Consider the following 57,671-nt stretch of genomic DNA (forward strand, 5'->3'; position numbering starts at 1 on the left):
GTTAACAGCAACTATAGGGTATGTATACAAGCCTAATAAAACATGGCAGTTAAATACAGTAGTATCTTCTGGTTTTCGATCTCCCAATATTGATGATGTAGGAAAAATAAGAGAGAAGAACGGAAAGGTAACCATACCAAATACTAGTTTAAAACCAGAGCATGCATACAATGCTGAAATTGGTGCTCAAAAATACTTTAACAATAGAAAATTTAGAGTTGGGGCAAATGTGTATTATACTTTGTTGAATAACTATATTTATAGAGAGGATTTTGAATTGAATGGAAATTCAACTATTGAGTATGACGGAGAAGAAGGGGCTATTGTGGCTAATGTAAACAAAGGAACAGCTTATGTTACAGGTGCTACGGTAAGTTATCAAGGGAAGCTGCATAAAAATTGGAATACATCAGGATTTGTTACATACACGTATGGTAAAGCGTATGATACAAACGAACCGTTATCATCTATTCCGCCGTTATTTGGTCGTTTTGATTTAAGTTATGTAAACAAGAAGTTTGAAGGAGGAGCTAACTTAGTTTTTAATGCGAAAAAAGATATTTCAGACTATAATATAACTGAAGGTATTGACAACCATGAACAAACACCAGTTGTCAACGCGAATGCAACCGAAGATATAGATAAATACTACGGAAGTCCTAGTTGGATGACTGTTGGGTTGTACGGAAAATTCCAGTTTACAAAAAACATAGCTTTACAAGCACAATTATCTAACCTATTTGATGAACATTATAAAGAATTTGCTTCTGGAGTTTCAGCTTCAGGACGTAATATTTCAGTATCTTTGCTAACCAATTTTTAAGTAAAAAATCAAATGATTAATTTTTTCAGGTTAGTAAGTTTATTAGAAGGAATATCTTATATTTTATTGCTTTTTATAGCCGTTCCAATTAAATATTTACAAGGAAATCCAGAGTATGTAAAAATGCTGGGTATGCCTCACGGATTGTTATTTGTAGGATACATAGTGTTAGCAATCATGTTAAAGTATGAGCTAAATTGGAATGGTAAAACTTTCGGAATTGTTTGTTTACTTTCTATCTTACCTTTCGGAACATTTTTCGTTGGCAGGTATCTTATAAAAGAAACGGTATAATATTGATTTAATGTAATAAAGGTTAGTAAATAGTAGTTCGTTGAGCGAAGTCGAAACGAAACCCCATTAGTATATTAAACCATTGCTACATTGTTATATTAACTCATTACTCTATTGACCATTATGACATTGAATAACTATCCTCCGCTAACTGGAGGAATAATTGCAATTACATCATTTTCTTTTATGAGTATGTCGTCTGTAGCGTAACTTTCGTTAATAGCTACAGCATACGAACTTATTTTTTGTAGCTCGGGGAATTCTGCTAAAAGAAATTCTTTAAAGCTAGCAACAGTACTTTTGTTTGGTAGTTCAATTTCTAATGAAGAACTGTCAACCAAGTCTGTGGCCATACCGAAAAATAGAATGCTTATTTTCATATAACAAATCTACAATTTTATCCCGAAAACTACTCTGTTTTCAGATTTTCCATTAAAGTAAGAGCGAGCAAAATCTACACGTAAAAAGCGCCATTTTCCAATACCAACATTATCTAAACCAATAGCAAATTCAGTATAAGGTTTGTTGCCCGCAGTAAATAATCCTTTTGCTCCAGTAACTAGATGAAAGTTAAGTTTGTTTAACAAAGGAACCTTGCTTAATAATGCTCCTTTAAAATTATATTCTCCATGGAACTCAGCGTATGTATCATTAGAACTTAGCTGATAATACGGAAGCATATAAAAGTTGTTTAAATAGTTGTCTTTTGGGGCTATTAACAAGCGATTTCCGTTAAAATGAGCATAATCTATAAAAGGAATGTCTTTTTTCTCTAAGAACATACCTCCTTTTGCTTTGTAAGCAAATTCACCCCAATTACCAAAATTGATTTGTTGATATAATTGAGAAAAAACCACATCAGAATTCCATTCAGAATTTCCTGAGCCAAAGTTTTTTTGATAACCAATGTATAGTGATGGGTACTTACGACTAGGAATGTTATATTTTCCATCAGGGTATGATAAGTATTTTTGTCCAAAATTAATGTTTGCTCCTAAAGAAAAAGTCCACATTTGATGAGGTGTAAAACCTGTTGAAAAATCGGTAGGATTTTGCGGATTGTTAGAAGTATAATCTATATCATCTTGCGGAAACATTACATAATCAGTTGTATTAAATAATGGTTTTCTATCTGCAAATTCCAAAGAAGAAAACATGCGTATTCCGTTCGTTACTTCTTGAGAAAAAGATGCTTTGGCAAATGTCTTTTCATAAATTTTTAAATAGTTTCTTTCAAAACCAATAGAACTTATTGTATTCCAAAACTTGGAAATAGGCTGTTTTGGGTTAAATTGTGATGTAGCAATTCCTCCAGAAATTGTTAAAACAGGTCGCGTAGTATTATTCCAACGATAGTTGAAGTTGGCTGTAGGACGCACTTTTTTCTCTGAAAAACCATAATTAATATCAGCCCCAATACTAAAACGTTTTCCTTTTTTGTTCAATGATTTTCGGTAGTTAATACCTAAAGAAGAATTCCATCCTTGCACCGTATTAAAGTTAAGACTTTCAATAGGCGAAGAAGTGCTTATCGACCATTTGTTGTAAGAATCTTGGTAAGTGTAACCAGAAAGAATATCCAACGGTTTAAACTTATTGTTTTTGGTGTCAATAGAATCTAAATATTTCTTCGATTTTCGAATGGTTTTTATACTGTCTTTTAATTTGTAATCTGATATTTCTTCAGAAGTTAAAGTTACAGGGCGAATTTCATTCCAATATACAGAATCCTTTTCAGTAGCATTTTCTGCAAACGAAAGCACTTCGTTACCAAAAGTGTCTTTAGTAAAATTAGGATTAAAATTATAGTTAGAATAAGCAGCAGAAAAGCGTCCGTTAAAATGAAATCCAAATAACCCTGCTTTAAAATCTATGGTTTGTGTAACCGGTATCCAAGCGTTATTTTTACTGGAGAAATTATAGTTCTGTTTAATATGTAACGAATCTACAATTGGTAGGCTTATTTGTGCACCTGTAATCATAACATCAGCACCGTAAATAGCCCAATCATCTTCAACAATATAAATAAAACCACTAAAAACGCGATCATTTTTACGTTTTGGTAAAAGTTGAATTTTGTTAATTAGTTTTCCATTTTTATCGTAAAAAACACCCGTTAGTTTATAGCTGTAATAACCAAAAGCACCATTAGCAATGGGTGAAATAACGTTAACATCAGCCAAATCAAAAGAGTTTTCATAAAAGTTAAAGTTTACTTCTTCTGCTTGATTAAAACTAATACCGTTGTCTTGCCCACTAACTTTTGAAGCTATAATATGTTCTTTAAAGTTTTTAGGCCTTTTTTGAAAAGCGATTTTTGAGACCGTTTCAGAAAGATATACCACACCACTTCGAGTTGAGTCTAACCCACCTCCCATATCACCAATGTCTTGCCCTAAAAATTTTTTAGGTAAATCTTTTACCCTAAATAAACCACGAGAGTAAAAATTGGCAGTATACTCAGCAAACTTATCCGTGTTTTTAGCTTTATTAGCAATAGCATTCCTAATAATTTTGTTAGCAGGGTTTTCTTCAGAAGAAACAACCACTTCATCTAAGGTAACCTCTTCTTCAGCCAAAACAACATTTAAGATAAAAGGAAAAGAGTTGATTTCAACCGTTTTTTTAACGGTTTTATAGCCCAACATTTGAAATATTACCGTGTGCTGTCCTGTTGAGTTAAAGGCTAATTCATAGTCGCCATTTGTATTGGTTGTGGTGCCTGTAATAGTGTTTTCTAAATAAACACTTACAAAAGAAATAGGTTGGTTTTTAGTATTGGTAACCTTTCCTGTAATTTGAGAAAAGGTTATTGAAGAGCATATTAAAAACAAAAATGTAGTTATGATTTTCATAGTCAGTTAGTTGTTGGTAACAAACATAAAAGAAGAACTTTGTAAAGTGTATTTAAGAAGTGTTAAATAACTTACAAAGTTCTCTTAATATAATGTAAGACTACGAAAAATAAAAAATGTTACAAAAGACTATTTAACCGTGTCTTTTTGTTGTTTTTTCTTCTTCTTTCCGAATAAACCACCTAAAACATCCGTTACTTTTTTAACGGTTTCCTCCTTTTTGTTGGTTGTGCTAGTGCTATCTTTCTTTTTGTTTCCGAATAAACCACCTATAGCGTTGTTTACTAACTTGTCTTTTTGTTGCTGAACTAATTGCTGACTTAACTTAGTAACTGATGAAGATAAATCTGTTTTTACAGAAGGATTTGTCATGTTACCTGTAATGTTAGCAGTAACAGGAACCGTTATGTTTTGTTGGTCTTTTGCGCTCAATTTAGAAAGTAATCCTTGTGCTTCGTTACCTAAATATTTTGCAGGAACATTAAGAGTGACATTATAGCTCATTGTCTTATCAAACCCGTGGCTTCCACCAACGGTAATACCAATGTCCTTATATTTTAAATCAAATGGTTTTACCACCACTTTACCTTCTTTAAAAGACAGGTGTGTTTTAATATCAGATAAATCTAGTTTTGATAAATCAATGAACGATAATTTATCATTTAATAAACTTAAAGCTTTCGTTTTTTGTGGATTGATACTAGTGGTTAATAACTCAGCTAGTGCTTTACCAGAAACAGAAGCTAAGTTAGGTGTAAAATCATCATTTAAACTTCCAGCTAAGTCAATGTCAGAATTTAATTTACCATTCATAGCACCTGCTATAGGACTTATTGATTGTAGTAAATCTAAGCTGGTAAATGATTGAGCTATATCAAAAGATTTAATACCTAACTTCATATCGAAAGTAGGTTTCTTTTGCTGTGTGTTAACTTCTCCATTTAAAGCAATTTGACCATTAAAAATACCAGCATTCATGTTTTGTAAAATGGCTTTTTCATCTTTTAAAAGCAATGTTCCTCTTACATTTTTTAGAGTCAAATTATCGTAATATACAGTTTGAGCGTTTGCAGAAACGGCACAATCTAAAAATGCAGGGATTTTCAAAGATTCAGTTGGTGTATCTTTTGTAGAGTCATTTTCTTTGTTTTCGGAAGCTTCAGGGTTTTCTTGCATAAAATCACTAACATAAAAGTTGTTTGAATTCAGTTTGAAATTTCCACGTAATTTTTTGTCAGAAAGTAAAAAACCTAATAAGTTTTTAAGTGTTCCAGTAGCATTTAAATCACTTTTTCCAGTAGTAGCATCAAACTTTGTTAAGCTAACGGTACCAGGTGTAAAATTGACAACTGTATTTTTAATATGAAGAGGGTTTACAACATCTTCCGAAGAAAAAACAAAGTCGCTTACTTCCATTTTTCCGTTATTTTTAATACGACTTAAAGTATTATTCTCAAGCGCCTTCATGTCGAATTCTGTACGTAAATCTGCCTTTAAAATCCCGCTTAATTCATTTTTTAAATCAATAGGATACGCTTTGTTAATATTGGCAAGGTTTAAAAGACCTTTTAAACTAGCATTTACCTTTGGATTGCTAGTTAGGTTATAAATATTTCCTTTTCCAGAAAACGTATCTTGATCAATTTTAAAAGAGAGTCCGTTAATAGTAACAAAGGTATTTTCAGTTTTACCAGTGGTGTTTTTTATTTGTGCATCAATATTAATGTTTTGAACACTTTTGGGTAAATCAGGATATTTAAATGAAGCGTTATTTGACTTCATAGAAATATCTAACTTCGGAATATGGTTGTCGTCAATAATTCCGTTTACCTTTCCATTTACACTAAAATTACCTGTAGTACTTACGCCAGCAATACTTTTGGTATAGGTTTCAGGAATTAAACCTAAAAAGTTTTTAAAGTCAGAAGACGGAGTTTTGAAGTTGATATCAACCTCTTGATTTTTTTCGTTTACTTGAACAAAACCATCAAAAACCAATGGAAGGTTATTTAATTTAGCTTTATTTTTTAAGAAAGAAAACTTCATATTAGTTAAATCCATTCCTACAATAGCATCTAATTCTATTTTTTGGTTCTTAGCATACGAATTGCCGTCCATTCCAAAAGAAACTAAAGTAGAGGTTTGTGTGTCTAGCTCTGTATTAGATTGAGAGAAATCACCACTTCCACTATGATTTAATTCGGTTAGTTCAAGGTTTAATTTACCTTGCTCATCATTGTATTTTATCGTAGCATTGTTAATAGCGTATGAATTAATAGATAGCCCGAAAGTAGATGGTTCTTCATCTTTTGTCTCTTCTGTCTCAGAAGGTTTTGCAATATCGTAGTTAGCATTTCCTTTTTTATCAACTAATACATTTACTAGAGCATCATCAATAGTAAATGATTTGATATTTAGCTGCTCAGAAGAAGCTTTAAAAAGCTCTGTAAGTTTTAAGGCTAAGTTTACTTCTTTAGCATATACTAAAGTGTCACCTTCAAAAGGAGCGTTGTTAATAACCGTTAAGTTAGATAACTGTACTGAAGCGTTTGGGAAATTTCTAAGCAGGCTTAAGTTCGAATCGCTAAAATCAACTTTGGCGTTTACGTTGTTGTTAATAGTAGTTTTTACCAAGTTCATCACTTTATCTTGAAATAGTAGGGGAATACTAACCAAAAGGATGAAGAAAAAAACTACAATACCTAATAATATTTTATATATCTTTTTCATAATGAATAAAGTTTATTATGTAATACTAACGAACAAATTTCAACATTTATTTGTAAATAGAAAGTCAATGAAATGATAAATTTTCTTTTGGTAATTTTGCGGCGACAAAACCACGTATTTTGAATAAGAAACAGCAATACTCAAACTTTATAAAAACACAAGCAAAACGTTTAGGTTTTTTGGGTTGTGGTATTGCCAAAGCTAACTTTTTAGAAGAAGAAGCACCCCGTTTAGAGCAATGGTTACAAAATGGGTATCATGGTGAAATGCGTTATATGGAAAATCACTTTGATAAACGTTTAGACCCAAGGTTGTTGGTAGATGGTGCAAAATCTGTGATTTCTTTATCGTATAACTATTTCCCTTCGGAAGTTCAGAAAGAAGGAAGTTATAAGATCTCTAAATATGCTTACGGGCAAGATTATCATCATATTATAAAAGGAAAGTTACGAGAACTATTACAGTTGATTAATGATGAAATTGGGGAGGTTTCTGGTCGTTGCTTCGTTGATTCAGCTCCTGTGTTAGAAAGAGCTTGGGCGCAAAAATCAGGATTGGGTTGGAACGGGAAACATTCGTTATTAATTCAAAAGCAACAAGGCTCGTTTTTCTTTTTAGCTGAATTGATTATTGATTTAGAACTTGAATATGACGAACCTTTTAAAACAGACCATTGTGGAAGTTGTACTCGTTGTATTGATGCTTGCCCGACACAAGCTATTTTACCAAATAATACAGTTGATGGAAGTAAATGTATTTCGTATTTAACAATTGAGTTAAAGGATGCAATTCCATCAGAATTTAAAGGAGAAATGCAAGATTGGATGTTTGGTTGCGATGTATGTCAGGATGTATGCCCGTGGAATCGTTTTTCACAACCACACGAAGAAAGTTTATTTACGCCTCAAGAAAATTTATTGCAAATGACAAAACGTGATTGGCAAGAGTTAACGCAAGAAACCTTTAGTAAGGTTTTTAAAAAATCAGCAGTAAAGCGTACTAAGTTTTCAGGTTTATTAAGAAACATTGATTTTATAAAATAATAAAAACCGCTTTTTAAAGCGGTTTTTATTTATGTTTTGAAGATTATTTTGGGTTGGTTTCCCCGAAGAAAAACCAATTAAGTCCTTTTTTAATCATTCCGCTTTCTTTGGCAGGAGCTTGTTTGTCTGCTTCTTTTGTGTTAGCCGTTTCTCCTTCAAATAAGTTTACAACAAAATCTTCGTATGAAGAGTTAACTTCTTCTTGTAAATATGAATTAAAATATAATTCACTTGCTTTTTCGCCTTTAACTTTTTCAATTTCTAATAGCGTTTTGTACAAAGGTTCAATTTTTTTTATAACGCTTTCAGGTAACGATTTTCTCCTTCCAGTATATCCAGTAATTTTTCCATGATCATCTTTTTCTACATCAAAATCAGTAATAACCCAATAGTATCTACCAGTTCTTGTTAAGTTTTTAACAATAGCATGGAAGTTGTTTCCCTGTTTTAAGTTGTCCCATAAAACTTTGAAGACTACCTTAGGCATGTCGGGGTGCCTAATTACGTTGTGAGGTTCACCTATAAGTTCTATTTTATTATACTCAGAAGCTTCTTCAAAAGTATCGTTCATGTATAAAATAGTTCCTGCAGGGTCTGTTTTGCTAATAATTGTTTTTGATTTGTCCCATTTTACTTCCTCATCTATAACTTTGGAAGGTCTAAGAGAATTGTTTGTGTGCATTTTTTTTGTTTTAATAGTTATTCGGGGTGGTTTACTTAAAAATAATCAGCAAATATAAGGTTTTTGATGGAGGAGTATGTTTTGAATGAATTTTTAGTTGAGGTAAAAGAAGATAATTTTTATTTGATCTAAAAAATTGATTGTTAGATAATTGTATTGTATTAGTTTTTGTTTTGTAATGATAGAATTGTGTTATTTTAAGAAAAAGGAATGTTGGGGTGTTTTAAAATAAAAAGGATTGAGATGACTATCTCAATCCTTTTTGGAAAAATGTTTTTTAAGAGGATTATTTAGGGGAATAATAAGTTTTACGTCGGGTTTGTTTCCCCGAAGAAAAACCAGTTCAATCCTTTCTTTAAAGGGTTGGTTTCGTTTTTAATTTTTTCAGCTTCCTCTTTAGAGAGTTCTTCATTAAATAAATCAACAACAAATTCATTGTAAGTTTTACCAACCTCTTCTTTTAGGTAGGCATCAAAATACATTTCACTAGCCTTTTCGCCTTTTAGTTTTTCAATATCTAACAGTGTTTTATATATAGGCTCAATCTTTTTTACAACTCCGTTAGGAACGGCCTTTCTTCGAGCTGTATATCCTACAATTTTACCTTCATCATCTTTGTCAATAGTGAAATCGGTTATAACCCAGTAATACCTACCGGTTCTTGTTAGGTTTTTAACGATAGCATGGAAGTTTTCGCCTTTCTTAAGAGCGTCCCACAATACTTTAAAAGCCACTTTAGGCATGTCTGGGTGACGAATAATATTATGAGGTTCACCAACTAATTCAATAGTGCTGTATTCACAGGTGTTAGAAAAAACATCGTTAGCATATAAAATAGTTCCGTAAACATCAGTTTTACTTACAATGGTTTTTGTTTTATCCCACTGTACTTCTTCGTCAATAATGTGTCTATGTGTAGTTTCCATTTTTTATTTGGTTTAAGGTTAGGGCAAAATTCAGGAAATTTTTAAAGACGAAATATGACTTTTATCAGGTTACAAATTCTTTTTACTTCACAACAAAATGTATATTTGTAAGTTCAAACAAACAAGAACGAACCTATGAGAGATTCTAGAAAAAGGCATGAAGCACTACTTTATCATGCCAAGCCGAAGCCCGGGAAAATAGCAGTAGTACCTACTAAAAAATATGCAACTCAACACGATTTATCGTTAGCATATTCTCCAGGAGTAGCAGAGCCTTGTTTAGAAATAGCTAAAGACAAAAACAACGTTTATAAATATACATCAAAAGGTAACTTAGTAGCTGTTATTTCAAATGGAACAGCGGTTTTAGGATTAGGAGATATTGGTCCTGAAGCATCCAAACCTGTCATGGAAGGAAAGGGGCTGCTTTTTAAAATTTTTGCTGATATTGATGTTTTTGATATTGAAGTAGATACTACAGATGTAGATAAATTTATTGAAACTGTTAAGGCTATTGCTCCTACTTTTGGAGGAATTAACTTAGAAGATATTAAAGCTCCTGAAGCTTTTGAAATAGAAAGACGATTAAAAGAGGAGTTAGACATTCCTGTAATGCACGATGATCAGCATGGTACAGCAATTATTTCAGCCGCAGCCTTAAAAAATGCATTAGAAATTAATGAAAAGGACATTAAGGATGTAAAAATTGTTGTGAACGGAGCAGGAGCCGCAGCAATTTCATGTACGCGTTTATACTTGGCCTTAGGGGCAAGTCGTGAAAATGTAATTATGTGTGATAGTAAGGGTGTTATTAGAAAAGATAGAGGCAACCTAACATCACAAAAATCGGAATTTGCTACAGATCAAGATGTAAATACATTAGAAGAGGCAATGTTAAATGCTGATGTGTTTATTGGTTTGTCAAAAGGAAACGTGGTGTCTCCTGAAATGTTATTGTCAATGGCTAAAAACCCTATTGTTTTTGCAATGGCAAATCCAGAGCCAGAAATTGAGTACGATTTAGCGATTGCTACTAGAGACGATATTATTATGGCAACTGGAAGATCAGACCATCCTAATCAGGTAAATAATGTACTAGGTTTTCCTTTTATTTTTCGTGGAGCATTAGACGTACGCGCCAAAAAAATAAATGAAGAAATGAAAATGGCTGCTGTACTTGCATTGGCAGATTTAGCAAAACAGTCGGTGCCAGAACAGGTAAATATCGTATATGACGAAGTAAGTCTTTCTTTTGGAAAAGAATATATTATTCCGAAACCATTTGACCCAAGATTAATCTATGAAATTCCACCAGCAATTGCAAAAGCTGCGATGGATTCTGGGGTTGCTCAGGAACCTATTGATGATTGGGATAAGTATCGAGAGGAGTTAATGGATCGTTCAGGAACAGGAAGTAAAGAAGTACGCTTACTACACAACAGAGCTAAAAAGAATCCTAAGAGGTTGGTGTTTGCAGAAGCAGATCATCTAGATGTGTTAAAAGCGGCACAGAGAGTGTATGAAGAAAAAATTGGAAAACCAATTTTATTAGGAAGAAGAGAAATTATTTTAGAACTGAAAACGGAGTTAGGATTCGATGCTGATGTGCCGATTATTGATCCTAAAACAGACGAGGAAGAAGAAAGAAGAAACCGATATGCTGAAATATTTTGGAAATCAAGACAGCGTAAAGGGGTTACCTTTTTGGAAGCTCAAAAATGGATGCGTGAACGTAACTATTTTGCAGCAATGATGGTTAATTCAGGTGAGGCAGATGCGTTAATTACAGGATATTCAAGACCTTACCCTTCTGTAGTGAAACCAATGTTGGAATTGATTGAAAAAGATCAAGGAGTAACAAGGGTTGCAGCAACAAATATGATGCTAACGAAGCAAGGGCCGATGTTTTTAGCTGATACCACAATCAATATCAATCCAACAGCAAAAGATTTAGCTAAAATTACACAGTTAACATCTGTATTAGCTAAGATGTTTGGAATGAAACCAAATGTAGCAATGCTAGGGTTTTCAAATTTTGGATCATCAAAATCTGAAAGTTCAACTAAGATTAGAGAAGCTGTTTCTTACATTCACCGTCATTATCCAAATGTTGTAGTAGATGGTGAGTTGCAAGCAGATTTTGCCTTGAATCCAGAGTTGTTAGCAAAAGAGTTTCCCTTCTCTAAATTAAATGGAAAAAGAGCAAACGTATTAATTTTTCCAAATTTAGAGTCGGCTAACATTACTTATAAATTAATGAAAGCTGTTGATGAAGTAGAAACAATAGGGCCAATTTTACTAGGAATGAGTAAGCCAGTACACATCTTGCAATTGGGGGCAAGTGTTGACGAAATGGTAAATATGGCTGCAGTAGCAGTGGTGGACGCTCAAAACAAAGAAATGAAAGCCAAAAACAAGGTTTCTCAATAGCTTAGAGAGAAATTTTTTTAAAAGATATTTTTGTCTATTTTAGACGAATAGAAAAAATAGCTGGATGATAACACAAATAAGGGGAAAACTTGTGGAAAAAAATCCTACATACGCTGTTGTAGATTGCAGTGGTGTAGGATACTTAATGCATATTTCTTTAAACACATATTCATCATTACCAAACGATGAATATGTGTTGTTATATACACACTTATCTATTAGAGAAGATGCTCATACGTTGTATGGGTTTTCAACAAAAACAGAGCGAGAAGTTTTTAGGTTACTAACTTCAGTTTCAGGTGTAGGACCAAGTACTGCACGAACAATGCTGTCTTCAATGACTTCTCAAGAAGTTTCGCATGCCATAGCTTCGGAAAATGTAAAACTAATACAAACAGTAAAAGGCATTGGAGCGAAGACTGCACAACGGGTTATTGTTGACTTAAAAGATAAGGTATTGAAAACTTTTGATGTAGATGAAGTTTCTGTGGTACAGAACAATACAAATAAAGAAGAAGCGTTATCTGCTTTAGAGGTTCTTGGGTTTGCACGAAAGCAAGCCGACAAGGTAATAGGGAATATATTAAAAGAAACACCTGATGCAAGTGTTGAAAAACTTATAAAGCAGGCGTTAAAAAACTTATAAAAAAGGTTGGAAAAAGCAGTTATGAATAGATTACTTACGGCACTTACTGTTTTGGTAAGTGTTGTTTCGTTTTCACAAAACACTCAAAAGAATAACACTAACGCTGTTAAAAAAGACACTGTAACTCCCCTCAAATACAATTTTAAATACAATCAAAACGGAACACTTTACTTAAACAATCCTTCTCAAAAAGTGGTAACTTACGATAAGGCGTTGAATAAGTTTATGATTGTTGAAAAAATAGGAGACTATTATGTAGGAACTCCTATTTTTATGACTCCTAAAGAGTATAATGAGTACCGTTTAAAAAACGATTTAAAAGATTACTTTAAAGAAAAAGTAGATGCTACTAACCCTAAAAAGAAAGGGAGTGAAGCAGCTCGTAAAAACTTATTACCTAAATATTATGTAAACTCTAAGTTTTTTGAGTCTGTTTTTGGAGGAAATACCGTTGAGGTAAATCCAACAGGGCAAATTAATATTAAACTAGGAGGAGTATATCAAAACAACGAAAACCCTCAGATTTCTGTTGAAAATCAAAGCAGCTTTACATTTGATTTTGACCAACAAATTAGTGCGAGTTTACAAGCGAAGGTAGGTAAACGATTAACGGTAACTGCAAATTATGATACCCAATCTACTTTTGATTTTCAGAATGTTATCAAATTAGAGTATACTCCAACTGAAGACGACATCATTAGAAATATTGAGGCAGGTAATATTAGCATGCCAATTAAAAATTCACTGATTAATGGAGCACAATCGTTATTTGGGGTAAAAACAGAATTACAGTTTGGTAAAACATACGTAACTGCTGCTTTTTCGCAACAAAACTCGCAATCTAAAACAGTGGTAGCAGAAGGGGGAGCAACCATAGAACCTTTTGAATTAAGAGCTTCTGATTACGATAATGACCGACACTTCTTTTTATCACAATACTTTAGAGAAAATTACAAAGAAGCTTTAGAGAATTATCCTTTAATTAACAGTCCTATAAATATTACTAGAGTTGAGGTTTGGGTAACTAACAGAAATCAAAATGTAAGTGATTACCGTAGCATTGTAGCTTTTGCCGATTTAGGAGAATCTGATGATGCAAACGAGGTAAACCCAGCAGAGATTACAACAACACCAGGAGCCATATCAGTAAACTCAGAAATTATACCATATAATGGAGTGAATAATTTAAGCTCATTATTAGCTGCAAATTCAGGAGGTATTAGAGATGTAGCAACCATTGATGCTGCTATTAATGGAATAGGAGTGCCAGCACGACAAGGGTTTAACTATACCTACTTGCAAAATGCTCGTAGGTTACAACCAAATGAATTTAGGCTGCACCCGCAGTTAGGTTTCATCTCATTAAATAGAAGGTTGAATGATGGAGAGGTTTTAGCGGTGGCTTTTGAATATACGGTGGTAGGAGCCTCTAATAGTGAAACAGTATTTAAAGTAGGAGAATTTTCAAACGATGGAATTGTAGCACCAGCAAATATTGCCGTTAAGTTATTACGTAGTGAAATTTTAAATACGACAAGACCAGGAGATGATACGGAAGCTTTTCCAACTTGGAGATTGATGATGAAAAACGTATATGCTTTAGGAGCTTTCCCATTACAACGTGATGGATTTCGTTTTGAATTATTGTACCGTGATGATGAAACAGGAACTTTGCAAAATACTCTACAAAAAGCACAAACACCCGGGATAACAGATAAGCCATTATTACGTATTTTAAACTTAGATAAATTAGATCAAAGTGAATATGCTGTTCCTAATGGCGATGGTTTCTTTGATTATGTTGAAGGAATTACAGTAAATTCTGAAAGAGGGTATATTTTGTTTCCTGAACCAGAACCATTTGGAAATGATTTAAAAGATGAACTTACCAATCCAACAGATCAAGATAAGTATGTGTTTGAAGAATTATACTTAACCACAAAAATTCAGGCAAAAAACGAGTACCAGAACTTAGATAAATTCTTCTTAAAAGGATATTTTAAATCAGAAACGAGTAGAGGAATTTCTCTTGGAGCCTTCAATGTGCCAAGAGGATCAGTACGAGTTACAGCAGGAGGAAGGCAACTGGTTGAAGGGATTGATTATGTGGTTGACTATCAGTTGGGGCGTGTGCAAATTTTAGACCCAGGTTTAGAAGCATCTGGAGTACCAATTAATGCATCTGTAGAAAATAATACATTCTTTAATCAACAACGAAAAACATTTATAGGAATAGATGTTGAACACCGTTTTTCTGAAGATTTTATTTTAGGAGGAACTTTTTTAAATGTTAGTGAAAAACCAATTACACCTAAGGTAAATTTAGGAGGTGAACCTATAGATAATATCATGTTAGGGTTGAATTTAGATTACTCTTCAGAAGTTCCATATTTAACAAAACTAGCAAATAAATTACCTTTTGTTGAAACAGAAGCACCGTCTAATGTTTCGGTTAGAGCGGATATGGCTTATTTATTACCAGGATCTCCTAGTGGAATTAATGTAGATGGTACTGCAACTTCATATTTAGATGATTTTGAAGCTTCACAAATACCGATTAACTTGAGCTCCCCACAGCAATGGTTTTTAGCCAGTACACCAGAATCTCAAGGTTTTGATGGGGGAACTTTTGGTTTAGAGTATAATTACAAAAGAGGAAAATTAGCTTGGTACAACATTGATCAACTATTTTATGGTAGTGGAAACCGACCAGATAATATTGATGAAAATGAACTGTCTAGAGATGAGGTACGTCAAATTCGCTACAACGAATTATTCCCGAATACAGATCTAGATATTACACAACAAAATTTAGTTAGAACGTTAGATTTAGCGTATTACCCAGCAGAAAGAGGACCGTATAACTATAATGAGAATGCAAATACCGTAACCGCTGAGGAGCGTTGGGGAGGTGTTATGAGAGCATTAACTACTAACAATTTTGAACAAGCAAACGTTGAGTATGTTCAGTTTTGGTTAATGGATCCGTATGAGAATTACTCAATTACAACTGATGAGGGGTTGCCAGCAGGAATTAATCCTAACGATCCAACAAATCAAGTAGGAAAGTTATTTATAAACTTAGGTAATGTTTCTGAAGATATTTTAAAAGATGGAAGAAAGCAATATGAAAATGGACTTCCTGCTGATGGACAAAAAGCTGATGGAGGAAACGTTCAAACATCTATTTGGGGAGATACACCTATAAACCCTTCTATTATATATGCTTTTGATTCTAGTAATGATGCAAGAACAAATCAGGATATTGGTTTAGACGGGTTAAACGATGAAGAGGAAAGAGCAAAATATCCAGCATTTGCTGGGTTAGATGACCCAGCGGGAGATAATTTTCAGTTTTTTAGAGGAGGGGCTATAGAAAATACCAATCCATCAGTTTTATCTAGATATAAAAACTTTAATGGGACAGAAGGTAACTCACCAACAGCGAGTCAATCAAACGAATCGTACCCAACATCATCAACTACATATCCAGATACAGAAGATATTAATAAGGATCAAACAATGAATCCTGTAAATAGTTATTTTGAGTACGAGGTTTCGTTGAATAAAACAGATTTAGTATTAGGTCAAAATCATATTATTGATGTTAAAACACAAAATGTAACACTTTTAAACGGAGCAACAAGAACCACTAAGTGGTATCAATTTAGAATACCAGTTAGAAATGTTACCGATGCTCAAAAAATTAATGGAATTACTGATTTTAATAGTATTCGTTTTATACGAATGTTTTTAACGCAATTCAAAATGCCAGTAGTATTACGTTTTGGAGAGTTAGAATTGGTAAGAGGAGATTGGCGTCGTTACACAAAAACATTACCAGATACTAATATTCCTTCTGAAGATTTAGATGCAGATGAATTAAACAAGTTTGAGGTAGGAGTAGTAAGTATTGAACAAAATCAAGATCGTTATCAATTACCACCAGGAATTCAAAGAGAGCGTTTACAAGGAACCAATAGAATCCAACGTCAAAATGAGCAATCTGTAACGTTAAAGGTAACTGACTTAGAAGCTAACGAGGTTAGAACTATTTATAAAAATATTAGTATTGATATGCGTAGGTATAAAAAACTGCGTATGTTTTTACATGCAGAAAATCAAAATAGTGCAACCGGAGCTAATGATGATGAAATGGTTGCTATTATACGTTTAGGTACAGATTTAAATGATAATTATTACCAAGTAGAAAAGCCATTAAAAATATCTACATCAAATGCATCATCTTTAGATGTTTGGCCCCAAGAAAATAATTTAGATATTCCGTTAGAAGAATTAGCTAACTTAAAAATAGAAAGACCAACAGGAAGCAATCTTACTGATGTGTATTCGTCAACAAGCTCTAATGGGTTAAAAATTTCTGTGAGAGGTAATCCAACATTAGCACAAGTAAGAACAGTAATGTTAGGGGTGAAAAATACTGTTGCCGACGATAAAACTGTAGAAGTTTGGTTCAATGAATTACGTGCAGTAGGCTTTGATAATAAAGGTGGATGGGCAGCTGTGGTAAATGCAGATGCTAATATGGCTGATGTAATGGATGTGTCTTTAGCAGGAAGAATGTCAACCATAGGTTTTGGTAATGTAGAAGATCGTGTACAACAAAGAAGTATTGAGGAGATAAAACAATATAGTGTAGCAACAAATATTCAGTTAGGTAAAATGATGCCTAAAAAATGGAACATGCAAGTGCCAATGAATTATAGCTATGGAGAAGAATTTAGAGATCCAAAATACGATCCACAATTTCAAGATGTAGAATTAGAAGACGCTATTGACAAAAACCCAAATAGTAAAAATGCCCAAGACTATACAAGAAGAAAAAGCATTAGTTTCATTAATGTAAAAAAGAATAGAAACCCAGAAAGTAAAAAGAAACCTAAATTTTATGATGTAGAGAATTTCTCTGCTTCGTATGCACATAGTGAAGAGTTTCATAAAGATTACAATATTGAAAGTTATGTAAACAAAAATGTAATGGCAGGCGCTAGTTATAATTTTACTTTTGTTCCTTTTAATATAGAACCATTTAAAAAATCAGAAGGATTTAAAAATAGATACTTACAATTTATAAGGGATCTAAACTTTAATCCGGTGCCAAAAACAATAGCATTAAACTCAAGAATTAACAGAAATTATAATAGTCAGCAGTCAAGAAACTTAATTATTGACCCAATAAATCCGTTACCTGCACAGCCAGAGTTAATTCAGCGAAGATTTTTATTTAATTGGGATTATACAATCGGTTTTGATTTAACCAAATCGCTACAATTAAACTTCAATGCAACGAACAACTATATATATGATAGTTTTGGAGAAGATGAAGAATTAGAGGTTTACGATCAGTTTTTTAGCATCGGAAGACCTGACAATTACCATCAAAAGTTAAATACAACCTATAAATTACCATTAGACAAGTTCCCGTTCTTGAATTTTATCAATGCGGATTATGGATATACAGCAGATTTTGATTGGAAGGCAGGATCGCAAAGTTATATTGAACAAGTTGGAAACATGATTCAAAATGCCAATACTCATAACTTAAATACGAATATAGATTTTGGTCGTTTTTATAAAATTGTTGGAGTAGATAAATTATTACTGAAAGGAACGAAGAAACAGCCTACGCAAAAAGGAGAAGCTATCTTAGGAGGAGATCAAGTAGCACAAAAACCAAAACTTAAAAAGAAAGCTACTTTTGGACAGAAACTAGGAAAAGGAGTATATGATGTATTAACATCTGTAAAAAGAGCAAAAATCAGTTACTCTCAAAATAATGGAACTTTACTACAAGGATATAAACCTTCAGTTGGATTTTTAGGAAGAAATGGTTTTGATGGAGGCTTAGCTCCAACATTAGGATTTGTGTTTGGGAGTCAAACAGATATTTTAAATACAGCTATCGAGAATGGATGGTTAATTACTAGAAATGCTGGAGACGAATATTATAGTAAGAATTACACTAAAACAAGGTATAAAAAATTAGATTATAATGTATCTGTAAAACCACTTAGAGATTTAACTATTGACTTACGAGGAAGCAGAATTCAAACAAGCAATTTAACACAACAGTTAGACGTAGTTTCAGATGGTAGTGGAGGTTTTGAACAAGACCCAAATATCAAACCTTTTGAAACAGGTAATTATAGCATAAGCCATTTTATGTTAGGAACTATTTTTACAGATAATGAAACGCTGTATCAAAACTTTTTAGACTATAGAAGTACTATTTCAGGAAGAATTGCTGATGAACGAGGAATAGCGGTAAACGATTTTGATAGAAATAATAACAATCCTGGGTTTAAAGAAAATGGACAACAGGCAATGCTCCCAGCCTTTATTGCAGCATATTCTGGAAATAGTCCGAATTCTGTAAGTACAGGAATCTTTAAAAATATACCAATTCCAAACTGGACATTACGCTATAATGGGTTTATGAAGTATAAGTGGTTTAAGAAAAACTTCACGTCTTTTACCTTATCACATGGATACAAATCTTCGTATACTATAGGTAATTATACCAATAATTTACAGTACGATTCAAACGCACCAACAAATACAAATACTTCTGGTAATTATCAATCAGAACTCTTAATTTCGTCGGCAACTTTAATTGATGAGTTTTCACCATTAGTAAAAGTAGATTTTAGAATGAAAAATTCAGTTTCATTCAAAGGAGAGATAAGAAGAGACAGGTCGTTAACATTAAATTTTAACAACAATACTTTAACAGATATTAAAGGAACAGAATATGTTTTAGGATTTGGATATAAGATTAGAGATGTTAAATTTGTCACCAGATTTACAGGAAAGAAAGAAACCTTAAAAGGAGATATAAATTTAAGAGCTGATATTTCGTTAAGAGACAACTTAACATTGATAAGAAGCGTAGATGAAGAGAATAGTCAGATTACAGGAGGCGAGAAATTATTTGGATTAAAATTTATTGCTGATTATAATTTAAGTAGCAATTTAACAGCATCTTTTTATTACAATCACCAAACGTTTGAATACGCAGTTTCTACCACTTTTCCAAGACAATCTATTAATGCAGGAATTAATTTAGTATACAACTTAGGAAATTAAAACAAACACAATAAAAAATCATTACAATGAACATTCCATCAGAATTAAAGTACACCAAAGACCACGAGTGGGTTAAAGTTGAAAGCGGTGTAGCAACTATTGGTATTACTGATTTTGCACAAGGAGAGCTAGGAGATATCGTATATGTCGATGTAGATACATTAAATGAGGAATTAGAAGCTGAAGAAGTTTTTGGTTCTGTAGAAGCAGTAAAAACTGTATCAGATCTTTTCATGCCTTTATCAGGAGAAGTAGTAGCGTTTAACGAAGCGTTAGAAGACGAACCAGAATTAGTAAACTCAGATCCTTATGGAAATGGGTGGATGATAAAAGTAAAATTATCTGACGATTCACAAGTAGCAAACTTATTAAGTGCTGAAGCATATCAAGAACTTATTAAAGGGTAAACTAATAATAGCAATACTAATAACTTTAAGTATTGCTATTATTAGTTTAATAAAACTAGAAAAAGCTCCTATACAAGTTAATCATATAGATAAGTTAGAACATGCTTTTGCTTATTTTGTGTTAAGTTTGGTATGGTTACTAGCTTTAAAAACAACAAAAATTAATAAATATATTATCGTTTTTTGTTGTTTCTTTTACGGCATAATTATTGAGGTTTTACAAGTTACAACCACGTCATATAGATCAGGAGAGATTTTAGATATAATGGCAAACACGACGGGTATTTTAATAGCTTTTATAGTTTACAACTCTTTTTTTAATAAAAATAAAGCTATTTAAAGATTATGCTTGTAAAAGTTGAAATAAATTAATTAAATTAGCGAACTATTAAAAACATTTAGGATGGAAATCAAGAAAAATCCAAAATCAAACTTAGAAAACTATAGTAAACTATTTATGCAAATAGGTTTGGTTTTAGCTTTATTTGTAACGTATGTTGCTATTGAAAATAAGACATATGATAAAGAGTATGGAGAGTTAGGTATGGCTAACATGGCTTCTGATATTGAAGAGGAAACTATCGAGCTTCAAATTGAACCACCAAAGCCAAAGCCAAATACACCTCCACCACCAGCTCCTGAAAAAATTGAAGTAGTAGAAGACGAAGAAGAGATTGAAGAAACAGTAATTGAATCTACTGAAACGGATGAAACTGAAGCTGTAGAAGTAGAAGATATTCAAGAAGTAGAAGAGGTAGAAGAAGTAGTAGAAGACGTACCTTTCGCAATTATTGAAGAAGTTCCTGTATTTCCTGGATGTAGTGGAACTAAGGCTCAAAAGAAAGAATGTTTAAATAAAAAGTTACAAAAACATATCCAACGTAACTTTAATGCTGAACTTGCGAATGAGTTAGGTTTAACTCCTGGGAAGAAAAGAATCTACGTTCAGTTTAAAATTGACAAAGATGGTTCTATTACAAATGTAACTGCAAGAGCTCCGCATCCAAGATTAAAAAAGGAAGCAGAAAGAGTTGCTAGAAAGATACCTAAAATGAAACCTGGTAGACAAAGAGGTAGACCAGTAAGAGTAGGTTATACTTTACCTATTACATTTAATGTAGAGTAGTAAAAACTTACTAAAAAGATAAAAAAAAGCAATCCATTTTGGATTGCTTTTTTTTATTGGCACGTTTCTTGTCTTTAACAAAGTATTAACATAAAAATAGAATACTATGAAAACACCAAAGAAACATGCTAAAAAGCAACTAGAAAAATTCTCAACTATTTTTACTCAACTAGGCTTGGTCCTAACGTTGTTTGTCGTTTTCCTTGTTTTAGAACACGAAACAGCTAAAGATGTCGCAATAGTGGAACCTACCAATGCACAAGTTTATGAGAAAGTTTACACTTTTGATACCCCTGTTATTATAAAAAGAAAAGTAAAAGAAATTGAAAAGCCAAAGCCAGAGCGTGTAATTAAAGAAGTATTTAAACCAGAAGTAGTAGATAATAATACAGAAAATACCACTGTAATAGATTTACCTGTAGATGAAGCACCTATTGATTTAAATCAAATTCCAGAGTTAAAAGAAACTGAAACTATAAAAGATAGTGATGATCCAGTTTCAATAAACAATGTACAAAATACTCCAGTTTTCAAAGGTTGTGAAGGACTCTCAGAAGAAGAAAATATAAAGTGCTTTGAAAGAAAAATACAACAGCATATACAACGTAATTTTAATTCAGAATTAGCACAAGAAGTAGGATTAAATTCAGGAAAGTATAAAATAATAACGCAGTTTATTATTGATAAAAAAGGAGATGTAGTTGATGTTAAAATTAGAGCACCCCATACTAAATTAAAAAAGGAAACAAACAGAGTAGTAAATAAAATTCCAAAATTTATTCCAGGTAAACAGAATAATAAAGAAGTAAAAGTAAAATATACTTTGCCTATTACTTTTAGGGTAGAATAAAAAGTAAAAACTCAATCAACTGGTTGAGTTTTTTTTATTTTTGTTATATATGAATACAGATAAAACGTTTTTTGCACACGAAACAGCAGTTATTGATGACGGTTGTAAAATTGGAGAGGGAACCAAAATATGGCACTTTAGCCATATCATGCCTACTTGCATTATTGGAAGTAATTGTAATATCGGACAAAACGTAGTAGTGTCACCACAAGTTATTTTAGGGAATAATGTAAAGGTTCAAAACAACGTTTCTATATATACAGGAGTAACATGCGAAGACGATGTTTTTTTAGGCCCTTCTATGGTTTTTACGAATGTAATTAATCCGCGTAGTGCCATAAAAAGACAGGATCAGTATTTAGAAACGATTGTTAAAAAAGGCGCAAGTATAGGGGCAAATGCAACAATAGTATGCGGTAATAATATTGGAGAATACGCTTTTATAGGAGCGGGTGCGGTGGTAACTAAAGAAGTAAAGCCTTATGCGTTAGTTGTAGGTAATCCATCAAAACAAATAGGGTGGATTAGTGAATACGGGCATCGTTTAAACTTTGATGAAAAAGGCTTGGCTACTTGCCCAGAAAGTGGAGAAAAATATATCCTGAAAAACAACGAGTTAAGAAAACTTTAAGCAAATGTTTTGAAAAAGTAAAAAAAGATAAAAAAAATATTTGCGAATAGAAAAATCTTAATTATATTTGAACAGTGGTTTTTAAACCACTTTCTTTTTCTTTTTCATAGCAATTTTTCCCACTCAATTTTGAGTGGGTTTTCTTTTTATAAAAACTTCCCAAATAAAGTAAGTGTATAGAAGAGCGTACTCTAAAGTAATTAACCAAAGGTTTTCTTTCCAAGGAGAGTTAGCATAGGCTTGGTAACTTAATATTACAACAAAACTCCACAGAACAGCATATCGATATTGAGTACATACAGATAAAATTAAAAGCGTTGCAATATACCAAGGGTGCATTGTTGTTGTTAAAAAGTAATAGCAAGATAATGTAAGAAGCATGCTTACAATTAGCTGTTTTACCGATTTGTTTTTCTTGAAAAAAGTAAGCATTAATAAAAAGCAAATAGTAAGAACAGGTATTATCTTACCAATAATGGCAATCTCATTATAACCTCTAAAGAGGTAGCCAATTTCTCTAGCAACGTAGTAAAAGCTAGCATTAAACTCAAAATTTCTAAACCATAAACCAACAGAATTGGTGTAGTTTGAAATTAATTCAGAAGAATAAAAAGGGAGAAAGAGTAAAAAAACAGTGAAAATTGTGGTTAAATGAAAAAGCACTAATTTTTTGAAGCCTTTAAGAGTTGAAATATCCCCTTTTACAAACCATTGAAAAAATAGAGGTAAAAAAAGTAATGGAATAAGTTTTACCGAGATCGAACAAGCCAATAAGATGCCTGCTAAAAACCATTTATGTTGCTGTAAGGTATAAATACTCCAAACTAAAAAAAATAACATTACTGGTTCAAAATGTAAGTTTCCGGTAAGTTCAATTATCACAAAAGGATTTAAAATGTATAGAAAAATGTTTTTAACAGGTAATTGTAGCCTTTCTAAAAGCTTTTTTCCGAAGTATAAAATACCAATATCAGCTAGGATAATTAGTACTCGCATTACAATAACACTTCCAATAATACTGTTTTTGGTAAACAAAGCAGCGATAAAAAAGCACAGTTGATTAATTGGAGGGTAGTTGGTATAATGACTACCATTTAAAACTCCCATTCCTTTATATAACTCGTTAGCTTGGTTTATGGGATAGTTGTTTTGCTCAATAAATGTTTGAGGCAAGGTTAAATAAGGGTTTAACCCTTCTAAAATCATGCGTCCATCCCAAATAAAACGATAAAAATCTTGTGATAAATTTGGAGTAGCAAACAAGAAAACTAACCGAAATAAGACTGCAATTCTGGTTAAATAAGCAAACGATAATTGTTGATCACGTAAAAGAACAAAATAACAAGTAAATAGGCTTATCCATAGAAAAAGCAATTTATTAAACTCTGTGCGTTCAGTCGTATAAGCAAATAAAAAATACAGCACTACACTAACCAAAGTTAGTATAATTGAACTATGTTTTTTAAAAAAAGACATTTAGGCTTTTGAGAAAATCGACTTAAAAAACACATATCCAAAACCAACAAATAGCATTAAGTGAAAAGGGAAGAGTCCGAAGTCACCTCCTTGATTTCCTACGATAAAAGCACTGTACATACCAAAAGCAAAATACAGAGCTAAGACCCCTTCTATAATTACATGTAAAGAAGGTCTTTTACGAATGTATTTATTATTTTTCCAACTATCTTTTAATGACTTAATATTGAACTTAGGAGTTCTTACAAATTCACTTTTTTTACCCAAATGTCCTTCTAGAACAGCAATTGTATTGTGCAAAGAGAAGCCCATGGCAATAGAGAAAAAAGCGAAAAAGGCGCCAATATACTTGATGAAGTTCCAAAAACCTCCTCCATAGGTCCTTTTATACATAAACCAGTAACAGATAAAGAAAATAAAGGTACTTACAATAAAAAAGCTCATTACTAAAAAGTAAATTTTTAAATGAGCGTATTCATTTTTAATATACAGCATAGGAATACTTAGTACAGCTACTAAAAAGATGCAAGTAAACATTGAACTATTTAGTAAATGCAGCGTTCCGTGAAGTTTTGTTTTAAAAGGAATAGTAGGGCTTGTAATTATTCTTTTTAACATTTTTTGAAAATTCTCAGCTCCCCCTTTATTCCATCGAAATTGTTGCGAGCGTGCAGCACTAATTACCACGGGTAATTCAGCAGGAGTAACAACGTCTTCTAGGTATTTGAATTTCCAGTTCTTTAACTGGGCGCGATAACTTAAATCTAAATCTTCTGTCAAGGTGTCTCCCTCCCAGTTTCCAGCATCGTAAATACATTTTTTACGCCAAATACCTGCAGTACCATTAAAATTAATAAAATGTCCTTGACTATTTCTTCCTACTTGTTCTAAGGTAAAATGAGCATCCAAAGCAAACGCTTGAATTTTTGTTAAGGTGGAATAATTTCTGTTAATGTGTCCCCAACGAGTTTGAACTACCCCTATTTCAGGATCTTTAAAATACGGAACGGTTTCAAGCAACCAGTTTTCTTGAGGTAAGAAATCGGCATCAAAAATAGCAATAAACTCACCTTTGGCTGTTTTTAATCCCTCTTTTAAAGCACCTGCTTTAAATCCTTCACGGTTTTCACGTCGAATATGTTGAATGTCTAATCCCGTTTTTTGAAGTTCTTCAATTTGAGTAGCCGTACTCTCAACTGATTCATCGGTAGAATCATCTAATACTTGAATTTCTAGCTTTTCGTGAGGGTATTTTAATTGAGCAATATTGTTTAATAAACGCTCCATTACATATAACTCATTATAAACAGGTAGCTGTATGGTTACATACGGAACATGGTTAAGATCAGTTAAATCTAAAATAGGTGAACTCTCCTTTTTTTTCTGAGCTTTTAAATAATTGATAAGTAAGTTTAATTGTGCTATTGCGTATAGTAATATTAGTGCTAATGATATAGTGTATAGCGTAATTATTATGTATTCTAAAACCATTATTTAAAGCTATATTTAAAAATCCAACCTAAAATTTTTATGCCCGCTAAGATACTACCTTTTACGGTTCCTGAAACCTTAGAAACGCCAATTCTGTTTCTATATTTCATCGGAACTTCTGTATAGGATAGTTTTTGTTTTAGGGCTTTTAATTGCATTTCCACTGTCCACCCATAGGTTTTATCCTCCATGTTTAAAGCAAGTAGTTTATCATACTTAATGGCTCTAAATGGCCCCAAATCGGTAAACTTTGCTCCAAAAAACAAGTTCATTAAAGTTGTTGCCAACCAATTACCAAAAACTTGCTGAGGAGTCATAGATCCCTTTTCACGTAGTCGTTGTACACGAGCACCAATTACAAAATCAATCTGATTGTTTATTATTGGGGCAATAAGCTCCGTGAGTTGTTCAGGGTAATCAGAATAATCACCATCTAAAAAAACAAGGATATCTACGTTTTCATTTTTTTGAGAAAGGTATTCCATCCCTTTTAAACAAGCATATCCGTAGCCTCTTCTATCTTCAGTTAGTACAGTAGCTCCTGCTTTTTGGGCATTAATTTCGGTATCGTCTGTTGAATTGTTACTAATAACAATTACCTCATTTACTATAGGGGGAATGTCATTAATTACCTGCACAATAGAGTCTTGTTCATTATATGCAGGAATGATAACTTTTATAAGTGGATCCATTAATTATTTTAGGTCGTTGAGGTTGTTTTCTTTTGCAAAAGAAGACAAATTATTCCATTCCTTTAACTTTACTCCTTCTTTAAATTTTATAGCTTTTGTTAATTTATGTTTTTTGTATAACAAACAGTAGCCGTTTTTTTTATTGTTTTTGATTTGGCATTTTTGATAAATGTTTCCTTTGTTAGTATAAAAAATCCACCATTTGTTTTGTAAGCCGTTAATAAAATGTCCTTCCTTTTCTTTTAAAGAGTTTTCATAAAAGTAATACCAGTATTTCACAGGAAGGTTGTTTTTAAAACTACCTTCTTTTTTTACAGTTCCATTTTTATAATAAAAAATCCAATAATCTGTTTTCTGATTGTTATCAAGCCAACCTTCTTCTTTTAGTGTTCCATTTGCATAAAATGATTTATGATACACTTTTTGTCCGACTAAAGAAAAAGAAATAAAAAAAAATACAATGAAAATATTATTTTTCATTTACTAGGTTCATTAAATCTACATCGTTGCCTAATAAAACTTCTGTTGGATTGATGCGTCCTTTTTCTGGACCATTTTCCAATTTTAATACTCCACGAGGACATACTGCTGAACAAATTCCGCAACCAACACAACTTGCACGAACAATATTTTCTCCCTTTTGGGCATACGAACGAACGTCAATGCCTTGCTCACAATAGGTAGAACAATTTCCACAAGAAATACATTGCCCACCATTGGTTGTAATTCTAAAGCGCGATTTAAAACGTTGTACAATACCTAAATAAGCGGCTAATGGACAACCAAAACGACACCAAACGCGGTTTCCAAAAATTGGATAAAATCCAGTACCAATAACTCCCGCAAACCAAGCTCCTATTAAAAAGCTGTAGGTATCTTTAATCCATTGAGAGTTGATTCCAAGAAAAGATTGTGTTCCAGTAAAGTAACAGTATAGTGTTACGATGGTCATTACCAACGAAAATACCAATACACTATGTATTAACCAGCGTTCTAGTTTCCAAGCATTCATACTTTTGTTTGAGTGTTGACGGTATGGATCTCCTAAGGTTTCAGCTAAACCACCACAACCACAAACCCAAGAGCAATACCATCTTTTTCCGAAGAAATACACCATTACTGGTACAATAACCAATGTAAGTATAATACCCCAAACTAAAATAAATAAACCAATGGCTCCACTACTTCTTAAGCTATCTAAATTCCATTCAAAAAAGAAGTCATAATCTAGTGGAAAAGCATTCTTAAAATCATATCCAGGCATATTTAAACTGGTCATGATTTCTGGAATAAGGAAGGCAAATACAATTTGAAAGAATAAAACAGAAGTTGTTCTAATAACTTGATATTTGTTGTGCCTGTATTTTATATACATTCTTACTCCCATTGTAAGCATAATTACACAGTATAAAAAACCGTAAACGAACCATTGGCTAGCTTCTCCACCGTTTAAAAATTTACTGATAGGGTCTACTATAAAAGTCCAGTTCACCACATAATCAGGAAAAAAATAAAGCAATAAGTAAAACACAACGAGGTACAGTAAAACGAACCAAGCTATCCATCCTCGGTTTGTACTAGCTTCTAAAAAAATACCGTTGTTTTTAATTCCTTTAGGGCCTAGTAAAACAAAGTTAGGAAGTATAAATAACAGCGCCCCAAGAATACCTAAACCAAAAGTAAGTAACCATAGAAAACCCGAATTGTTTTTTACAAAACCATTTCCTGATTTTTTAGCTAACTCGTAACTCAAGGTATGAGGTTTACCGTAAATTAAAAATTGGTACTGCTCTCCTTTTTTATCCCAGTTTTTTTCAGCGTCGTATTTAGCAATTAAAGCGTTGTAATGATTGTTAGATGCTTCGTAGGCATTTCTAACTCGACTAGAAAACTCAAAAATATTCAAGTTTTCATCGGTAACAATAGCCTTATTGAGTTCTTCTTTTATCAGTTCATTTTTATATCCTTTCTCAGCTATAAATGAATCTAACGCTGATTGATTTAAATTAAAAGAGCCCGTAAAAATTACTCCTGAAAAAATGGTCAACCCTATTAAGAATAGAAGTAAACCTGTTTGTTTTATTACTTTCATTTTACATTCTACTGAAAATTCGTTTCCAGCTTTTCTTTTTTAATTGAATATTTGTATTGTTTTCTTTGTTGAATTTTGCTACAATTTCCGGTTCATGAAGTTTATAGAATTCAGGATCGAAGTTAGCGTCTGCTAAATGTTCTAAAGTATAAGTTACAGGTTGTTTTTCATTCAAAATCGTATCAAAAAATTCATGACGCATGCGGATTCCTAATACATTTATACCTAAGAATTCCTGTGTGTTTTTATCGTAGTTTATTCGAATACATTTTTTACCGCTTTCGTGCTCCCAGTAAAAATGGGCTTCATTTTCTTTAGGCAGGGGCCATACCCAACCATAAGTTTGGTATTCAATATCAATAAACTTTGCAGAGTTAAACCAATGTCCTGGTTTGTATTCAATTCGATTGCCACAAATAGTTTGTGCAACGGTTTCACCCATCATTCTACCAGTGTACCAAACAGCTTCAATAGGACGACGCAAACCAATCGCTTCATGCTGCTCAGCACAATCGCCTATAGCATATACATCTTTAATATTGGTTTCTAAAAAACGATTCACTTTAACGCCTCTACCCAGCACAATTTCTGAATCTTTTAAAAAGTCAACATTCGGAGAAACACCAGCGGTTAAACCAACAACATTGCAAGGTATTTCTTCACCTGTTTCTTCAATAATTACAGATGTAACCTGTCCGTTTTTGTCGGATTTGATTTCCTTTAGATTTACACCCAAACGTAAATCGATATGATTTTCTATAATTTCACGATTTATCATGGCTGATTCTTCCATGGGCAATACCTTGTCCCAGAAGCTATCTTCTCGAACTAAAAAGGTAACAGGAATATTTCTGCTATGAAGCATTTCTGCAAGTTCAATACCAATTAAACCACCACCAACAATAACGGCTCTTTTACATGCTTTGTTATTGGGAGCATATTTTTCAAGAGCTTCTAAATCTTGCTTATGGTACATTCCCATAACACCTTTTAAGTCTTGTCCTGGCCAACCAAATTTATTAGGCTTAGAACCAGTGGCTATAATTAATTTATCATAAGATAATTTCTCTCCAGTACTAAAAGCTATTTCTTTTTCCGATGCATGTACTTTTGAAATAAACCCTTTTTTAAGATCAATTCTGTTTTTTTTCCAAAACCAAGACTCGTAAGGTTGTGTGTGCTTAAATTTCATGTGTCCCATATACACATACATTAATGCAGTTCTTGAAAAGAACTCATCAGTCTCAGAAGAAATAATGGTAATTTTTTTATCTGATAATTTTCTAATATGCCTTGCAGCTGTAACTCCAGAAATTCCATTACCAATAATAACAATGTGCTCCATAATTATTGATTTGCGGTTTAGGTCGTTGTTAAAGTTAAGAACTTAATAAAGGAATTAAATTTAGAATGATTTTAAATAACAGAGCTTTGTAAGTGAAGTTTTTTTTAGGCGACCTATGTTTTGTATTAAAAATGAACCTTATGAAACAACCTTTAGTAAGCCTTTCAATTTTGCTTTTTTTTGTAGTACAATTTTCAAATGCTCAAGAGGATAAAGCAAAAAAATCAAACATTCAAACCTATACCCCATCCAAGCTTTTAAATAGTGGGCAGTGGGATATTAAATGGTTTAATAATTTATATACAGAAACAAAATTTGCAGATGCAAGTAGCAACACCAAATCGAAATTAAGAGAAAACTACTTTACTACTACTTTGGAAGCATTTACAGGAATTTCTGAAAATAACCGAATCAATATAGGAGCAATTGTAGAGTTTCGTTCCAACACAATTGGAGGGCGTCAAGCACTATCTGTATTTAGTTTAGAAGACAGTCCAAACTCTGAAAGAAAAGGAATATCTTCAATAGCACCGGCTATTAAATTTCAACCATTAAAAAATATTGGAAATTTTTCCGTTCAATCAGCAATACACATTCCTTTAGTGAGTAATGAAACAGAGAATGGCGTGTTTTTAGACCAAACAGCGTGGACTTTCCAAAACCGATTTTTTTATGATTATACTTTTTCTAGTGGAAAATGGCAATTATTTACTGAGTTGAATACTGAATATAATTTTGGTGATGATGATAGTTTTGCGAACAATACTTTTTTGTTAGCTCCGGGTTTTTTCTTCAGTTATTTTCCTAACCAAAAGTCCACCGTATTAGTGTTTTCTCAACACTCACAAAGGTTTGGAGATTTTACACAAGATTATACAGCTTTGGGTTTGGGAGGAAAATATCAATTAACTAGTGTTTTAAACTTGGAGGTATTGTACAGTAACTTTGTTAGAGGAACCAACAACGGGTTAGGGCAAAGTTTTAATGTAGGATTAAGAGCATTATTTTAAAAGTAGTAAATTAGAGGAGTAATGAAAACTCTAAAACTCCTTTTTATAGGCTGTGTCTTTTTGGGAAGCTCTTGTACGAGTCAGTCAAATAAGATAAATGGCGTTAGTTTTGTTGCTTCTTCAAAGGAGATAACAACTCAACATATTGATGATGTAAAAAAGGTATCAGCAAATTATGTTACGCTGATGCCTTTTGGTTTTGTTAAAAGTTTATCTTCTCCAAATGTAATTTATAACTCCCAAAAGCAATGGTTTGGAGAAACAAAAGAGGGAGTAAAACAATATGCCAAAGAGTTTCAGCAAAGCAAGATAAAAATTATGTTGAAACCACAAATTTGGGTTTGGAATGGGGTGTATACAGGAACTATAAAAATGAATTCTGAAGATAAGTGGAGAACACTAGAGCAATCGTATGAAGACTTCATTCTTGCTTTTGCCATAGTAGCAGAAGAAATTAACGCAGAAATTTTTTGTATAGGTACTGAGTTAGAGCAGTTTGTGAAAAGCAGGCCAGAATATTGGATAAGGCTTATTGGAAAAATTAGAAAAGTATATTCGGGAAAATTGACCTACGCAGCAAATTGGGATGAATTCAAGCGAGTAGATTTTTGGGAAGATTTAGACTTTATCGGAATTGATGCTTATTTTCCGTTAAGTAATCAGAAATCGCCTACTCTTAAAGATTTTGAAAAAGGTTGGCAACCTCACAAAAATGAAGTTATTCAGGTTCAAAGTAAGTTTAATAAACCTGTTTTATTTACTGAATACGGATACAGAAGTGTAAATTTTACAGGAGAAAAACCTTGGGATTCAAGTAGAATTGATGGGAATGTCAATTTAGAAAATCAGCAAAGGGCATTACAAGCTTTGTACAACCAATTTTGGAAAGAAGATTGGTTTGCTGGCGGTTTTGTTTGGAAATGGTTTTATAATCATAAAGAAGTTGGAGGACAAAAGAACAATAGATTTACACCTCAAAACAAACCCGCAGAACAGACGATACAAAAAATGTATGAAAAGAGTAAATGAAAAACATAAACACACACTTGTCTTTTTTTAAAATCATTATTTTAGCTCTATTTTGCTTGTCTATAAATTCGTATTCACAAGAAAAGCACATAGAAAAAATTACTTTTTTAGGAGCTAAAAAGACGAAAACTCAGGTCTTAAAGAAAATACTAACATCAAAAGAAAATAAAGTACTTGATTCAATTGTATTAAAAGAAGATATAATTCGTTTGAAGCGCTTACCAGCAATTTCTAATGCGTATTTTAAAACATCATGTTCTAATAACAAGTGTAATATTGTTGTAACTATAGAAGAGAATTTTACCATAATTCCAGAAGTCAACTTTCACAAAACTATCAATCAAAAATTAGCCTACAGAATAGGAGTGGGTGAGTATAACTTTTTGGGGAGGAATATAACCTTAGGAGGGTTTTATCAATATAATGGTTTTGATTCTTATGGAATTAACTTTAAGGCGCCTACGTTATTTTCAGCAAAATGGGGAGTATCATTAAGTCATCAAAACTGGACAAGTGAAGAACCGCTATACTTTGATAGTGAATCGGCCAATTATACATATCAGAATATCTCTTATGAAGCTTTGGCTTTATATCAGCACGATTTTAAACATCAATTCCAATTTGGAATTAATTTTTTTAAGGAAAAATATAATTATTTGAACGGAAGCACTTCATCGGATGTTCCAACTGAGTTAAGCGTCGATAAAAAATTGTTGAAGCTAATTTATACTTTTGATAATCTAGATTATCATTACCAATATATCAACGGATTAAAAAATGAATTTCATGCACAATACGTAACGTCTGAAAATGAATATCAGAATGATTTTTTAATTTTTTGGAACGACTTTTTTTACTTTAAAAGGCTAGGAAAAAAAGGGAATTGGGCAAATAGGCTACGCTTTGGTTTGTCGTCTAATGACAATACCCCTTTTGCTCCATTCGCATTGGATAATAATGTAAATTTAAGAGGTGTTGGTATTTTGGTTGATCGTGGTACGGGAAGTATTGTTTTAAATACAGAGTACCGTTATACTTTGTATGAAAAGAAATGGTTTGTTTTGCAAGGAAATGTTTTTACAGATGTAGGAACTTGGCGAAAACCAGGAGGAGCGTTGAGTGATTTTATAGATAGTGATAATGTTAGAATGTACTCTGGTATTGGTTTACGCTTTATTAATAAAAAAATAGTTAATGCAGTTTTTAGAATTGATTACGGACATGGACTTACAAAGAATGCATCAAAAGGATTTGTATTTGGGATAGGTCAATATTTTTAATCGCAGGGAGATAACTAAGAGTTCAATCTGCAACTGTTTATTTGTATAAAAAAACGAGGTATGTATTTTACAACCTCGCTTTTATATTATTCTTATGTAGAAAAATGTTTTATTTTTTCTTTGGGTGTACTAACTTCATCTCTTCAATTAAGTGCTTTGCGCCTGCGTATTTATCAACAATAAATAATACATAGCGAACATCTACCATAATATTTCTACAAATTTCAGGATCGTAATTCATGTCGCTCATCGTTCCTTCCCAAACACGGTCGAAGTTTAATCCAATTAGGTTTCCATGTGCGTCAATTGCAGGGCTTCCTGAGTTACCCCCTGTGGTATGATTGGTTCCTAAGAAACAAACAGGAACTTTTCCATTTTTATCAGTGTATTGTCCAAAATCTTTAGCGTCGTATAAATCACGCAATTTTTGAGGAACGTCAAACTCATAATCACCAGGAACGTACTTTTCAATAACTCCGTCTAAATAACTTACAGGATTGTAATATACGGCATCTCTAGGAGAATACCCACGAACTTGACCGTAAGTAACACGTAATGTGCTATTAGCATCAGGAAAATAGCGTGTATTTGGTAATGCTTCCATCAATGCTTTCATGTATGTTTTTTGCAAGGCCGTAATTGGTTGATTTTTCTGTTGAAACTCTGGATTGATTTTTGTGTAAAATTCTTCAATCATAGGTTTTGCATATTGGTAAGCAGCATCCTTGTTTAAATTTTTCACCACTTTTTTAGCGTCTCCCTCTAATAACTGTAAAGCTTTATCTAAATCAGTAAAACTTGTTTTATCGTAAATAGAAGCATCTACATTAGTAGCGTTGTATAATGGCATCACATTCTTAAATACTCCCTTATCTACATTTGTATCAAAGTTTTTGTGAATTGCTTTAATTCTATTAACTAACGACGTTCTAGCTTCCTCAAATTCCTCAGGTTTATTTAAAGCCACTTGTTCTAGTTGATATGCTCTAAAAGTTATTTGCATCAATTCGTTGGTAACTAAGAAAACCTCAATAAAATTTCTTCTTTTAACATTAATATCAGCAAAGTCTGCATACAATTTTTCAAACTCAGGAAGAATATTTCCATAGGTATTTTCTAACCCTTTTTCTTTTAATGCTTTTTTGAAAGTAGTTTCAAAAGCTTGGCGTTCTGTAATTGCATTGCTCTTTTTAATCCCTAAGTTTTCACCAATCCATTTTTTCCATGCATTTGCAATGCGTGCTTGCTTAGATGCATATTTAATACGAACAGCGTCACTAGCTTTCATTTGTGCGTCAATTTCTTTTAATGCAGCCTCACGAATAGCAATATTACTCGGATTAAACTCTTGCGTAATATGCTTAATAGCAACGGCTGGTAAGTACTCATTGGTACGGCCAGGAAATCCAAAAACCATCGTAAAGTCACCTTCTTCAATTCCGTCTAAAGAAACAGGTAAAAAGTGTTTTGGCTTGTAAGGAACGTTGTCTTTACTATATTTCGCAGGACGATTGTTTTTGTTAGCATAAATTCTGAACAATGAAAAATCTCCTGTATGACGTGGAAAAACCCAGTTATCGGTATCACTACCAAACTTTCCAATGCTACTTGGTGGTGCGCCTACTAAGCGTATGTCTTCAAATTTCTCAGTAACGAATAAGAAATATTGGTTCCCTTTGTAAAAAGGTTTTACTTTAACATCTTGCCAAACTTCTTTTTGTACTGTTTTTTGAATTTCGTTGATGTTTTTATCAATAGTCGATTGCTTTTCACGCTCAGTCATAGTATCGGTAACTCCATTCAATGCTTTGGTAGTTACATCATCAATACGAACAATAAATTCAACATATAGCCCTTTATTAGGCAATTCTTCTTTTTTGTTCATCGCCCAAAAACCATCTTTTAAATAATCGTTTTCTAAAGAAGAGTGGGATTGGATTTGTCCAAATCCACAGTGGTGATTGGTTAAAATTAATCCTTCAGGAGAAATCACTTCACTAGTACAACCTCCATTAAAATGCCCAATGGCATCTTTTAAACTAGAATTGTTTACATCGTAAATGTCTTTAGCGGTAAGTTTGCTTCCTAAAGAGGTCATTTCTTGTTCATTCATTCCTTCTAAAAGAGAAGGAATCCACATACCTCCTTGTTGTGCAGTAACTTGAACGACAATAAATAAGAATAGAATTTTTATATACTTCATCTGTTTGTTTTTAAAAAGCTAAAGATACGAATTGATCGTAAATTAGCTTGTTCACAGCATAAAGTAATAGGTTAAAAAAGGCTTAAAACATTATTTTTTGCCTAAAGGGTATAACTCTTGATGAATAAAATCTTTTGGAAATTTTTCATCGCCATCAAATCCTAGCTCAATATCACGACCGTTATACGGTATGTAGTTTGTTTTAAAAATGTAGTCCCATATACTCAGTGTAATACCAAAGTTAACCCCCATTTTTCTTTCGGCTGGAAGTTCTTTTGCATGATGCCAAATATGCATTCTTGGATTGTTTAAAATGTATTTTAGCCAACCGTAATCCCAGTTAATATTGGCATGATTTAAGTGACCAATAGTGATGTTGAAAAAATGAACAATGGCTACATCTTGTGCAGTAAAACCCCCCATAATAGCTAGGGGAATATATTTCATAGAGTTGTAAACTAAGGGTTCCATCCAATGATAGCGAAGGTGCGCAGCGAAGCCCATTTGTTTTACGGAATGATGTACTTTATGAAAGTTCCACAAAAATTCGTATCGGTGTAGTAAGGTGTGTGTAAACCACTGCACAAAATCAATACTAATAAAGAAAACTGTAATCCTTGCCCAATAAGGAATCGTAGTAATATCAAAAAGTTGAAAGCTAGCAACGGATAAACCAATCAAACCAAGGAGGTCGTTAAATAATTGTTCTGTAGCATTCGACAAGGCAATGAACACAATTAGGTTTAATAAGAAGAAATTAAAAAACATGTAAAAAGTGTCTAGCCAAAAATCTTTACGAAACAAAGGCTGATTTTTACGCCAAGGAAATACAATTTCCAATCCCCAAACAACAAGAGAAATTAGAAGTAAGCCATAAAAATAATTATCCCATTGAATTTCAAACAAAACAGATTGTTTTAGATAGTTCCAATAACCAATGTATGAGTTCTTTATAATTTCCAGGTATCTTTCCATGGGTGCTATAAATTTTAGCAATAAAAATAATGAATTAATGACTTATAATTTTAAATAAATCTCGTCCTTTCCATAGTCGTTCTTCTTTGGGTAAAATTTCCATATTGTCCCAAAAACCTGTGAGTAATGTTTGTGCATAAGCAGGAGGTAACTGTTGTTCAGTCATTAATGTATTTGCTTTTTTATAATTATAAGAAAGTGTATGAAAAGTGTATGAAAAATCATTAGTGTCATTTAAAATGGCATACCAAACATGGGATTTTCCATTGTTAGCGGGCATGCCAATAACCCCTGGGTTTAACCAAAGAAGCGAACCTTTCTTATCTGCAAAAGGAAGTCCACAATGCCCCGCAACAATTACATCACTATTAGTTTCATTGAATGATGGAGTTTTATTTTTCCATGCAGTAGATTTAAAAATAAATTCAGAAATATCATGATACGAACCGTGTACCAAGACGACCTTTTTATCTGCGTATGTAAAGGAGATATAATCGGGTAGGGTTTGCATCCAGTCAATTGATGTTTCTGAAAGGTGGTTTTGAGCAAAAGGATACCATGCTTTTGAAAAAACATCACAACGAGAACCTTCTGTAAAATCGCAACCACAATCAATCTCCCCATTTCGTAACTGTTGTTCTACATTTCCAATAATACTATGTGCTCCCCAGTTTATAAAGGTTTGTACTGTTTCTTCTGGTTGTGCACAATAGCCAACAATATCACCAGTGCAAAAACAGTTTTCAGGCGCTATATTCTCCTGTTCAGCAACTTTAATTAGAGCTTCTAAAGCTTGTAAGTTGCTGTAAATTCCTCCAAATAAAAGTGCTTTTCCCTTTACGGTATTTATATATGTTGTTTTTGTATCCATAACGGAACTAAATAAAGAGTGAAACAAAGAATACTTCCCCAAATGTTGCTCCATAATAAATTAGCATACTTGCCAGAAGTAAAAATTAATAAAGAAGGAAAAGCATCAAAAACTAATAAAAAGCCAATAAAAATACCAGTACCTACAGATAAGTAGTAACTAATTTTAGGGGGTTTTAACTTCCATAGCATAAAAACTGGAGCTAGCCCAATAACCATAGTACCGCTAATAGTGGTTGCTGATAAAATTGAGGCGTCTAAAAATACAGGAATGGTTCCTGTGACAGCAATGAGTAGCATCATTATTCTGCCAAATGAAACAGAGGGTTGAATGTTTAAGTCAATAGCAAAAAGCTTGGCTGTTGATGAAAATGTAGAATCTAAGGTAGATGCAGCTGAGGTAATCATGATAAAATTAACCACTAATAACATTCCAATACCTAATGTTTTACTAAATGCAACAGCTGCTTGCCCATCAAGACCGTTGATTTTCCCGAAGACACCTACAAAACTAAATAAAACGATACATAAAAACCCAAGAACAGTAGCCCAAAGGTAGCTTTTTAGGGTTGTTTTTGGACTGCTTATAAAGCCACGATCGGTTAATACAGGATCGTGAAAAGGATAGCTAAACGATTGTAAAAAAGCAGCAATAGCTAAGTTTCCTCCTAAAGCCATCGTCCACTCACCAGAGTTTGAAATTGCTACGTAATTTATACCTTCAGAGGAACAGATATTCCAAAGAATAATTGCTAAAAGTACCGAGAAAAACAACATTTGAATTGCGTCAGTAAAAATACTACTGCTCAAGCCTCCTTTCAAAGCATAAGCTAAGGTTAGAAGTGTAAAAGCTACAATAGATGTGTAGTATGAGGAGCTACCTACAGCTCCAAAATAAGAACCAATAACCATGGTGTTTGACCAGACTTCGTTAAATAGTCTAATGAGAATTAAAACAGAAAATACAAGAATAGCGGTATTGCCAAATCGAATATTTAAAAAGTGATGAATGCTTTTAAAACCTCCTTGGGTACGTAGTTGGTATATAATTATTCCAGCAACGGCAAACGAAAGGTAATACAGTGCATATGCAACCCCTCCTACAAGTCCGAATTGCAAGCCTAAATTAGCCGCATTGGTAATGCTTTTCGCAAAAATCCAAGAGATGACTAAGCTACCTGTGAGCAATAATGTATTGGGTGCTTTTTTATTGTGTGTAGCTTTAAAGAAGGTTTGATTGGTTTGGGCAAAAGGGGAAAGTATTAAAAATATTAAGCTGGTACTAAGTAGTAAACCCCATTGCCAAATGTATATTGTTTCTTTCATTGGTTATACGTATTCTGAGAGAATTTTAATTTCTTACTTTAGTTATTCCACCAAACACCAAAATTAATACTATTACCATTAGTAGCTTGAGCAGCTAGTTCATAATTTGTGTTGTTTAAAGAGGCCTCCTCTGCAGGATAGGGCATTCTTACAGGAATTAAATTGTTATTTAAACTAGCTGAAATAGGATTCAGGTTAGGAAAACCAGTTCTACGATATTCTATCCATCCTTCATAGCCGTTAATAATGTTAGCAATCCATTTTTGCGTTATAATTTGCTCTAGGGCTTTTGTGTCGTCAAAACTAGCAGTTGTCGTAAGGTAATCATTAGGTATGTTAGTGTTCCAATAACGAAAGGCTTGCGTGGTAGCTAATTCGTATAATGATTTGGCATTGTGGGTAATAAATCCTTTGTGTGCTGCTTCTGCTAATAAAAAATTAGTTTCCCAAGCGGTCATATAATTGGCTTGCAAATTTCCGGCATGTTCTCTAAAAATAAAGCCAGCTAATGAATAATTTCCCAATGAAATAGTGGTTTTTGAAGCATCTATTCCGTTAATTAACCCGTTGTAATTGTTGGGAGGAGTACTGGAAGGTCTAAAAAAAGTTTGAATTCTAGGGTCATTTAGCTCTTTTAAAATCTCTTCAATAGTTTTAGACATTACAAAGTTGTTAAAATCTCCTACTCGTAAACGCGCCATTCTAAAGTTATTAGGCTCTCCATCTGTAAAATTAAAAATAGCATTTTGAGCATTGTTGGCAATGTAGTTGCCATCGGTTACAATTTCTTGAAGTTCTTTGTTTATGTTTTGTTTTGATGAAATACGGATAAGTGCTTTTATTCGTAATGAGTTGGCAAATAAAATCCAGCTATCTAGATTTCCGTTGTATAAAACATCGCCCGTTAGCGGTAAATTACCCGTGTAATTTTCAATTGCTATTATTCCCTTTTTTAAACTATCTAAAATACCTCCATCTGCTAAGTAAATAGCTTCTTGTGTGTCGTATTTGGGAGTAACAGTTTTGTTATCTCCATTAAAAGCATCACTATAGGGAACATCTCCAAAAAGATCTGTCAAAGCCATAGCCATATATGCCTTAAAAATTAAAGCAGGGCCTTCATACACTTTAAATGTTGGATTATTTTTGGCTTTGTTTAGGATAATTTCATTGTCTCTTAGATTAGTGTAAAATACAGGCCATGGATTCCCACCTAATTGTGGTGATTTTAAAGCATGACGATCAAATAAATTAAAATCTAAAGCAGTAAGTTGTTGACTTAATAAATTACCTGCAACAAAACCTTCATACGACATTGCTTCTCCATAATTGTAAATAACTTTACGAAATAATAAACTGGGTTCTACATCGACAGGAAAGTTGGGGTTTGTATTTATTTTTTCAAAATCACTAGTACAACTTGTTATGAGTACTAATAGGAAGAGAGATACGTAATTTTTCATGACATTGTTTTTTAAAAGGTTACACCTAGTTTAAATCCGAAGCTTTTGGTGGTAGCATACGACATATCTTCTACACCACTAACAATTCTATTTCCCTGCACCGCTAGTTGTTCTGGGTCAAAATGAGGAATGTTACTAATTGCAAATACATTTTTACCTATAAAAGAAAGAGTTATATCAGCTCCGTTTTTAACAAAGCCAAAGACATTGTTTTTTAAATTGAAGGTATAACTGAGGGCAAATTGTCGTAGCTTTAAATAGGAGGTATCATACACATTATTTTCTTCATGATTTCTGTCGTAAAATTGTCTGTAATAACTTTCGGGAGTTATTGCGGTTGTGTTTGGGGCATATATTGGGTTTTCTGGAGTTCCAGTATTTATAACCCCTTGCGCAATAATGCCTGATGTTGGTCGGTAAGTTGTTTCTTTTAATTGACCAGCAACCCCTGCCAAAGCTAAGGTTCTCGAAACTAATTCACCTCCTTGTCGCCAATCAAAAAGAAAATTCAAATTCCAGTTTTTGTACGAAAAACTATTGTTGAGTCCTATTGCAAAGTCAGGATTGTAATTTCCTAGTTTTTTAAGTGTAGGGTCTGCAATAAAATGTCCTTCAGATGTTAAGACAAAATCACCTTTTTCATTTTTTAAATAACCAGTTCCGTAGAAATCACCAATGCGTCCGCCTTCTTCTACTTGAAACCAAACAGTTTGATCTGGATTGTTGTAGACTCTTGAATACGCCAATGTAATTCGTCCACTGTTTTGAGGTAACGATTCAATGGTGGCAACATTTTTACTAAAGTTTACAGTAGTATTCCATTTGAAGTTATTAGTTTTAAAAGGAGTGGCATTAATAACAAGTTCTACCCCTTCAGAACGTACTTTTCCGCCATTAACTACTTGTTGTTTAAAACCTGATGAAATAGGAATTGGAAGTGATAAAATTTGATCTTTGGTAAGTGCGTTGTAATAAGTAATATCAAAAGTTAAACGATCATTAAAAAAACGAAGATCAGCCCCTATTTCAAAAGAAGTTGTTTTTTCTGGACGTAAGTTAGGGTTGGCAATAAAATCTTGACTTGTAAATGCGGGTTGTGCATGTACATTTGTTGTGGGGATAAAAGTTCTTGAAGTTTGATATGGATTGGTGTCGTTACCAACCTGAGCAATGCTTGCACGAACTTTTGCAAATGAAACCGTTGTAGGAAGGGGAAATAATTTGCTTAAAATGACGCTGGTAGAAACCGAAGGATAAAAGAAAGAAGTATTAGTGGTGGTAATTGGAGTAGCAAGCGCGCTAGACCAATCATTTCTACCTGTAATATCTAAAAAGAAGACATTGTGATACCCTAATTTTATCAAGCCATATAAACTGTTGATTCTTTTTTCTGATGAAAAATCAAAAGTTTCAATAGGAGAAGCGGCGTTGTTAAAGCTAAAAATACCAGGTTGTGCTAATTGCGTAGTTTGTGTTTGTTGTGTACTAGCTCTTTGATCAAGGCGATTTCCTCCTAAGGAAATGTCAAGAGTAACATTATCAACTTTTGGGGTATAATTAATTAAAAAATCGGTGTTAATTTCTCGGTAGGTTACTTTGTGTTCAGCGTATGCACCATTCCTAAATCGATTGGAACTAAAGTTTCTTAAAAAACGCCTGTTTTCATTAGAGTAATCCATTCCTGTTCTTAGTGTTAGGTTTAGGTTGTTGGTAATTTGTTGTTTTGCTGAAATATTACCAAAAACACGGTCTCTGTTAAATTCATTTCTATTTTCGTGTAATATGAAATATGGGTTGTCAAAAAAAGTATAGTTGAACGAATACTGTTGCCTACCCTCTAATCCTGGTTGCCAATAATTTTTTAAACTGTTAATGTTTAACGATCGAGGTCCCCAAGCTACTAATGAATAATTCACGTTTTCAGACCCGTATCCGTTAGAAGGTCTGTTATCGCTATTACTATGTACATAATTAACATGCGAAGTAATGGTAGTGTTTTTTGAAGGGATGAATTGCAAATTAGTAGCAACTGTTTTGCGCTGTAAGTTAACACCGGGTATAATTGATTCGCTGTTAACATTGGTCAATGATAAACGATAATTCCCTTGATTAAATCCCGATGCTATGGCAATATTATTAATTGTTGTAATACCTGTTTTATAAAAATTTGTTACGTTGTTAGGGTGTGCTATAAATGGAGTAGGTGTAATAGGGAGTCCGCTATACAAAGCGGTATCACCTCCTCTAACCGTAGTGCCATCGGGTAGAGATACTGGACTGTCAAATTGAGGAATTAAAGTACCTTGGTTTAATCTTGGTCCCCAACTATAGGAAATATTGTCGTTAGTTCCTCCACCTAATCCATTAATAAATTCAAAACGACCAGAGTTTCCTTGTCCGTATTCGTTTTGAAACTGAGGAAGTTGGAAAGCTGTGTCAATGAATAAAGAAGAGTTAACACTCATTTGAAAAGCATTGCTTCCTTTTTTTGTGTTGATGATGATAACTCCATTAGAAGCTCTAGTACCGTATAAAGCAGCAGCACTTGCCCCTTTTAATACAGAAACTGAGGCAATATCATCGGCGTTTACTTCCATGGCACCGTTACCAAAATCAGCTTCTTGAAAACCTGCGGCTGCTTCGTTAGTACTATTAAAAATAGTATGATTGTTTATGGGGGTTCCGTCTACAATAAAAAGGGGGTTGTTGTTGGTGAAAGATTGTTCGCCACGTATAACGATTTTTGAAGAAGAGCCAACACCAGTGGCCCCACCACTGGTAATGTTCACACCCGCTAATTTTCCTGATAAATTATCTAAAAAATTTACTGATTTAACTTCCGAAATATCTTTTTGTTGGATGCTCTGAATAGCATATCCTAGTTCTTTAGACTCTCTTTTTTTATTTAAAGCAGTAATAATTATTTCGTCCAATCCTGTATTTTCTTCTTGTAAATAAATAGAGATATTTTTTTGATTACCAACTTCAATTTCCACTGTTTTATAGCCTATAGAAGAAAAGATTAGTCTGTCGTTTTTACTCTTTATTTTTAAAGAGTAGTTGCCGCTATTATCTGTAATTGTTCCTTTCGTTGTGTTTTTGATAGTTACGTTAACAAAAGGGATAGGAATTCCATTGTTTTTTGAGATTACTTTCCCTCCAATTGTATATTGAGCATTCGCAAAGGTGGTTACGCATAATAACAACCCGAGTAAGATTTGTTTCATGTGTTTTTATAAATTTTGTTTCATATAGAGAACCATCAAAGAGTAAGTAAAAGCGAAGCGTTTTACCACTAAAAGAATGATTGTTATGATGTTACTGTACTTAAGAAAAGATGGGTGTTCTTCGTGAAGTTTTAGGAGAACCTTTGTTATAAAGTACTGAAGTGTATTGATACTTGTACCTGTATGAGGTGTTGTAAAAACTTTTTCTCAATACGAGAAGTATCTTATTAATTAAATATTTTAAGAAGTTATTCGTTGAATAACGATTTAAAAAATAGGTTAAATCGTTTTCTGAATCAATATCTTTTAAGTATGCAAGTTGCAATACAGAGTGTTCGTTTTTTTCAAGTGTTTTTTTAAGCGCACCAAATAACTCAGGAGTTTTCCAAGGGAGTGTTGCAAAACTTCTCTTGTTAAAATGTTTTCGATTAATGGCGAGTAAATAAATACCTCCATCTATTGAGGGACCTAAAACAGGAAGGTCGTTTTGAAGGTGATCAATGGCCTTTTGTAGGTGAGAAGCGTTTAAATTTGGACTGTCATTTCCTACAACAATTATGTTATGAAACCCTTTGGCAAAAGTGTGCTCTAAAGCGTTTGTAAAACGCTGACCAAAAGTTGCTCCTATTTGGTGAGTTTCATTACAAATACATATTTGAGCGTTTGTTTTTGAAGCTTCAAAAACTATCTTTTTATTTAAGTAGTCAAATAATTCTTGCCCTTTTCCTAAAAACTTATGTTCAGCTTCTCTTTTAGAAGAGTTTGCAAAAATAAGAATAGCTATTTTGGGCTGTTGTTTTGACATTTATGGACTTTCCATTAATTATAATAAAATGGAAAAGTCGAAAGAAATAGATTGACATTACAAAAAAAGCCGCTAATTTAATTAGCGGCTTTTAAGAGCAAGTAGGTTGCTTATTTTTTATTAACTTCTTTAATGTATTTTTCTAAAGCCATAGTCATTGAAGGTGTCTCAGGTGTTGGAGCAGCAATGTCTACACGTAAACCTCTATCTTCAACAGCTTTAATAGTAGTGTTGCCAAAAACAGCTATTCGAGTATTATTTTGTTTGAAATCAGGAAAGTTTTCAAATAAACTATCAATTCCTGATGGACTAAAGAATACTAAAATATCATAAAAAACATCTTCCAAATCAGATAAGTCACTGACTACGGTTCTGTATAGGTCAGCACGTTTCCAGTCAACCCCTAATTTATCCAATTCTTCAGGAATTAAAGGTTTTAATTTATCAGAAGAAGGAAGTAAAAACTTCTCGTCTTTATGTTTCTTGATCAATTTAGTTAATTCAGGAAATGTTCTATTACCAACATAAATTTTACGTTTACGGTACACAACGTATTTCTGTAAATAATAGGCCACAGCTTCAGACTGACAGAAGTACTTCATATCATCAGGAACAGTAAAACGCATTTCTTCAGCGATTCTAAAAAAATGATCGACAGCATTTCTACTGGTAAGTATAATGGCTGTGTAATTGTTTAAATCAACTTTTTGAGCTCTTACTTCCTTTACAGGAATTCCCTCGACATGAATAAACGATCGAAAGTCAACCTTAACCTTTTGCTTTTCCGCCAAGTCAAAATATGGCGATGTTTCTGTCTTTGGTTTAGGTTGAGAGACTAAAATAGTTTTAACTTTCATAAACTTTCTCTTTATTACGTAGTTGTTGTTTTATAAAGAATTAATAGCGGTGCTATTTCAAGGGTGCAAAAGTACAAAATAAAATAAAACAACTTGTTAATTACAAGTTTTTTATTGTTGGTTAAAATTAAAAAAGCTCTAAAAATAAGCAAGATACCAAAAGAATAAATTAAAAAAAGTTTGTTGGTAAAAGTATATTGGTACAGTATAATAATGGGAAGTAGCCAGATACTAAGAACATACAAATACCCCGATTTTGTATGTAAAAAATAACGTACAATTGATGATAGCCCTAAAGTATTAGTCAAAGTATAATCTATAATAAAGCGCAAAGAGAAATATATAGTAACAAATATTAACAACCCTAAAAAAGTTAAAAAGCTATGAGAGTATATTTCTGATATTAAAGTTAGAAATAAAAACAACGAGATAACAATTATTGAAAAAGAAAAAAGCAACAGCTTAAAAGGGGTAAAAAAAGAAATCCCTTCTTCCATTCTTTTATGAAAAAAACCAGGAGTAATAAAAGCAATTGCATACCCGTATATCTTGGTAGGCTTTAACGATTTCATCATAGCCAATAACACAATAGCTAATACAATAACTAAAGTAATCCAACTATCATGGTTTGTAATTCGTTCTACTGCTTGCAATTGCTTTTATACTTTTTAATTAACACAAAATTAGTAATAAATAAGTGTATCTTTGCCTAGAATTATATGAAAATTACATGAAGTCAGACGCTTTAGTCATAATTCCTACGTATAACGAGAAAGAAAACATCGAAGCTATTATTCGAGCAACTTTTAGTCAAGAAAAGGCGTTTCATGTGTTGGTTGTGGATGACAACTCCCCTGATGGAACAGCAGCCATTGTAGCAAGTTTACAAGAAGAGTTTCCAAGTCAACTTTTCATCGAAAAAAGGAAAGGAAAAAATGGATTAGGTACTGCATATATTCATGGTTTTAAATGGGCAATCGCAAAACAATACGATTATATTATTGAAATGGATGCCGATTTCTCGCACAACCCTAACGATTTAATTAGATTGTATAATGAGTGTGTTCAGGAAGGAGCAGATGTAGCTATAGGCTCAAGATATTCAGTGGGAGTTAATGTAGTTAATTGGCCAATGAGTAGGGTGTTACTATCTTATTTTGCATCAAAATATGTACGACTAATTACCAGAATGCCTATTCACGATACTACAGCGGGTTTTGTATGCTACAAAAGAAAAGTACTTGAAACCATTCAATTAGATAAGGTTAAGTTCGTAGGCTATGCATTTCAAATAGAAATGAAATATAAAGCTTGGAAGCACAGGTTTAATGTGAAAGAAGTTTCAGTTATTTTTACTGATAGAGTACTAGGAAAGTCAAAACTAAGCAAAGGCATAATCAAAGAAGCTGTTTTTGGTGTGATAAAAATGAGAATTAACGGATTACCGAAATAAGAGCATGACTATAATTACTACAAGAGAAGCAAGGAAAGAAGATATGGAAACCTTGTTAGCGTTTGAACAAGGAGTTATAGAAGCAGAAAGACCTTTTGATTCATCCTTAAAAGAGGGAAAGATTAACTACTACAATTTAGAGGAAATGATTTTTGCTGAAAATGTACATTTAATCGTGGCAATGGCTGAAGAGGAAATTGTAGGTTCAGGTTATCTTAGGATCGAAAAATCTCGAAGTTATCGTAAAAATGAACAAAATGGGTATATTGGGTTTATGTATGTAAAACCAAATTTTAGAGGCCAAAGAATCAGTTCGTTAATTTTAGAGTCTTTAAAAAGTTGGGCAAAGAGTAAAGAACTAAAAGAACTAAGGCTAGATGTTTATAAAGATAATTTAGGGGCTATAAAATCTTATGAGCGCTTTGGTTTTCATAAGAGTTTGATTAACATGAAAATGGAAATTTAATAGAAAATGAAGCAAGCATATTTAATTAAAAACGCAAAAATCGTAAACGAAAACAAGGTTTTTAAAGGCGATGTTTTAATAGAAGGAGAATTTATTAAAGAAATAGGAGAAAACTTACTTCCTACCGATGATGTATTAATGGTTGATGCTGAAGGAAAGTTTTTAATTCCAGGTATGATTGACGATCAAGTACATTTTCGTGAACCAGGGTTAACACATAAAGCAAATATTGCTACCGAAAGTAAGGCTGCAATTGCTGGAGGAATTACTTCTTTCATTGAAATGCCTAATACAGTGCCTCAAGCAACCACTCAAGAATTACTAGCTGATAAGTTTGATATGGCAAGTAAAACATCATACGCAAACTATTCGTTTATGTTTGGTGGAACGAATGATAACTTAGAAGAGTTATTAAAAACAAACCCTAAAAACGTTGCTGGTATCAAGTTATTTTTAGGTTCTTCAACAGGAAATATGTTGGTAGATAATGAAGAGGTGCTTGAGAAAATATTTTCTTCAACTAAAATGTTAATCTCTGTACATTGTGAAGATGAAGCTACCATTAGAAAAAATACAGAAGAATACAAAGCAAAATACGGTGATGATATTCCTGTAAAATACCATCCGTTAATTCGTAGTGAAGAAGCATGTTATTTATCATCCTCAAAAGCAATTGAATTAGCAAAGAAAACAGGAGCACGTTTACATATTTTTCATTTATCTACAGAAAAAGAAACCCACTTATTCCGAAATGATATTCCTTTAGAAGAAAAACAAATTACGGCTGAGGTTTGTGTACATCACTTATGGTTTACCGATGCCGATTACGATACAAAAGGGATGTATATTAAGTGGAACCCTGCGGTAAAAACTCAAAAAGATAAAGATGGTTTATGGAAGGCGCTGCTAGATGATAGAATTGATATCATAGCAACCGATCATGCACCTCATACCTTAGAAGAAAAGGATAACGTATATACAAAAGCCCCTAGTGGAGGACCGTTAGTACAACATGCTGTTCCAGCGATTTTAGAAAAAGTAAAAGAAGGGGTGTTGCCAATTGAAAAGGCAGTAGAAAAAATGAGCCATAATCCAGCAAAGATTTTCCAAATTGAAAAAAGAGGATTTATAAAAGAAGGTTTTTATGCCGATTTAGTTTTGGTTGATGCAGATAAGAAGTGGACTGTAGATAAAGAAAATGTATTGTATAAATGTGGATGGTCTCCTTTCGAAGGAGTTGAGTTTTCAAACCAGATAACACATACATTCGTAAATGGAAATTTAATGTACAATGAAGGGGTGTTTAATGAAGAAATTAAAGGAAAACGATTATTATTTAATAGATAAATGAAATCTTTTTTTTACATATGTCTGGGGCTGTTTATAGTGTCGTGTAATAGCAATACGATTTATAAAAAACCGGAGAATCTTATTCCTAAAGATTCAATGGTTTCGTTATTAACGGATATGTATATTGCCTCTTCAGCCAAAAACCAAAAAAATAAGTTGTTAAAGAGAGAGAAAAACTATATGATTTTGGTGTACGAAAAATATAAAATTGATAGCACTCGTTTTGATGCTAGCAATACATATTATACCTCTATGGTTGATGAGTATGCAGGAATTTTAAAAAATGTAAAGAGCAACATTGATTCATTAGACATTTTATACAAGAAAGAACAAGAAGTTCAAGACTCTATAAAAGGGATCCAAAAAGATACTATTTTAAATAAAGAATTATTAGTAAACGATTATCCTAAAGATTCGATAAATAAAGAAAATAGAAGACTTGAAAAAAAAGACTTAAAGAAGAGTCTTAAGTAACTTGTTTTTTAAATTCTTTAGAAACGTTAGTTATTACATGGTCAATAGGTTCAAACACAAAACCAAGTTGTTCGGTAATCTTCTTAGAAGTATAGAACGATTTGTTGTGAGCAGATTTAGCAGTGTTTTTAGTTAGTAAAGGCTCTTTACTAGTAAGTTTTGTTAAAAGCCAATCGATTTTCCAAAATATTGAAGTAGCTAATTTCCCTACTTTTATTGAAGGTCTTTTTTTATTTAGGTTGTCAGCAATGCTGAATAAAACATCTTTAAACGATTTATTTTCTGAAACGAGAATAAATCGTTCGTTGTTTATGTTTGAATCCATCAGGCCTATCATGGCTTTCACAACATCGTTAACTCCAACAAAGCCAGTAATGCCTTCCGTGTAAAAGGGAAATCCATCGCTTATTTGGGTAAACATCTTTCCAGATCCTTCCCTCCAAAAACCACCACCTAAAATTACTCCTGGATTTACAATAACGATATTCAAATTTTCCTGACTACCTCTCCAAACTTCCATTTCAGCACCGTACTTGGTAATTGCATACCCATGATTTTCATCACTATCAACCCATTCATTTTCTTCATTAATAGGTTTTCCGTTAATAGCATCCCCAACCGCAGCAATGGAGCTTACGAAACAGAATTTATCTACGTTGGCATCAATAGCCAAATTGATTAAGTTGGCAGTTCCTTCGATATTTATCTGACGCATTTTCCTATAATCCTTTGGATTAAAGGAAACTAACGCAGCACAATGGTATACTTGTGTAATGTTATTAAATACAGGTTCTAGGGAAGGAATATCTGTAATGTCAGCTTGTGTCCATTCAATTTTTGAAAAATACTGTTGCACATTATCTGTGTAAAAAGAAAAGATTTCTTTAACATGTTCACGCTTTTTTTCAGTTCTAAAAATAGCTCGAATTTTGTCGTTTTTTTGGCTTAAATGATATAATAAATGTGAGCCTACTAAACCTGTTCCTCCTGTAACTAAAATCATAAAGCGAATTTAGTTTATTTTGGCTGATAAACTTATCTTTGCTTCTTTAAAAATAGAATAAAATGACCAAGAATTTAGTAGAAGAATTACAATGGCGTGGAATGATACACGACATTATGCCAGGAACCGAAGAACAACTTCAAAAAGAAATGACGTCGGTTTATATTGGCTTTGATCCAACTGCAGATTCGTTACACATTGGTAGTTTAGTTCCAATTATTTTACTAGTTCACATTGAAAAAGCAGGGCATCAGCCAGTAGCTTTAGTAGGAGGTGCAACAGGTATGATCGGTGATCCAACAGGAAAATCAGATGAGCGTAATTTATTAAATGAAGAAGCTTTAGCAAAAAACGTAGCAGGTTTAAAAAGAACATTAGGTCGCTTTTTAGATTTTGATAACGGGGCTAAAAACACTCCTTTATTGGTAAACAATTACGATTGGATGAAAGATTTTTCATTCATCGAATTTGTGCGAGATGTTGGTAAGAGAATTACTGTAAACTACATGATGGCAAAAGATTCTGTAAAAAAGCGTATTACAGGAGAAGCTGGTAACGGAATGAGTTTTACAGAGTTTACGTATCAATTAATTCAAGGGTATGATTTCTATCACTTATATAAAACCTTAAATTGTAAATTACAAATGGGAGGGTCTGACCAATGGGGTAATATTACCACAGGTACAGAGTTAGTTCGTAGAATGACACCAGGTGAAGATGCAAAAGCATTTGCAGCTACTTGCCCATTAATTACAAAAGCAGACGGTTCTAAATTTGGAAAGTCTGAAGGAGGAAATGTTTGGTTAGATGCAGCTAAAACATCCGTTTACAAGTTTTACCAATTTTGGTTAAATACTTCAGATGAAGATGCGGAAAAGTATATCAAAATATTCACGTTTTTAGATAAAGAAACTATTGGTGCTCTCATTGCTGAACATAAAGAAGCGCCACATCAAAGAGCTTTACAAAAGAAGTTAGCTGAGGAAGTAACTATTTTTGTACACTCAAAAGAAGAATTAGCTAAAGCAATTGCTGCTTCAAATATCTTATTTGGAAAATCTACAGCTGAAGATTTAAAGAACTTAGATGAGCAAACGTTCTTAGATGTGTTTGATGGCGTACCCCAAGCAGAAGTTAGTACAGAGGACATAACTGGTGGGTTGGATATGATTGCCGCTTTAGCAGCCAAAACAGGCTTTTTAAAATCAAATGGAGATGCTCGAAGAGCCTTAAAAGAAAATTCAATATCTGTAAATAAAGAAAAAGTAAGTGAAGACTTTGTAATTACTTCCAAAGATTTAATTGCAGATAAGTATGTGTTATTACAAAGAGGTAAGAAAAATTACTTTTTATTAAAAGTAGCTTAAATAGCTTTTAGATATACTAAAAAAACCTTAAAGAAATTTCTTTAAGGTTTTTTTTGTTTGTAATATATAAACAAACGGGGGAAATTATTGTTATGAAACTGCTCTTAAATCAAACGTTAACGGACATCTTTTACAATTAATTCCTTTCTTTTGATATTTGTTGCAGCATTTATTTTTAGGTTTAATACAGTTGCTAGCACAGGAAGAACTACAAATAGTTGTTCTCTGTAATGTTTTGACAGAGGTTACTTTCTTGGTTTCAGTATAAAAAACAATCATTTGCTATTGGTAAAATCCGTGCAAATATAAGCTTTTTATTTAGAATAAATTAAAATAAAACAAAAAACTTGTATTTTTACCATTGGTTATCAGTAGAGATAGTCGTATCTTTGTGTTAGTAAAAAGCCCTTTTTTGTTAAAGAAACTAAGCATATATTTTTTTGTTGCATTGTACATGATAGCCATGTTACGCCCAATAGCTCCTTTTGTAGAGTACGCAATAAATTATGATTATATATCAAAAGTTTTGTGTATTAACAAAGATAAACCAGAGTTAAACTGTAATGGTAAATGTCAGTTAATGATGGAGCTTGAAAAGCAACAAGACGATGATTTTAAATCGTTGCGAATTGCAATGGAAGAATATCCGATAGGGTTTGTTTCAATCTTAAATTTAGATTTAGAAGAAAAACACTTTGTAAAAGAAAAAGAATTATTTTCTTATAAGAAAAACTATTACTACCTATTTAATCAAAAAGTATTTCATCCTCCTATTATTTAATCTTCATACTTAGCTATAATTACTACTAATTGGTTACAAATAACGTAATCAAAATGGTAGACTATTGTAAAATAAAAACAAGATTAAAACAATTTACAAGTAAAATCTTTAATGATGCTCAGCATTGTTAAAGAAGTACTGTAGTACATAAAATTTAAAAGATGAAAAAAATATTAGCTTTCATAGCTTTGGCTATAGCGTTCACTTCTTGTAGTGATGATGAGATAATTAACGATAAATTAGAAGGGGAAAATGAGGTAGTAATAGAGTTTGATAATGGTTTTGCTGAAGACAAACTTTTGTTAGGAACTTCAACTTACACAAACGGAAACGGAGAAACATTAACAATAAACTCTTTCGATTATATCGTAAGTAATTTTGTGCTCATAACAGAAGAAGGAGAAGAATATGTATATCCTAAAGAAAAAAGTTACTTTATAATAAGTGAAGGAGGAGGAGATAAGGTAAAAAAAGTTCAAATATCGCTTAAAGAGGTACCTGCGGGGAAGTATACACAAATTAAATTCGGAATTGGAATTGACCAAGAAAGATTTAAAGAGGGGCAAGCTGTACAGCAAGATTTTTGGACTTTGGCTGAGAGCTATAACTTAACTTGGAACTGGCAAGCTGGATACAAGTTTGTCGTTTTAGAAGGAAATTACAAAGAAGCAGTGGCTGTTGATGAGAACCCATTTATGTTGCATATTGCAAGTAGAGGAACAACAGTTGATTTATACAAAGAGGTAGTATTACCAATGGATGTTGCTATTGTTAGTAAGGAGCAATCACCTCAATTACATATTAAAGTAGATGCAAATACAATGCTAGACGGAGTTTCTAAGGTTAAGTTATCTGAAGGTGCAACAATTATGGGGGGAGATAAGGCCTCTTTAATAGCCGAAAATTATACGAACATGTTTATGGTACATCATGTACACCATACCAATCATCATTAATAATTAAGGATGTCTAAAGAATAGTGGTAAAACACTGTTCTTTAGTTTTTTTAAGTATAACAAGTCAATTGTTTTCAATTGACTCTTAATACCGTACGTAATGAAAAAATTAATGATTGTATTGCTCGTAAGTGTTTTGTATGGCTGTAAAGAAGAAGATGTATATACAAATGTTGAGCTAGTATTGGAACAGCCTAGCAATTTCCCAACACCTCATTATAATCTAAGATCAAATCCAATTACAGAAAAAGGTTTTGAGTTGGGTAAAAAGCTTTTTTATGATGGAAAATTATCTTCTGATGGTGTGGTTTCTTGCGCTTTTTGTCATCAACAAAAATTTGCGTTTACTCATCACGGACATCAGTTAAGTCACGGAGTAGAAGATAGAGAAGGAACAAGAAATACACCACCAATTCAAAATATGGCATTTCAAAAACAGTTTTCATGGGACGGAGCAGCTTTTCATTTAGATATGTTTCCTATAATACCCATTACCAATCCTGTTGAAATGGATGAAACCGTAACTAATATTTTAGAAAAACTACGGCAAGATGCAGCGTACCGAAAATTATTTAGTCAAGCCTTCGAAGATGGACAAATCAATGCCGATCATACATTTAAAGCGATGTCTCAATTCATGCTTATGATGGTTTCTGCAAATTCAAAATACGATAAATATGTTCGAGTGGAAAAGGGAGGAGCATTTTCTGAACAAGAAAAAAACGGATTAGAACTTTTCAATGCTAAATGTGCCTCTTGCCACGTATCAGATTTGTTTACGGATGATGCTTTTAGAAATAATGGTTTACCAATTAATCCAGCACTTAATGATATAGGTAGAATGACAGTAACCTTGTTGGAAGGTGACAAATACAAGTTTAAAGTACCAAGTCTTAGAAATATTGAGCTTACCGCTCCATATATGCACGATGGTCGATTTGGATCTCTAAAATCAGTATTGAATTTTTATGCAACAGGAGTTCAAGAAACTCAAAACGTAGACCCAATCCTTAAAAAGGAAGATGGAACATGGGGAATACCCTTAAACGAACAAGAAAAGGAAGATATTATAGTCTTTTTAAAAACACTAACAGATGAAGAATTTATCAGAGACAAAAGATTTGCTGAATAAGGGAATGTTTATTCTAGGAATACTTATTTCAGTACAAATACAAGCCAATACCCCTTTCCCAGAGCGTTACGAACTATTTTTAGATTGTGATGCTTGTGGATGCAGTAATAGTGGAGGTAGTTTAGGAATGGGAGGAATTATCGACAATAACTTTGTTGGAGTGCGTTACCTACATCAAAAATATCAGTCTAAAGACGGGATTTTTAAGAATTCACCAATTATCAACGAGTATTTTAATACAGTACAAGTATGGTCTAGAATTCCTATTATCAACGAGTATTTAGAAGCACAAGTTTTTGTGCCTTTCCATTTTCATACAAGAGACTATATCGATAAAACTACAGCTATTGAAGGCTTAGGAGATATTTCTTTCTTAATTAATTATACATTTTTGAATAAAACTACTGGGAAGTATAAAGAAGAAAAAGATAAGATCATCTCTTCTAATCATCTCTTAAAAATTGGAGCTGGAATGAAACTGCCTACCGGAACGTACAACGAGGCAATAAATAATTCTATTAATCCTAGCTTTCAGTTGGGAACTGGAAGTATAGATATAATTACCAACCTTCAATATGTGTATAAAAGAAACGATTTTGGAATTACAAATTATTTTAATTACTATATAAAAACAACAAATAAAGAGGAATACAGATTTGGAAATCAATTTAACTTTAACAGTACCTTTTTTTATATGTTTAAAGATAGTAAGCAAAATAGCTTTGTGCCATCGGTAGGAATTTCTGGAGAGGTTTTTGCTAGTAATAAAACGATAGGTTTAAAAGTGAAAGATACAGAAGGTTATGCATTGTTTTCTAATTTAGGAGCAGAATACAATGCAAAAAAATTAACAATAGGTGTCTTAGCAATGTATCCAATTCAGCAAAATTTAGCACAAGGAACCATAGAGGTAAAGTACAGGTCGGCTATTTACCTGAATTACAATTTTTAAGAAGACTGTTCTTTGTTATCTTGGGAGTTAAAGCGATCATTGTTTTAAAAAAAATAATAGATTTTACGTAAGGATTCTTAAATTTGGTGACGAATCCTCAGTTAATAATTAAAAATAAGAACATGAAAAAATCAATTTTATCAATTATCATATTTGCTGTAGCACTAGTATTTACAAACGATGCAGCGGCTCAAAAATTTGTAAGCTTAGATAAAAGTCCTATGGATGTGGCTGCCTATCCAAGTAGTTACAGGATTTCAGATAAGAAAGTAAAAGTTGTTTATAGTCGTCCTCAATTAAAAGGAAGATCATTAGCAAAATTAGCTCCAATGGGAAAAGTATGGAGAACAGGTGCTAATGAAGCGGCTGAAATTACATTTTATAAAGATGTAGTTTTTGGAGACCAAAAAGTAAAAGCAGGAACATATACACTATTTACGATTCCAGGAGAAAAAGAGTGGACTCTTATTTTAAATACTGCCAAAAATGTTTGGGGATCTTACTTTTATAATGAAAGAGAAGATGTAGCTAGAGTAATCGCACCTACTTCTAAATCAGACGAAACAATTGAAGCTTTTTCTATTGTTTTTGAAGGAGAAGACGATGCATTTAATATGTACATCGGGTGGGATAATGTTATTGTTACGGTTCCTATAAAAGGATAATATATAATTAAGTATATAAAAAAAACAGGCATTTTTAAATGCCTGTTTTTTTGTGGGTTATATTGAAGTTCATAAAGAAAGATACCCCAAGCTTCAACAAAACATTAAGAAAGTTGGCATGATGATTGTTCCAAAGTCTCTCTATATAAATTAAAATTATGATGATGAAAAAAACAGTACTTGTGATTTTATGCATAATCGCATTTTCAGGAGTTAAAGCACAACAAGTTAAATTTGGAGTAAAAGCAGGGTTAAATATTGCTACGATCCATGGAGAAAACTTAAATACCGATTCGAAATTGGGACTTCATGTAGGTGGATTAGTGGAATTGAAATTATCAGATTCATTTTCTATTCAACCAGAAGTTTTGTACTCACAAATGGGTACAGAAAACGATGCTAATCAATTAAAAATAGATTACATTTCGTTGCCAGTCATGGCTAAATATTATATTGTTGATGGTTTTTCTCTTGAGCTAGGTCCTCAAATATCTTTTTTAGTAGATGATGTTGTAAAAACAAACGATGGTGGAAGCTTAGACCCAGATATAGAAAACTATGATTTAAGTGCAAACCTTGGTTTAGGTTACCAATTTAAACAAGGTTTATTTGTACAAACACGATATAATTTAGGATTAACGGCAATTCAAGAAAATCCGGATATTAAAAACGGTTCTTTTCAAATTTCTGTTGGATATCAGTTTTAACAATACAAAAAACCTCTCTTTTGAGAGGTTTTTTTATTAAACAGTATCTACTTTTCTAAAGAGTATTTTAGCTCAATGCTTGGATCCAATTGATAAGTGTAAACAATTGAATTAAAGTGAAAAGGATGCTCAATTCCCATTTCAAGAGGAATGCTTAGGGAAGATTCATTTCTTGTCAACCAAATATCGTCATAAACATGTACTAATGTGTCTAATATTAAGTAGTTGTATTGCTCAATGTTAATTGAGTTTACAGCTATTTTTTTATCAGGAAGTTGACTAGGAACCGTATCAGTATTGTTTAACGAAATGGCTTTCCTAACATCAATAATGGTGTCAATTTCTTCAGTTATGTGTTTGGAGTCAGCAACTGGATCAACTGATAAGCTCATTTTTACCAACACATTTTCTGGAATTACAGTGACATCTTCTGATAGTTGAGGTAATAGGTTAAATAAAATAGGAACATAACACTCTCTGTATAACAAGGCATCTAAGGTTTCACTAAACAGGATATTATACTTTTTAGCATCAGGGATTTTGAAAGTAACAGCATCAGCGGTATAGTGGCTTGTTACATAATTGGTAAGTTCCAATTTTTGAATAAGGGTTTTGGCATATTCTAGAGACTTATCATTAATTTCTAGTAAAGAAAACTGTACTTCTTCAGGGCTAAAAAGTGGAGCAATTAAAGTAACAAACGGAGCGTACGGTCCGCAACCAGCATAAAAAACATAAATAGTTTCGTTTGGATGTTTTTGTTGTTGCTCTTTAATAGCGTTAACCAGAGCCTTTAAAAACTTCGCAGTGCGTTTATAATCTAATAAACATTGTGCTGCATGATTTAATCCTAACGCTTTCCCTTTTGCAGTTGTTACAGCTGCTAAATGTTCTATTTTTTGATCAAATCCCGTAAGTTGAGTTAATTCTTTAAAATAAGAATATACATCATCAATTAAGGTTTTAATTTCTGGTTGATTAATGGGCGTTTTAAGTAAAGCAGAGGCCTTTCTTTTAATATTAAAAGCAGTTTTGTTTTCGTTCATAGTTTGGTTTGTTGTTAAGTTTCCTAAATTATAAAAATACAATCAGTTATAAAAAAAGAAACCTGTTTACACAAATGTTTTTAAAAACTTAAAATGAACCGCTCATTACTAAAAAACAATCAGTAAAGGCATTTTCAAGCATTCGTAACTATACAATTAATACTTTACAATAAGCAATTATTACACTTGCTTTTAACCAAATTAAAAACTTAAAAAACATACTTATGTCTGCAAAATACACCAAATTATCTGTTACCAATCAAACGCCAAAACCAGTAGAAGTTTATGTAACTTTTGCCGCTTCCAATAGTGCCAATAAATGTTGTCCATCCCCGGTTGGAGTATCAGATTTTGGTTTTTTAACCAATGTAAATAAACTCATGGGAAAATTTGAATTGGGAGCAGGAAAAACACAAGAGTTTGATCCAAATGGAGAATGTTTTAGTGGAAATATTTGTTTTTATATAGAGCCACAATGTCCAGTATCGGGAGCTGATTTTAACCATGGGGCACAAGGAACAAGTATCGCAGAGTTTACCTTAAACCCCAATACTCCATGTGCAGAAGTTTTTGATATAAGTTGTGTTAATGGTGTAAATAGCTTCATAGCGATGGAAGTAGATAAAGA

48 protein-coding genes (2 of these 48 only partly in view) are annotated in these 57,671 nt (G+C 32.7%); 26 read left to right on the top strand and 22 right to left on the bottom strand.

The genetic code is table 11. The annotated features are described in order from the left end of the window. Positions 1 to 823, top strand: the final stretch of a protein-coding gene (locus V1T75_RS12905) for a TonB-dependent receptor (protein ID WP_330488937.1). The gene continues 1,643 nt to the left of window position 1, outside the view; 823 of the gene's 2,466 nt are visible here — the last part of the coding sequence; its start codon lies off the left edge, out of view; its stop codon occupies positions 821 to 823. Between the two features lie 12 nt (positions 824 to 835). After that, positions 836 to 1,117, top strand: coding sequence for a DUF3817 domain-containing protein (locus V1T75_RS12910; RefSeq protein ID WP_330488938.1), 282 nt, complete (start codon positions 836 to 838; stop codon positions 1,115 to 1,117). A 137-nt stretch (positions 1,118 to 1,254) separates the two neighbouring features. Here V1T75_RS12910 and moaD read toward each other — a convergent pair whose 3' ends face one another. From moaD to V1T75_RS12925, 3 genes are all read right to left on the bottom strand, one after another. Further along, the gene (gene moaD / locus V1T75_RS12915) at positions 1,255 to 1,497 is read right to left on the bottom strand and encodes a molybdopterin converting factor subunit 1 (protein ID WP_330488939.1); all 243 of its coding nucleotides are present in this window, start codon (positions 1,495 to 1,497) and stop codon (positions 1,255 to 1,257) included. A gap of 9 nt (positions 1,498 to 1,506) precedes the next feature. Continuing rightward, positions 1,507 to 3,972: a DUF5686 family protein gene (locus V1T75_RS12920; protein ID WP_330488940.1), complete on the bottom strand. Its 2,466-nt coding sequence runs from the start codon at positions 3,970 to 3,972 to the stop codon at positions 1,507 to 1,509. Between the two features lie 129 nt (positions 3,973 to 4,101). Continuing rightward, positions 4,102 to 6,702, bottom strand: a complete 2,601-nt coding sequence (locus V1T75_RS12925) for an AsmA-like C-terminal region-containing protein (RefSeq protein ID WP_330488941.1) — start codon at positions 6,700 to 6,702, stop codon at positions 4,102 to 4,104. A 119-nt stretch (positions 6,703 to 6,821) separates the two neighbouring features. On the opposite strand from V1T75_RS12925, the gene queG reads away from it, so the two are divergent. Further along, positions 6,822 to 7,745 carry a tRNA epoxyqueuosine(34) reductase QueG gene (gene queG, locus V1T75_RS12930; protein ID WP_330488942.1) on the top strand — a complete coding sequence of 308 codons (924 nt, stop codon included), beginning with the start codon at positions 6,822 to 6,824 and terminating at the stop codon, positions 7,743 to 7,745. Between the two features lie 43 nt (positions 7,746 to 7,788). Here queG and V1T75_RS12935 read toward each other — a convergent pair whose 3' ends face one another. Beyond that, positions 7,789 to 8,427: a PAS domain-containing protein gene (locus tag V1T75_RS12935; protein ID WP_330488943.1), complete on the bottom strand. Its 639-nt coding sequence runs from the start codon at positions 8,425 to 8,427 to the stop codon at positions 7,789 to 7,791. A 308-nt stretch (positions 8,428 to 8,735) separates the two neighbouring features. Further along, positions 8,736 to 9,353, bottom strand: a complete 618-nt coding sequence (locus tag V1T75_RS12940; RefSeq protein WP_330488944.1) for a PAS domain-containing protein — start codon at positions 9,351 to 9,353, stop codon at positions 8,736 to 8,738. Positions 9,354 to 9,488: 135 nt separating this feature from the next. Between V1T75_RS12940 and V1T75_RS12945 the strand changes: the two genes are divergently transcribed. The 8 genes from V1T75_RS12945 (at position 9,489) to V1T75_RS12980 (ending at position 22,550) form a co-directional block, all read left to right on the top strand. Beyond that, positions 9,489 to 11,783 (top strand): NADP-dependent malic enzyme, encoded by a 2,295-nt coding sequence (locus V1T75_RS12945; protein WP_330488945.1) that lies wholly within the window; start codon positions 9,489 to 9,491, stop codon positions 11,781 to 11,783. A 64-nt stretch (positions 11,784 to 11,847) separates the two neighbouring features. Next, the gene (ruvA, locus tag V1T75_RS12950) at positions 11,848 to 12,429 is read left to right on the top strand and encodes a Holliday junction branch migration protein RuvA (protein WP_330488946.1); all 582 of its coding nucleotides are present in this window, start codon (positions 11,848 to 11,850) and stop codon (positions 12,427 to 12,429) included. A gap of 21 nt (positions 12,430 to 12,450) precedes the next feature. Further along, positions 12,451 to 19,536 carry a T9SS outer membrane translocon Sov/SprA gene (gene sov, locus V1T75_RS12955; RefSeq protein ID WP_330488947.1) on the top strand — a complete coding sequence of 2,362 codons (7,086 nt, stop codon included), beginning with the start codon at positions 12,451 to 12,453 and terminating at the stop codon, positions 19,534 to 19,536. A 26-nt stretch (positions 19,537 to 19,562) separates the two neighbouring features. Then, complete coding sequence (gene gcvH, locus V1T75_RS12960) at positions 19,563 to 19,943, top strand: glycine cleavage system protein GcvH (protein ID WP_330488948.1); 381 nt, start codon at positions 19,563 to 19,565, stop codon at positions 19,941 to 19,943. After that, entirely contained in the window at positions 19,909 to 20,283 is a 375-nt protein-coding gene (locus V1T75_RS12965; protein WP_330488949.1) for a VanZ family protein, read from the top strand. The genes gcvH and V1T75_RS12965 overlap by 35 nt, the downstream gene beginning before the upstream one ends. 63 nt (positions 20,284 to 20,346) lie before the next feature. Further along, on the top strand, positions 20,347 to 21,069 hold the full coding sequence (locus V1T75_RS12970; protein WP_330488950.1) for an energy transducer TonB: 723 nt from the start codon (positions 20,347 to 20,349) through the stop codon (positions 21,067 to 21,069). A 106-nt stretch (positions 21,070 to 21,175) separates the two neighbouring features. Beyond that, positions 21,176 to 21,919: an energy transducer TonB gene (locus tag V1T75_RS12975; protein WP_330488951.1), complete on the top strand. Its 744-nt coding sequence runs from the start codon at positions 21,176 to 21,178 to the stop codon at positions 21,917 to 21,919. A gap of 49 nt (positions 21,920 to 21,968) precedes the next feature. Further along, complete coding sequence (locus V1T75_RS12980; RefSeq protein ID WP_330488952.1) at positions 21,969 to 22,550, top strand: acyltransferase; 582 nt, start codon at positions 21,969 to 21,971, stop codon at positions 22,548 to 22,550. A 123-nt stretch (positions 22,551 to 22,673) separates the two neighbouring features. On the opposite strand, the gene mptB is transcribed toward V1T75_RS12980, so the two are convergent. From mptB to V1T75_RS13010, 6 genes are read right to left on the bottom strand one after another with little or no spacing between them, the layout of a single operon-like run. Continuing rightward, positions 22,674 to 24,026 carry a polyprenol phosphomannose-dependent alpha 1,6 mannosyltransferase MptB gene (gene mptB / locus V1T75_RS12985; protein WP_330488953.1) on the bottom strand — a complete coding sequence of 451 codons (1,353 nt, stop codon included), beginning with the start codon at positions 24,024 to 24,026 and terminating at the stop codon, positions 22,674 to 22,676. Continuing rightward, complete coding sequence (locus tag V1T75_RS12990; RefSeq protein ID WP_330488954.1) at positions 24,027 to 25,517, bottom strand: cellulose synthase family protein; 1,491 nt, start codon at positions 25,515 to 25,517, stop codon at positions 24,027 to 24,029. Next, positions 25,517 to 26,209, bottom strand: coding sequence for a glycosyltransferase family 2 protein (locus V1T75_RS12995; RefSeq protein ID WP_330488955.1), 693 nt, complete (start codon positions 26,207 to 26,209; stop codon positions 25,517 to 25,519). The genes V1T75_RS12990 and V1T75_RS12995 overlap by 1 nt, the downstream gene beginning before the upstream one ends. 3 nt (positions 26,210 to 26,212) lie before the next feature. Further along, the gene (locus V1T75_RS13000; RefSeq protein WP_330488956.1) at positions 26,213 to 26,689 is read right to left on the bottom strand and encodes a toxin-antitoxin system YwqK family antitoxin; all 477 of its coding nucleotides are present in this window, start codon (positions 26,687 to 26,689) and stop codon (positions 26,213 to 26,215) included. Then, the gene (locus V1T75_RS13005) at positions 26,679 to 28,301 is read right to left on the bottom strand and encodes a 4Fe-4S binding protein (protein WP_330488957.1); all 1,623 of its coding nucleotides are present in this window, start codon (positions 28,299 to 28,301) and stop codon (positions 26,679 to 26,681) included. The genes V1T75_RS13000 and V1T75_RS13005 overlap by 11 nt, the downstream gene beginning before the upstream one ends. Before the next feature lies 1 nt (position 28,302). Next, positions 28,303 to 29,646, bottom strand: coding sequence for an NAD(P)/FAD-dependent oxidoreductase (locus V1T75_RS13010; protein ID WP_330488958.1), 1,344 nt, complete (start codon positions 29,644 to 29,646; stop codon positions 28,303 to 28,305). Between the two features lie 140 nt (positions 29,647 to 29,786). Between V1T75_RS13010 and V1T75_RS13015 the strand changes: the two genes are divergently transcribed. From V1T75_RS13015 to V1T75_RS13025, 3 genes are read left to right on the top strand one after another with little or no spacing between them, the layout of a single operon-like run. Beyond that, entirely contained in the window at positions 29,787 to 30,656 is an 870-nt protein-coding gene (locus V1T75_RS13015; RefSeq protein ID WP_330488959.1) for a transporter, read from the top strand. Between the two features lie 21 nt (positions 30,657 to 30,677). Next, on the top strand, positions 30,678 to 31,685 hold the full coding sequence (locus V1T75_RS13020) for a glycoside hydrolase family 113 (RefSeq protein WP_330488960.1): 1,008 nt from the start codon (positions 30,678 to 30,680) through the stop codon (positions 31,683 to 31,685). Further along, positions 31,682 to 32,965 (top strand): POTRA domain-containing protein, encoded by a 1,284-nt coding sequence (locus V1T75_RS13025; protein ID WP_330488961.1) that lies wholly within the window; start codon positions 31,682 to 31,684, stop codon positions 32,963 to 32,965. Before V1T75_RS13020 ends, V1T75_RS13025 begins: the two co-directional genes overlap by 4 nt. Positions 32,966 to 33,074: 109 nt before the next feature. On the opposite strand, the gene V1T75_RS13030 is transcribed toward V1T75_RS13025, so the two are convergent. The 9 genes from V1T75_RS13030 to V1T75_RS16405 form a co-directional block, all read right to left on the bottom strand. Beyond that, entirely contained in the window at positions 33,075 to 35,168 is a 2,094-nt protein-coding gene (locus V1T75_RS13030; RefSeq protein WP_330488962.1) for a S46 family peptidase, read from the bottom strand. Positions 35,169 to 35,258: 90 nt separating this feature from the next. Continuing rightward, entirely contained in the window at positions 35,259 to 36,143 is an 885-nt protein-coding gene (locus tag V1T75_RS13035; protein ID WP_330488963.1) for a sterol desaturase family protein, read from the bottom strand. 34 nt (positions 36,144 to 36,177) lie between these two features. Next, positions 36,178 to 37,014 carry a metallophosphoesterase family protein gene (locus tag V1T75_RS13040; protein ID WP_330488964.1) on the bottom strand — a complete coding sequence of 279 codons (837 nt, stop codon included), beginning with the start codon at positions 37,012 to 37,014 and terminating at the stop codon, positions 36,178 to 36,180. After that, a complete protein-coding gene (locus tag V1T75_RS13045) occupies positions 36,990 to 38,339 on the bottom strand; it encodes a sodium:solute symporter (RefSeq protein ID WP_330488965.1) in 1,350 nt (449 codons plus the stop codon). Before V1T75_RS13045 ends, V1T75_RS13040 begins: the two co-directional genes overlap by 25 nt. A 38-nt stretch (positions 38,340 to 38,377) precedes the next feature. Beyond that, positions 38,378 to 39,802 (bottom strand): SusD/RagB family nutrient-binding outer membrane lipoprotein, encoded by a 1,425-nt coding sequence (locus V1T75_RS13050; RefSeq protein WP_330488966.1) that lies wholly within the window; start codon positions 39,800 to 39,802, stop codon positions 38,378 to 38,380. 11 nt (positions 39,803 to 39,813) lie between these two features. Next, the gene (locus V1T75_RS13055) at positions 39,814 to 43,029 is read right to left on the bottom strand and encodes a SusC/RagA family TonB-linked outer membrane protein (RefSeq protein ID WP_330488967.1); all 3,216 of its coding nucleotides are present in this window, start codon (positions 43,027 to 43,029) and stop codon (positions 39,814 to 39,816) included. Positions 43,030 to 43,129: 100 nt separating this feature from the next. Beyond that, positions 43,130 to 43,834, bottom strand: a complete 705-nt coding sequence (locus V1T75_RS13060) for a TIGR04282 family arsenosugar biosynthesis glycosyltransferase (protein ID WP_330488968.1) — start codon at positions 43,832 to 43,834, stop codon at positions 43,130 to 43,132. Positions 43,835 to 43,944: 110 nt separating this feature from the next. Next, on the bottom strand, positions 43,945 to 44,691 hold the full coding sequence (locus V1T75_RS13065; RefSeq protein ID WP_330488969.1) for a uroporphyrinogen-III synthase: 747 nt from the start codon (positions 44,689 to 44,691) through the stop codon (positions 43,945 to 43,947). A 14-nt stretch (positions 44,692 to 44,705) separates the two neighbouring features. Beyond that, the gene (locus V1T75_RS16405; RefSeq protein ID WP_417799282.1) at positions 44,706 to 45,344 is read right to left on the bottom strand and encodes a DUF4271 domain-containing protein; all 639 of its coding nucleotides are present in this window, start codon (positions 45,342 to 45,344) and stop codon (positions 44,706 to 44,708) included. A gap of 77 nt (positions 45,345 to 45,421) precedes the next feature. Here V1T75_RS16405 and V1T75_RS13070 point away from each other — a divergent pair, with 77 nt between their 5' ends. The 4 genes from V1T75_RS13070 to V1T75_RS13085 are packed head-to-tail and all read left to right on the top strand — an operon-like array spanning position 45,422 to position 48,434. Next, positions 45,422 to 46,144: a polyprenol monophosphomannose synthase gene (locus V1T75_RS13070; RefSeq protein ID WP_330488970.1), complete on the top strand. Its 723-nt coding sequence runs from the start codon at positions 45,422 to 45,424 to the stop codon at positions 46,142 to 46,144. Between the two features lie 4 nt (positions 46,145 to 46,148). Then, entirely contained in the window at positions 46,149 to 46,610 is a 462-nt protein-coding gene (locus V1T75_RS13075; protein WP_330488971.1) for a GNAT family N-acetyltransferase, read from the top strand. 6 nt (positions 46,611 to 46,616) lie between these two features. Further along, positions 46,617 to 47,957, top strand: a complete 1,341-nt coding sequence (locus V1T75_RS13080) for a dihydroorotase (protein ID WP_330488972.1) — start codon at positions 46,617 to 46,619, stop codon at positions 47,955 to 47,957. Then, positions 47,958 to 48,434, top strand: a complete 477-nt coding sequence (locus V1T75_RS13085; RefSeq protein ID WP_330488973.1) for a DUF4296 domain-containing protein — start codon at positions 47,958 to 47,960, stop codon at positions 48,432 to 48,434. Here V1T75_RS13085 and V1T75_RS13090 read toward each other — a convergent pair. Then, positions 48,427 to 49,437 (bottom strand): NAD-dependent epimerase/dehydratase family protein, encoded by a 1,011-nt coding sequence (locus V1T75_RS13090; protein WP_330488974.1) that lies wholly within the window; start codon positions 49,435 to 49,437, stop codon positions 48,427 to 48,429. The genes V1T75_RS13085 and V1T75_RS13090 overlap by 8 nt on opposite strands. Positions 49,438 to 49,499: 62 nt before the next feature. Between V1T75_RS13090 and tyrS the strand changes: the two genes are divergently transcribed. The 7 genes from tyrS to V1T75_RS13125 all read left to right on the top strand — a co-directional run bounded on the left by tyrS (position 49,500) and on the right by V1T75_RS13125 (position 55,997). Further along, positions 49,500 to 50,804, top strand: a complete 1,305-nt coding sequence (gene tyrS / locus V1T75_RS13095) for a tyrosine--tRNA ligase (protein ID WP_330488975.1) — start codon at positions 49,500 to 49,502, stop codon at positions 50,802 to 50,804. 412 nt (positions 50,805 to 51,216) lie between these two features. Beyond that, positions 51,217 to 51,585, top strand: a complete 369-nt coding sequence (locus tag V1T75_RS13100) for a hypothetical protein (RefSeq protein WP_330488976.1) — start codon at positions 51,217 to 51,219, stop codon at positions 51,583 to 51,585. Positions 51,586 to 51,746: 161 nt separating this feature from the next. Next, positions 51,747 to 52,541 (top strand): MbnP family protein, encoded by a 795-nt coding sequence (locus V1T75_RS13105; protein ID WP_330488977.1) that lies wholly within the window; start codon positions 51,747 to 51,749, stop codon positions 52,539 to 52,541. Positions 52,542 to 52,641: 100 nt separating this feature from the next. Continuing rightward, positions 52,642 to 53,673, top strand: coding sequence for a cytochrome-c peroxidase (locus tag V1T75_RS13110; RefSeq protein WP_330488978.1), 1,032 nt, complete (start codon positions 52,642 to 52,644; stop codon positions 53,671 to 53,673). Continuing rightward, entirely contained in the window at positions 53,636 to 54,625 is a 990-nt protein-coding gene (locus V1T75_RS13115) for a transporter (protein WP_330488979.1), read from the top strand. The genes V1T75_RS13110 and V1T75_RS13115 overlap by 38 nt, the downstream gene beginning before the upstream one ends. Before the next feature lie 122 nt (positions 54,626 to 54,747). After that, complete coding sequence (locus V1T75_RS13120) at positions 54,748 to 55,290, top strand: DUF2911 domain-containing protein (protein ID WP_330488980.1); 543 nt, start codon at positions 54,748 to 54,750, stop codon at positions 55,288 to 55,290. A 164-nt stretch (positions 55,291 to 55,454) separates the two neighbouring features. Further along, a complete protein-coding gene (locus tag V1T75_RS13125) occupies positions 55,455 to 55,997 on the top strand; it encodes a porin family protein (protein ID WP_330488981.1) in 543 nt (180 codons plus the stop codon). Positions 55,998 to 56,044: 47 nt separating this feature from the next. Here the strand turns inward: V1T75_RS13125 and V1T75_RS13130 are convergent, their stop codons facing one another. Further along, positions 56,045 to 57,043, bottom strand: coding sequence for a phytanoyl-CoA dioxygenase (locus V1T75_RS13130; RefSeq protein WP_330488982.1), 999 nt, complete (start codon positions 57,041 to 57,043; stop codon positions 56,045 to 56,047). Positions 57,044 to 57,267: 224 nt separating this feature from the next. Between V1T75_RS13130 and V1T75_RS13135 the strand changes: the two genes are divergently transcribed. Beyond that, positions 57,268 to 57,671 carry the 5' portion of a hypothetical protein gene (locus V1T75_RS13135; RefSeq protein WP_330488983.1) on the top strand. Its footprint extends 250 nt past the window's final position, so only the first 404 of its 654 coding nucleotides appear in the window; it begins with the start codon at positions 57,268 to 57,270; the stop codon falls past the right edge of the window.

The organism is Tenacibaculum sp. FZY0031, from assembly GCF_036350695.1.
Lineage (GTDB): Bacteria > Bacteroidota > Bacteroidia > Flavobacteriales > Flavobacteriaceae > Polaribacter.

What these genes read in the sequence shown, in the direction of transcription:
- V1T75_RS12910 (WP_330488938.1), top strand. Translation starts at nt 836, where the DNA reads ATGATTAATTTTTTCAGGTTAGTAAGTTTATTAGAAGGAATATCTTAT.
- moaD (WP_330488939.1), bottom strand. Translation starts at nt 1,497, where the DNA reads ATGAAAATAAGCATTCTATTTTTCGGTATGGCCACAGACTTGGTTGAC.
- V1T75_RS12920 (WP_330488940.1), bottom strand. Translation starts at nt 3,972, where the DNA reads ATGAAAATCATAACTACATTTTTGTTTTTAATATGCTCTTCAATAACC.
- V1T75_RS12925 (WP_330488941.1), bottom strand. Translation starts at nt 6,702, where the DNA reads ATGAAAAAGATATATAAAATATTATTAGGTATTGTAGTTTTTTTCTTC.
- V1T75_RS12935 (WP_330488943.1), bottom strand. Translation starts at nt 8,427, where the DNA reads ATGCACACAAACAATTCTCTTAGACCTTCCAAAGTTATAGATGAGGAA.
- V1T75_RS12940 (WP_330488944.1), bottom strand. Translation starts at nt 9,353, where the DNA reads ATGGAAACTACACATAGACACATTATTGACGAAGAAGTACAGTGGGAT.
- V1T75_RS12945 (WP_330488945.1), top strand. Translation starts at nt 9,489, where the DNA reads ATGAGAGATTCTAGAAAAAGGCATGAAGCACTACTTTATCATGCCAAG.
- ruvA (WP_330488946.1), top strand. Translation starts at nt 11,848, where the DNA reads ATGATAACACAAATAAGGGGAAAACTTGTGGAAAAAAATCCTACATAC.
- sov (WP_330488947.1), top strand. Translation starts at nt 12,451, where the DNA reads ATGAATAGATTACTTACGGCACTTACTGTTTTGGTAAGTGTTGTTTCG.
- gcvH (WP_330488948.1), top strand. Translation starts at nt 19,563, where the DNA reads ATGAACATTCCATCAGAATTAAAGTACACCAAAGACCACGAGTGGGTT.
- V1T75_RS12970 (WP_330488950.1), top strand. Translation starts at nt 20,347, where the DNA reads ATGGAAATCAAGAAAAATCCAAAATCAAACTTAGAAAACTATAGTAAA.
- V1T75_RS12975 (WP_330488951.1), top strand. Translation starts at nt 21,176, where the DNA reads ATGAAAACACCAAAGAAACATGCTAAAAAGCAACTAGAAAAATTCTCA.
- V1T75_RS12980 (WP_330488952.1), top strand. Translation starts at nt 21,969, where the DNA reads ATGAATACAGATAAAACGTTTTTTGCACACGAAACAGCAGTTATTGAT.
- mptB (WP_330488953.1), bottom strand. Translation starts at nt 24,026, where the DNA reads ATGTCTTTTTTTAAAAAACATAGTTCAATTATACTAACTTTGGTTAGT.
- V1T75_RS12990 (WP_330488954.1), bottom strand. Translation starts at nt 25,517, where the DNA reads ATGGTTTTAGAATACATAATAATTACGCTATACACTATATCATTAGCA.
- V1T75_RS12995 (WP_330488955.1), bottom strand. Translation starts at nt 26,209, where the DNA reads ATGGATCCACTTATAAAAGTTATCATTCCTGCATATAATGAACAAGAC.
- V1T75_RS13000 (WP_330488956.1), bottom strand. Translation starts at nt 26,689, where the DNA reads ATGAAAAATAATATTTTCATTGTATTTTTTTTTATTTCTTTTTCTTTA.
- V1T75_RS13005 (WP_330488957.1), bottom strand. Translation starts at nt 28,301, where the DNA reads ATGAAAGTAATAAAACAAACAGGTTTACTTCTATTCTTAATAGGGTTG.
- V1T75_RS13010 (WP_330488958.1), bottom strand. Translation starts at nt 29,646, where the DNA reads ATGGAGCACATTGTTATTATTGGTAATGGAATTTCTGGAGTTACAGCT.
- V1T75_RS13015 (WP_330488959.1), top strand. Translation starts at nt 29,787, where the DNA reads ATGAAACAACCTTTAGTAAGCCTTTCAATTTTGCTTTTTTTTGTAGTA.
- V1T75_RS13020 (WP_330488960.1), top strand. Translation starts at nt 30,678, where the DNA reads ATGAAAACTCTAAAACTCCTTTTTATAGGCTGTGTCTTTTTGGGAAGC.
- V1T75_RS13025 (WP_330488961.1), top strand. Translation starts at nt 31,682, where the DNA reads ATGAAAAACATAAACACACACTTGTCTTTTTTTAAAATCATTATTTTA.
- V1T75_RS13030 (WP_330488962.1), bottom strand. Translation starts at nt 35,168, where the DNA reads ATGAAGTATATAAAAATTCTATTCTTATTTATTGTCGTTCAAGTTACT.
- V1T75_RS13035 (WP_330488963.1), bottom strand. Translation starts at nt 36,143, where the DNA reads ATGGAAAGATACCTGGAAATTATAAAGAACTCATACATTGGTTATTGG.
- V1T75_RS13040 (WP_330488964.1), bottom strand. Translation starts at nt 37,014, where the DNA reads ATGGATACAAAAACAACATATATAAATACCGTAAAGGGAAAAGCACTT.
- V1T75_RS13045 (WP_330488965.1), bottom strand. Translation starts at nt 38,339, where the DNA reads ATGAAAGAAACAATATACATTTGGCAATGGGGTTTACTACTTAGTACC.
- V1T75_RS13050 (WP_330488966.1), bottom strand. Translation starts at nt 39,802, where the DNA reads ATGAAAAATTACGTATCTCTCTTCCTATTAGTACTCATAACAAGTTGT.
- V1T75_RS13055 (WP_330488967.1), bottom strand. Translation starts at nt 43,029, where the DNA reads ATGAAACAAATCTTACTCGGGTTGTTATTATGCGTAACCACCTTTGCG.
- V1T75_RS13060 (WP_330488968.1), bottom strand. Translation starts at nt 43,834, where the DNA reads ATGTCAAAACAACAGCCCAAAATAGCTATTCTTATTTTTGCAAACTCT.
- V1T75_RS13065 (WP_330488969.1), bottom strand. Translation starts at nt 44,691, where the DNA reads ATGAAAGTTAAAACTATTTTAGTCTCTCAACCTAAACCAAAGACAGAA.
- V1T75_RS13070 (WP_330488970.1), top strand. Translation starts at nt 45,422, where the DNA reads ATGAAGTCAGACGCTTTAGTCATAATTCCTACGTATAACGAGAAAGAA.
- V1T75_RS13075 (WP_330488971.1), top strand. Translation starts at nt 46,149, where the DNA reads ATGACTATAATTACTACAAGAGAAGCAAGGAAAGAAGATATGGAAACC.
- V1T75_RS13080 (WP_330488972.1), top strand. Translation starts at nt 46,617, where the DNA reads ATGAAGCAAGCATATTTAATTAAAAACGCAAAAATCGTAAACGAAAAC.
- V1T75_RS13085 (WP_330488973.1), top strand. Translation starts at nt 47,958, where the DNA reads ATGAAATCTTTTTTTTACATATGTCTGGGGCTGTTTATAGTGTCGTGT.
- V1T75_RS13090 (WP_330488974.1), bottom strand. Translation starts at nt 49,437, where the DNA reads ATGATTTTAGTTACAGGAGGAACAGGTTTAGTAGGCTCACATTTATTA.
- tyrS (WP_330488975.1), top strand. Translation starts at nt 49,500, where the DNA reads ATGACCAAGAATTTAGTAGAAGAATTACAATGGCGTGGAATGATACAC.
- V1T75_RS13105 (WP_330488977.1), top strand. Translation starts at nt 51,747, where the DNA reads ATGAAAAAAATATTAGCTTTCATAGCTTTGGCTATAGCGTTCACTTCT.
- V1T75_RS13110 (WP_330488978.1), top strand. Translation starts at nt 52,642, where the DNA reads ATGAAAAAATTAATGATTGTATTGCTCGTAAGTGTTTTGTATGGCTGT.
- V1T75_RS13115 (WP_330488979.1), top strand. Translation starts at nt 53,636, where the DNA reads ATGAAGAATTTATCAGAGACAAAAGATTTGCTGAATAAGGGAATGTTT.
- V1T75_RS13120 (WP_330488980.1), top strand. Translation starts at nt 54,748, where the DNA reads ATGAAAAAATCAATTTTATCAATTATCATATTTGCTGTAGCACTAGTA.
- V1T75_RS13125 (WP_330488981.1), top strand. Translation starts at nt 55,455, where the DNA reads ATGAAAAAAACAGTACTTGTGATTTTATGCATAATCGCATTTTCAGGA.
- V1T75_RS13130 (WP_330488982.1), bottom strand. Translation starts at nt 57,043, where the DNA reads ATGAACGAAAACAAAACTGCTTTTAATATTAAAAGAAAGGCCTCTGCT.